The sequence below is a fragment of the Cellulophaga sp. 3_MG-2023 genome, from assembly GCF_030546975.1.
Classification (GTDB): Bacteria; Bacteroidota; Bacteroidia; order Flavobacteriales; family Flavobacteriaceae; genus Cellulophaga.
Map to the genome: position 1 here is coordinate 1 of NZ_JAUOPS010000003.1, position 57,671 is coordinate 57,671.

At 32.0% G+C, this 57,671-nt stretch carries 39 protein-coding genes and 1 tRNA gene (1 of these 40 running past the window's edge); 20 read left to right on the forward strand and 20 right to left on the reverse strand.

The genetic code is table 11. From position 1 onward, the window contains the following. The 4 genes from Q4487_RS09775 to Q4487_RS17055 all read left to right on the forward strand — a co-directional run. On the forward strand, nt 1-1,968 hold a 1,968-nt coding region (locus tag Q4487_RS09775; RefSeq protein WP_303571886.1), incomplete at its 5' end, for a gliding motility-associated C-terminal domain-containing protein. Nucleotides 1,969-1,977: 9 nt separating this feature from the next. Further along, on the forward strand, nt 1,978-2,898 hold the full coding sequence (locus Q4487_RS09780; protein ID WP_303542372.1) for a type IX secretion system membrane protein PorP/SprF: 921 nt from the start codon (nt 1,978-1,980) through the stop codon (nt 2,896-2,898). Between the two features lie 10 nt (nt 2,899-2,908). After that, nucleotides 2,909-5,017 (forward strand): OmpA family protein, encoded by a 2,109-nt coding sequence (locus Q4487_RS09785; protein WP_303542370.1) that lies wholly within the window; start codon nt 2,909-2,911, stop codon nt 5,015-5,017. Nucleotides 5,018-5,277: 260 nt separating this feature from the next. Beyond that, nucleotides 5,278-5,448, forward strand: a complete 171-nt coding sequence (locus tag Q4487_RS17055; RefSeq protein ID WP_330400301.1) for a DUF6747 family protein — start codon at nt 5,278-5,280, stop codon at nt 5,446-5,448. A 135-nt stretch (nt 5,449-5,583) separates the two neighbouring features. On the opposite strand, the gene Q4487_RS09790 is transcribed toward Q4487_RS17055, so the two are convergent. From Q4487_RS09790 to pgk, 3 genes are all read right to left on the reverse strand, one after another. After that, a complete protein-coding gene (locus Q4487_RS09790; RefSeq protein ID WP_303542369.1) occupies nt 5,584-6,585 on the reverse strand; it encodes a DUF4837 family protein in 1,002 nt (333 codons plus the stop codon). A gap of 24 nt (nt 6,586-6,609) precedes the next feature. Continuing rightward, on the reverse strand, nt 6,610-8,226 hold the full coding sequence (locus Q4487_RS09795; RefSeq protein WP_303542367.1) for a lytic transglycosylase domain-containing protein: 1,617 nt from the start codon (nt 8,224-8,226) through the stop codon (nt 6,610-6,612). A gap of 114 nt (nt 8,227-8,340) precedes the next feature. Next, nucleotides 8,341-9,531 (reverse strand): phosphoglycerate kinase, encoded by a 1,191-nt coding sequence (gene pgk / locus Q4487_RS09800; protein WP_303542365.1) that lies wholly within the window; start codon nt 9,529-9,531, stop codon nt 8,341-8,343. Nucleotides 9,532-9,806: 275 nt separating this feature from the next. On the opposite strand from pgk, the gene Q4487_RS09805 reads away from it, so the two are divergent. Genes Q4487_RS09805 through Q4487_RS09820 form a run of 4 tightly spaced genes read left to right on the forward strand, consistent with a single transcriptional unit; the run spans nt 9,807 to nt 12,515 of the window. Next, on the forward strand, nt 9,807-10,958 hold the full coding sequence (locus Q4487_RS09805; protein ID WP_100894380.1) for an ATP-binding protein: 1,152 nt from the start codon (nt 9,807-9,809) through the stop codon (nt 10,956-10,958). Nucleotides 10,959-10,962: 4 nt separating this feature from the next. Beyond that, nucleotides 10,963-11,364, forward strand: a complete 402-nt coding sequence (locus Q4487_RS09810) for a DoxX family protein (protein WP_100894381.1) — start codon at nt 10,963-10,965, stop codon at nt 11,362-11,364. Between the two features lie 3 nt (nt 11,365-11,367). Beyond that, entirely contained in the window at nt 11,368-11,520 is a 153-nt protein-coding gene (locus Q4487_RS09815; protein ID WP_303542361.1) for a hypothetical protein, read from the forward strand. Further along, on the forward strand, nt 11,517-12,515 hold the full coding sequence (locus Q4487_RS09820) for a phosphotransferase (protein ID WP_303542359.1): 999 nt from the start codon (nt 11,517-11,519) through the stop codon (nt 12,513-12,515). Before Q4487_RS09815 ends, Q4487_RS09820 begins: the two co-directional genes overlap by 4 nt. Here the strand turns inward: Q4487_RS09820 and Q4487_RS09825 are convergent. Together Q4487_RS09825 and Q4487_RS09830 are read right to left on the reverse strand one after the other, a co-directional pair. After that, nucleotides 12,505-13,749 carry an RNA polymerase sigma factor gene (locus tag Q4487_RS09825; RefSeq protein ID WP_303542357.1) on the reverse strand — a complete coding sequence of 415 codons (1,245 nt, stop codon included), beginning with the start codon at nt 13,747-13,749 and terminating at the stop codon, nt 12,505-12,507. The two genes, Q4487_RS09820 and Q4487_RS09825, sit on opposite strands and share 11 nt — an antisense overlap. Next, on the reverse strand, nt 13,749-14,102 hold the full coding sequence (locus tag Q4487_RS09830) for a YciI family protein (protein WP_303542355.1): 354 nt from the start codon (nt 14,100-14,102) through the stop codon (nt 13,749-13,751). Before Q4487_RS09830 ends, Q4487_RS09825 begins: the two co-directional genes overlap by 1 nt. 328 nt (nt 14,103-14,430) lie before the next feature. On the opposite strand from Q4487_RS09830, the gene Q4487_RS09835 reads away from it, so the two are divergent. Further along, the gene (locus Q4487_RS09835; RefSeq protein WP_303542353.1) at nt 14,431-15,819 is read left to right on the forward strand and encodes a HAMP domain-containing sensor histidine kinase; all 1,389 of its coding nucleotides are present in this window, start codon (nt 14,431-14,433) and stop codon (nt 15,817-15,819) included. Between the two features lie 179 nt (nt 15,820-15,998). Beyond that, nucleotides 15,999-17,384 (forward strand): HAMP domain-containing sensor histidine kinase, encoded by a 1,386-nt coding sequence (locus Q4487_RS09840; RefSeq protein WP_303542351.1) that lies wholly within the window; start codon nt 15,999-16,001, stop codon nt 17,382-17,384. A 74-nt stretch (nt 17,385-17,458) separates the two neighbouring features. Here the strand turns inward: Q4487_RS09840 and Q4487_RS09845 are convergent, their stop codons facing one another. The 7 genes from Q4487_RS09845 to Q4487_RS09875 all read right to left on the reverse strand — a co-directional run bounded on the left by Q4487_RS09845 (nt 17,459) and on the right by Q4487_RS09875 (nt 21,956). Next, nucleotides 17,459-17,890, reverse strand: coding sequence for a hypothetical protein (locus tag Q4487_RS09845; protein WP_303542349.1), 432 nt, complete (start codon nt 17,888-17,890; stop codon nt 17,459-17,461). A 98-nt stretch (nt 17,891-17,988) separates the two neighbouring features. Further along, the gene (locus tag Q4487_RS09850; protein ID WP_303542347.1) at nt 17,989-18,381 is read right to left on the reverse strand and encodes a hypothetical protein; all 393 of its coding nucleotides are present in this window, start codon (nt 18,379-18,381) and stop codon (nt 17,989-17,991) included. 38 nt (nt 18,382-18,419) lie between these two features. Continuing rightward, nucleotides 18,420-18,845, reverse strand: a complete 426-nt coding sequence (locus Q4487_RS09855; RefSeq protein WP_303542345.1) for a hypothetical protein — start codon at nt 18,843-18,845, stop codon at nt 18,420-18,422. Further along, nucleotides 18,823-19,365 carry a hypothetical protein gene (locus Q4487_RS09860; protein WP_303542344.1) on the reverse strand — a complete coding sequence of 181 codons (543 nt, stop codon included), beginning with the start codon at nt 19,363-19,365 and terminating at the stop codon, nt 18,823-18,825. Before Q4487_RS09860 ends, Q4487_RS09855 begins: the two co-directional genes overlap by 23 nt. Nucleotides 19,366-19,723: 358 nt before the next feature. After that, nucleotides 19,724-20,230, reverse strand: a complete 507-nt coding sequence (locus Q4487_RS09865) for an OmpH family outer membrane protein (RefSeq protein ID WP_034644270.1) — start codon at nt 20,228-20,230, stop codon at nt 19,724-19,726. A 363-nt stretch (nt 20,231-20,593) separates the two neighbouring features. Next, on the reverse strand, nt 20,594-21,421 hold the full coding sequence (locus tag Q4487_RS09870) for a class I SAM-dependent methyltransferase (protein WP_303542342.1): 828 nt from the start codon (nt 21,419-21,421) through the stop codon (nt 20,594-20,596). Then, a complete protein-coding gene (locus tag Q4487_RS09875; protein WP_303542341.1) occupies nt 21,399-21,956 on the reverse strand; it encodes a hypothetical protein in 558 nt (185 codons plus the stop codon). Before Q4487_RS09875 ends, Q4487_RS09870 begins: the two co-directional genes overlap by 23 nt. A 230-nt stretch (nt 21,957-22,186) precedes the next feature. Here Q4487_RS09875 and Q4487_RS09880 point away from each other — a divergent pair, with 230 nt between their 5' ends. Next, the gene (locus tag Q4487_RS09880) at nt 22,187-22,366 is read left to right on the forward strand and encodes a hypothetical protein (protein ID WP_303542339.1); all 180 of its coding nucleotides are present in this window, start codon (nt 22,187-22,189) and stop codon (nt 22,364-22,366) included. 743 nt (nt 22,367-23,109) lie between these two features. Here the strand turns inward: Q4487_RS09880 and mnmG are convergent. Genes mnmG through Q4487_RS09895 form a run of 3 tightly spaced genes read right to left on the reverse strand, consistent with a single transcriptional unit; the run spans nt 23,110 to nt 28,862 of the window. Continuing rightward, a complete protein-coding gene (mnmG, locus tag Q4487_RS09885) occupies nt 23,110-24,978 on the reverse strand; it encodes a tRNA uridine-5-carboxymethylaminomethyl(34) synthesis enzyme MnmG (RefSeq protein WP_303542337.1) in 1,869 nt (622 codons plus the stop codon). Nucleotides 24,979-24,982: 4 nt separating this feature from the next. Continuing rightward, nucleotides 24,983-25,402, reverse strand: a complete 420-nt coding sequence (ybeY, locus tag Q4487_RS09890) for an rRNA maturation RNase YbeY (RefSeq protein WP_303542332.1) — start codon at nt 25,400-25,402, stop codon at nt 24,983-24,985. Beyond that, the gene (locus Q4487_RS09895; RefSeq protein ID WP_303571887.1) at nt 25,395-28,862 is read right to left on the reverse strand and encodes a hypothetical protein; all 3,468 of its coding nucleotides are present in this window, start codon (nt 28,860-28,862) and stop codon (nt 25,395-25,397) included. Before Q4487_RS09895 ends, ybeY begins: the two co-directional genes overlap by 8 nt. A 129-nt stretch (nt 28,863-28,991) precedes the next feature. Between Q4487_RS09895 and gltX the strand changes: the two genes are divergently transcribed. Together gltX and Q4487_RS09905 are read left to right on the forward strand one after the other, a co-directional pair. Then, nucleotides 28,992-30,503: a glutamate--tRNA ligase gene (gltX, locus tag Q4487_RS09900; RefSeq protein ID WP_303542328.1), complete on the forward strand. Its 1,512-nt coding sequence runs from the start codon at nt 28,992-28,994 to the stop codon at nt 30,501-30,503. 148 nt (nt 30,504-30,651) lie between these two features. Next, nucleotides 30,652-31,605, forward strand: a complete 954-nt coding sequence (locus Q4487_RS09905; RefSeq protein ID WP_100894396.1) for an SPFH domain-containing protein — start codon at nt 30,652-30,654, stop codon at nt 31,603-31,605. Nucleotides 31,606-31,885: 280 nt separating this feature from the next. Here Q4487_RS09905 and Q4487_RS09910 read toward each other — a convergent pair whose 3' ends face one another. After that, nucleotides 31,886-33,571 carry a glutamine--tRNA ligase/YqeY domain fusion protein gene (locus tag Q4487_RS09910; protein ID WP_100894397.1) on the reverse strand — a complete coding sequence of 562 codons (1,686 nt, stop codon included), beginning with the start codon at nt 33,569-33,571 and terminating at the stop codon, nt 31,886-31,888. A 254-nt stretch (nt 33,572-33,825) separates the two neighbouring features. On the opposite strand from Q4487_RS09910, the gene Q4487_RS09915 reads away from it, so the two are divergent. From Q4487_RS09915 to Q4487_RS09945, 7 genes are all read left to right on the forward strand, one after another. After that, nucleotides 33,826-36,081, forward strand: a complete 2,256-nt coding sequence (locus Q4487_RS09915; protein ID WP_303542325.1) for a gliding motility-associated C-terminal domain-containing protein — start codon at nt 33,826-33,828, stop codon at nt 36,079-36,081. Between the two features lie 7 nt (nt 36,082-36,088). Beyond that, complete coding sequence (locus Q4487_RS09920) at nt 36,089-38,236, forward strand: type IX secretion system membrane protein PorP/SprF (RefSeq protein ID WP_303542323.1); 2,148 nt, start codon at nt 36,089-36,091, stop codon at nt 38,234-38,236. Beyond that, nucleotides 38,236-38,418, forward strand: a complete 183-nt coding sequence (locus Q4487_RS09925) for a hypothetical protein (RefSeq protein ID WP_303542321.1) — start codon at nt 38,236-38,238, stop codon at nt 38,416-38,418. The genes Q4487_RS09920 and Q4487_RS09925 overlap by 1 nt, the downstream gene beginning before the upstream one ends. After that, nucleotides 38,411-52,729, forward strand: a complete 14,319-nt coding sequence (locus Q4487_RS09930) for a T9SS type B sorting domain-containing protein (protein ID WP_303542319.1) — start codon at nt 38,411-38,413, stop codon at nt 52,727-52,729. Before Q4487_RS09925 ends, Q4487_RS09930 begins: the two co-directional genes overlap by 8 nt. A gap of 26 nt (nt 52,730-52,755) precedes the next feature. Then, nucleotides 52,756-53,709, forward strand: coding sequence for a type IX secretion system membrane protein PorP/SprF (locus Q4487_RS09935; protein ID WP_303542317.1), 954 nt, complete (start codon nt 52,756-52,758; stop codon nt 53,707-53,709). 48 nt (nt 53,710-53,757) lie between these two features. Beyond that, on the forward strand, nt 53,758-54,114 hold the full coding sequence (gene folB, locus Q4487_RS09940; protein WP_303542315.1) for a dihydroneopterin aldolase: 357 nt from the start codon (nt 53,758-53,760) through the stop codon (nt 54,112-54,114). A gap of 216 nt (nt 54,115-54,330) precedes the next feature. Next, nucleotides 54,331-54,401 (forward strand) — tRNA-Cys (locus Q4487_RS09945). A gap of 216 nt (nt 54,402-54,617) precedes the next feature. Here Q4487_RS09945 and Q4487_RS09950 read toward each other — a convergent pair. The 4 genes in view from Q4487_RS09950 to rnr are tightly spaced (at most 58 nt apart) and all read right to left on the reverse strand, a layout consistent with a single transcriptional unit that may run on beyond the window. Next, nucleotides 54,618-55,109 (reverse strand): Clp protease N-terminal domain-containing protein, encoded by a 492-nt coding sequence (locus Q4487_RS09950; protein ID WP_303542313.1) that lies wholly within the window; start codon nt 55,107-55,109, stop codon nt 54,618-54,620. Between the two features lie 27 nt (nt 55,110-55,136). After that, complete coding sequence (locus Q4487_RS09955; RefSeq protein ID WP_100894404.1) at nt 55,137-55,802, reverse strand: LysE family translocator; 666 nt, start codon at nt 55,800-55,802, stop codon at nt 55,137-55,139. A gap of 12 nt (nt 55,803-55,814) precedes the next feature. Continuing rightward, nucleotides 55,815-56,495 (reverse strand): head GIN domain-containing protein, encoded by a 681-nt coding sequence (locus tag Q4487_RS09960; protein ID WP_303542310.1) that lies wholly within the window; start codon nt 56,493-56,495, stop codon nt 55,815-55,817. A 58-nt stretch (nt 56,496-56,553) separates the two neighbouring features. After that, nucleotides 56,554-57,671: the 3' portion of a ribonuclease R gene (gene rnr, locus Q4487_RS09965; RefSeq protein ID WP_303542308.1), read on the reverse strand. 1,078 nt of this gene lie beyond the right edge of the window; the window shows 1,118 of its 2,196 coding nt (coding positions 1,079-2,196); its start codon lies beyond the right edge, outside the window; it ends in the stop codon at nt 56,554-56,556.

The following is a 57,671-nucleotide window of genomic DNA, read 5'->3' on the forward strand; positions in this document are numbered from 1 at the left end:
GCTGATCAAATAGATCCTGATTCTACTCCTAATAATGATGATGGAGACCAGTCTGAGGATGATGAGAGTTCTTTTACTCTAAACACTCCTATAACTGAAACTGATCTAGAATTATCTTTAACTGTTTCTGATACTGATGTGAATGTAGGTGACATTGTCACTTTTACACTTAACGTTACTAATAATGGAGCTATAGAAGCTACGAGTATAAATATTGAAGATTATGTACCTAGCGGATACACTATAAATTCAATATCTAACGGTGGGTCTAATTCTGGGAACACTATTAGCTGGCCTGCTTTTGATCTAGATTCTGGATTATCAACAACGTTTACTTACCAAGCAACAGTAAATGCACCTACTGGGGCAAGTGATGAGTACTTAACTATTGCACAAGTAACAGCTGTAGACCAAACTGATCCTGATTCTACTCCTAATAATTATGATGGTATAGATTCTTTAGAAGATGATGAAGCTATGGTTGTAAACACTTTACAATCGTCTGATATTAGTATGGTTAAAAGACTATCTGCTAGCTCTAACCCTAATGCTATTGTTGGAGAGGTTATTAGTTTTGAAATTGAAGTAACTACTTCTTCTGCTTCTACTAATGTTTCTATTGAAGATATTGTACCTATCGGTTTTTCTGTAATTCAGTCTTCTATTAGCAATGGTGGGTCGTTATCTGGAAATATAATCTCTTGGGATATTCCTAGCATTAACGCTACTACAATTATTTTACAATATGCGGCAAGTGTTAATGCGCCTACTGGTTCTACAGATGAATATAAAAATACAGCGCAGATTACTAGCGCAGATCAAACAGATCCTGATTCTACTCCTAATAATGATGATGGAGACCAGTCTGAGGATGATGAGAGTTCTTTTACACTTAATACTCCAGTAGATGCAACGGATATAGAATTATCTTTAATCGTTTCGGATACAGGAGCGGACGTTGGAGAAACTGTTACTTATACGTTAACAGTTACAAATAATGGTGTACTTGATGCTACGGGTATAAATATAGAAGCCTACATTCCTAACGGGGTTACTGTTACGTCAATATCTAACGGTGGTTCTAATTCTGGCAACACTATTGGCTGGCCTGTTTTTGATCTAGATTCTGGGTTGTCAACAACGTTTACTTACCAAGCAACGGTAAATGCTCCTACTGGAGCAAGCGATGAGTATACTACAACAGCACAGGTTACTACTGTAGATCAAAACGATCCTGATTCTACTCCTAATAATTTTGATGGTGTAGATTCTTTAGAAGATGATGAAGCTATGGTTAGTATAGATATGCCTACTACAGATATATCTATAAGTAAAACAGTAGACTTCCCAGATTCAAATATTGGTGATACTATATCTTTTACAATTACAGCAACAAATGATGGTAGTTTCACAGCTACAAATATTAGCATACAAGAAATTTTACCTAACGGTTACAGCTTTAATAACGCTACAACAACAATAGGTTTATATGATGAAGGTATTGGTGAATGGACTATTTCTTCGCTAGATGCTAATGAAACTGCTACACTTGTGATAAACACAACTGTTTTAGCTGGTGGTGATTATTTAAACACTGCTACTTTATCATACTTAGACCAGATTGATGACAATTCATCAAACGATACAGATACTGCCACTATTAACATATCTGAGGATAGTTGTCTTAAAGTTTATAATGAATTTTCGCCTAACGGAGATAATGCAAATGATGTGTTCTTTATAGAATGTATAGAACAATATCCAAACAATTATTTGCAAATTTTTAATCGTTGGGGTGTAAAAGTATACGAACAAGAAGGGTATAAAAACACTTGGAATGGTACTTCTCAAGGAAGGGCTACAATAAAACGTGGAGAAAAAATGCCGGTTGGTACATATTACTACACTTTAGAATTAAGAGATAACAAAACGCCATCTAAATCGGGTTGGTTGTATTTAACAAGATAAAAGATTACAATGAATATATTTAAAATTATTTTTAGTCTGATTTTAATGCTCAGTTTAAGCACTATTGCATACTGTCAACAAGATCCACAGTACACACAATATTCTCATAACCCTATGACGGTTAATGCTGGATATACTGGCTCAAGAGGACATACAGCTGCACTTGCGCTTTATAGAAGTCAATGGGTTGGTATAGAGGGTTCGCCCAGGACCATTAATTTCAGTATAGATAGTCCTTTAGATGAGTATAATGGTATAGGTTTGTCTATAATTCAAGATGATCTAGGTCCGTCTCAAGAAACATATATAGATGGTAACTACGCCCATCATTTAATAGTAAACAGAAAAGGAGATAAATTAGCTTTTGGCTTAAAGGGTGGACTTAGATTTTTAAATATAGACTGGTCTAAAGGGATATATAAAGATCCAGATGTGGCGTTTAGTGAAAATATAAATAGTAAAATATTACCAACTATTGGAGCTGGTGTATTTTATTATACAGATAATTATTTTTTAGGTTTATCTGTGCCAAATATTTTAAAAGGAAATCACTATAACGAGATTCAAGAATCTGAGGCTACAGAGCGTAAACACCTATATTTAATAGGGGGTTATGTATTTAAAATTAATCCAAATTTAAAGTTCAAACCTTCGTTTTTTACTAAATATGTATCTGGTTCACCATTGTCTGTAGATGCATCAATTAACTTTCTAATACACGAAACTTTAAATTTAGGCGTTAGTTATAGGTGGGACGACTCTGTTAATGCTCTTTTGGGCTTACAAGTTTCACCTAGAATAAACATTGGTTATGCATATGATTACGCTACAACTAACCTAAAAAATTACAATAACGGAAGTCATGAAATCTTTTTTAGATATCAGTTTACTTCTAAAGAAACCAAGATTAAATCCCCAAGATTCTTTTAATAATTGCACAATGAAAAAATTAATACCTACTTTCTTATTATTGTTGGCCTTTAGTGTGTCTGCGCAAGAAACACAGAAAGCAACTACAGTTACTGTTAATGAACCTATTGTAGATATGAGTTTGCCTATTGCAAATTTAAAAACTATAGATAGTAGTTTATATATAGATAATGTTGCAGAGGAAACTACCACCTATAAAAAAAGTAAATTTTCTGCAAGTAACAGTAAGTTAATAAAAAAGGCTAATCAATATTTTGATATGCTATGGTATGCAGAAGCTGCACAATTGTATGAGCAAGCATTAGAAGATAATGAAGAAAATTACACTAAAGAAATTTTGCAAAAAGCAGGGGACTCTCATTATTATAACACAAATATGGAGAGAGCTTACCACTGGTATCAAATTTTATATGACTCTTATAGAGATGATTTAACTGCTGATGAAATTTTTAAATATTCTCATTCGCTTAAAGGAAATGGTAAATATGGTAAAGCAAAGCGTTTTATGCGTTTGTATAACCGTATGAAAGATAAAGAACCAGAAATTATTGATTTAGAGGCTGATGAAGCGGCAAGAAATGAGCAAATTTTAGATGCAATTTTAAAGAGAGAACCTAAGTTTGGACTTAAAAACTTGAATATAAACACAGAAAACTCTGATTTTTCTCCAATGTTCTATAACAAAGAAGAAATAGTGTTTGCATCTGCAAAAGATTCTTCTTTTTTTAATACTAGAAGATACAAATGGAACAACCAACCGTACTTAGATTTATATGTAGCAAAAGTTAATCAGCAATCTGACGAGTTAAAAGACGCTATTAAGTTTTCTAAAAATGTAAACACCAAATACCATGAGGCTTCTGTTACCTTTTCTCCTGATAATAAAACGATGTATTTTACCAGAAACAACTATGGTAAAAAATTAAAAAGAGATAAAAACGGTATAAACAACCTTAAGCTATATATGTCTAAAAAAATAAATGGCGAATGGTCTGAGGCTGTAGAGTTACCATTTAATAGTGATGATTACTCTACCGGACACCCAGCATTAAGTGCAGATGGTAAAAAATTATACTTTGTATCTGATATGCCAGGTAGTATTGGAGAAACAGACATTTTTGTGGTTGATGTTTTAGAAGACGGTTTATTTTCTTCTCCAAAAAATTTAGGACCAGAAATTAATACAGAACAAAAAGAAATGTTCCCTTTTATAAACGATAAAAAACTATACTTTTCATCTAATGGCCATGTAGGCTTGGGAGGACTAGATGTTTATGAAGTTGCTTATGACGAGGAAGGCTTTAAAGATGTTATAAATCTTGGACAGCCAATTAATAGTAATAAAGATGATTTCTCTTATATAATTAATGAAGAAACACAAAAAGGATACTTTGCATCTAACAGAAAAGGCGGCAAAGGTGATGATGATATTTACTCATTTAAAAACTTATTAGTAGAAGAAGTTATTGAAAATGCAATAGCAGGTGTGGTTACAGAAATTGTAACAGGAGAGCTATTACCTAACGCATTGGTTACTTTATTAGACGAAAACAATATTAAGCTTAAAGAAGTTGTAACTGCAGATGATGGTAGTTTTGTTTTTGAAGATTTAGAGAGCAATACCAAATATAAGTTGCAGGCTAATAAAGAAACTTTTTTCGATGAAGAGCTAGATAGAGCAACTAAAGAAAATCAAGTAGTAAATGCAGATATTGCAATGAGAAAGTTGCATGATATGATTGCTATTGAAAATGGAATTAAGAAACTTAAAACAGAAAAAATATTCTTTGATTTTGATAAGTCTTACATTAGACAAGATGCCAGCATAGAGCTAGACAAACTTGTAGAAGTTATGACTGAATACCCTAATATGAAAATTAAAATTGAATCGCACACAGATGTAAGGGGTAATGATGCCTACAACAAATTTTTATCAGACAGGAGAGCTAAATCTACCAGAAAATATATCATCTCTAAAGGTATAGATGCTAGTAGAATTGTTAGTGCAATTGGTTATGGAGAAGAACAGTTAATTAATGAGTGTGAAGACGGTGTAAGCTGTTCAAGAGAAAAACATCAAGAAAACAGACGATCAGAATTTATAATAGTAGATATGTAATATTATAAAACAAAAATATAATGTAATATATATAAGCTTCTAGATTATTCTAAAAGTTTATATATATTACAAATCTTATACAGAATAAAGACTTTACCTACAAAAGAAATTATAAGCTAACTACCTGATAATGTAGTTCATCGATGATTTATTTTAAACTTATAGATAGAACCTTTTTATAATACCATTTAACTAGAATTATTGCTTTGTAACGAGGCCTTTTGCGACATTTACTACTTAATTAATTTAAATGCACGCTCATGAAAGGAATTTTACTTTGTAAAGAAATCTATGTAAATGGATTTAAAAACCTTGGGCACTTTATTTTAAAAAACTATTTCAAGATGTTTTCTTGGTTTTGTTTTACATTAATCGTTATTGCAGCTTATGCTTTAATGTATAGAGTGCTAACCGGGTACGCTTTTGTTTAAATAGGCAAAAAGATTTAGGCAAAAGACACAAATTAAAAGGCTAACCAATTGCATTTAAGAGTGCAATACTATGTGAAAATTAAAGGCTCCAATTTATTGGAGCCTTTTTAGTTTTAATATGTAGTAAGTTTAAACTTAATTAGAAGCCTTCTTAGGCACAAACTTTAATGTTTTAATAATAGCTTCCAGTTCAAACATAAAGTCTCTTTTAACAGCTGCAGGAGCAAATGTAAAGCCTTCTACAACTAATTTACGTTTGTTAGCTTCATCATTAATAATATAAGAAACATATGGGCCAGCCATAGAGTAGTTATATATTTCCCAACGACCTCTAACCTCAGCAGCTTTTTTACCGCCAATTTCTGCAGGGAAAACAGAAGGTGCAAAAGCTTTTTCTGTATCCATATATGTACCTTCATTAGGGCCTGGTATGTATTTTTTTCCAATAGAATCTCTTTTGCTAACAATATCACTTATAAAAGTGGCGTCATTATTAAATGAGTTCCAAGGAAGAGCATACACAATTAAGTTCATTGTTCCATTTTTAATATCTCTATCTAACCAAACAAAATTATCATCAGCTCTACCAACAGAATAAACAGAAGGTATGTCCATTGTCACACCAAAAGTATCTTCTATTGTTGTATCCTCTAATAAAGAACGCTTAAAGTTACCTTGTGTTAATTTAAGATCTGCCTTATTAAATTCTGATATTATATGGTCTGCTTTCTGATTTATAGTTTCTATAAGTGCATCCTCTGTTGGCGCCACAACTACGGCAACATTTTGTGGGCGAGCGTATGTATTATGGTTTATGTATGATAAACTAGTTGTATCCTTTTTTTGAACCACTAAAATAGATCTAGACTTACGAACTGCACCAGTAAAAACTGTCTCTGGTAAGTGGCGTAATGTAAAAATTGGTTCGTTCCAAGCAATACCAACTACAGATGCAGCAAAATGATCTCTAACAATGTCTCCTACCTTACCTTCCCAAAGCTCATTACTCATTACTACCGTAAGTGAGTTTACTTGCCCTATTGAAGCCGGTGTAAAATCTTGTTTGGTACTTGCACCATCTTTACATGAAGTTAGTGCCAAGGTAATGGCAAAAACTAAAATTGAAAACTTTCTCATCTGATTAAAAAATTGGTTTAACGGTTATATTTTTTTTGTAGAACAATCGCACAACATAATTTTTGTGCCTACTTTTAAATTCTTACCACTAATACCGTTCCAATCTTTTAAATTATCTACAGAAATTCCAGAATATTTTTGAGAAATAGTCCAAAGTGAATCTCCAGATTGTACTGTATGTGTTTTAGCACCAGGCGGAATAGGCTTTTGTTTAGTTTGTGGCTTTGCAGATGCTACGGCTTTAGAGTTTCTAGAAAAAATAGTTAATCGCTGACCAATTCTTAAATTGTTGCTACGCAAACCATTCCATCTTTTAATTTCACTTACTCTAACCCCAAACTTCTCTGCAATTTTACCAAGAAAATCACCACTTCTAACTCTATATCTAGATTGCGACTCTGCCTGCACTAATTTAGGCATTGGTTTTTCAATCTTTTTTAACTCTTCCTCTGCAAGTGCATAAACAGCATCTTCATTAGATACAAACTTACCCATTACACTTGTTGGCAAACGTAAAGCGTGATTTCTATCTTCCTGAAAAGGAATAATATTTAGTTTATAAGAAGGGTTTAAAACCTCTAAGTCCTCTACGCTTACATTTGTAAACCTAGAAATTTGATCAAAAGTCAGCATACTTTTTACGTGTACTGTATCTGTTTCAAAATAAGGACGCTCTACAACCTCACCATAAATACCGTGTTCTTTAGCGTACTCAAAAATATACATTGTTGCTAAAAATGCAGGTACGTAACCTGCTGTTTCTCTTGGTAAATGGTTTCTAATGTTCCAGTAATTGGTGTAACCACCAGAACGTCTAATAGCTTTGTTTACGTTTCCTGGTCCAGAGTTATATGCTGCTAACGCTAAATCCCAATCGTTATAAATGCTATACAAACGCGTTAAATACTCACAAGCTGCTCTTGTAGATTTTATGGGGTCGCTACGTTCATCTACATAACTGTTTACTTCTAGGTTTTGTTCTTTACCTGTACCGTACATAAACTGCCAAAGTCCTGTAGCTCCTACCCTAGATCTTGCTCTTGGATTTAATGCAGACTCTACAATTGCCAAATATTTCATTTCTAATGGCATATTAAAGTTATCTAACTCCTGCTCAAACATAGGAAAGTAAAACTGACTCACAGTTTGCATACGCTCCATTAAACCTCTGTTACGGGTTAAGTAAGACTTAATTACACGCTCCAAAGACTCGTTATACTCTACATTAAATGGCGTTTTAGCATTTAAACGTGCTAACCTAGCTTTTAAAGTGTCTGTTGGCAAATCTGTAAAACTGACTGGTATATTCTCTATGCGCTCGTTGGCAATTTTATTATAAATGGTATCAAACAAAGAAGCGCTTTCTTTAATTTGTTTTAACCAAGCTTTGTCATAATCAGCAGCATTTTTATAGTCTGATAATTGATACTTTGTACCCGATGAATCATCAGAAACAAGCGCAATTATAGGTTGTACTTTTTGCGGTACATCCTGTTGTTTTTTTGCAATTGAATCAACAGTGTCGTTCTTTACAACACTTAAAATCTCTGTGCTTATAGACGTGGTTACAATGCTATCTTTTTCTTGTGCAAAAATAGCGGTACCCGAAAACAGCAGTACTCCTAAAAAAATACGTTTCATTTAAATTTTCTTTTGGTTAGTTTAGTTGATTGCTTGGTAAAGTCGTGTTTTTTTACTTAAAAATAAAATTTTTAACGCTTTTAAAAGCAATCAACAATTGTGCCTAACCTTATTTTAAGCGGTAATTGCAGCTATTCCTGGTAAAGATTTACCTTCTAAGCTTTCTAACATTGCACCACCACCAGTAGATACGTAGCTTACCTTGTCTTGAAAACCAAATTGCTTAACAGCAGCAACCGAGTCTCCACCACCAACTAAAGAAAATGCTCCATTTTGTGTAGCTTCGGTAATATAATTTCCTATTTCTATAGTTCCTTTAGCATAGCTTTCCATTTCAAAAACGCCAATTGGTCCGTTCCATAAAATAGTTTTAGACTTTAAAATTACTTCTTTAAAAATCTCTAAAGTTTTTGGTCCGGCATCTAAACCTTGCCATCCTTCTTCAATTTTATCTACATCTGTAATTTTAGTATTTGCTGTGTTGCTAAACTCATCTGCAGCAATAACATCTACAGGAATATGCACCTCAACACCTTTTTCTTTTGCTTGCTTTAAAATATCTAGAGCAAGTTCCATTTTATCATCTTCACAGATAGAGTCACCCACTTGTCCGCCTTGTGCTTTTACAAATGTGTACGTCATACCACCACCAATAATTAAATGGTCTACTTTATCTAATATATTTTCTATAATTGTAATTTTAGAAGATACTTTTGCGCCTCCTAAAATTGCAGTAACTGGCTTTTCTCCAGTTTGCATTACTTTATCTATAGCTTCAATTTCTTTAGCTAATAAAGATCCAAAACACTTACTTTCTGGAAAAAATTTAGCAACAACTGTTGTAGATGCATGTGCTCTGTGGGCTGTACCAAAAGCATCATTTATATAAACATCTCCTAGTTTAGATAATTGTTCTGCAAAAGCCTCACCACCTTTTTCTTCTTCAGCATTAAAACGCAAATTTTCTATAAGTAATACTTGCCCGTTTTCTAAATTAGTGGCAGCTGTTTCTGCTTCTTCTCCAACAGAAGTAGACACAAAATTTACTTGCACACCTAACACATCAGAAACAGTACTGCAAATGTGCTCTAAAGATAAATCTGGCACAACTTGTCCTTTTGGTCTTCCTAAATGGCTCATTAAAACAACACTACCACCATCTTCTAACACTTTTATTATTGTTGGCTTTGCAGCTTCAATACGGTTAGTATCTGTTACATTAAAATTTTCATCCATAGGAACATTAAAATCTACACGGATTAATGCTCTCTTGTTTTCAAAATTAAAATCGTTTATTGTTTTCATAATGTGCGCTTGTTAAAATTTAGCTTCGTTAGACTTACAAACACCAAATGTAAAGATTTAAGTATTGCATATAAAACCATTAACAGTATTTTTAGCTTTGTACAGTGTAAACGCAGTATCATTATCATAAAATTTCTTTTTGCCTCTGTTTTTTATGGTTTATTCATTTTTTTGAAACTCAATTTTTAAAAAATGAAAATTACTAAAGCTACACTCTTGTATTTTTAAAGTCTAGCAGTATTTTTAATTTGGTTCATTTGCATATCTTTGACGATATGCAGTTTCAAGATATTTTAGGACTTTCTCATATAAAAAAGCACTTGTGTTTAAGTGCAGATGCTGGCCGTATACCACACGCACAACTTTTTGTTGGTAATGAGGGTTGCGGTACTCTGCCAATGGCAATTGCATATGCTCAATATTTATTATGTAAAAATGTAAACGGAGAAAATACTGGTGGTATAGAGGCTTGTAATTTAAAGTGCGGAAATTTATCGCATCCAGATCTACATTTTGCTTTTCCGGTTACTAATTCTGATAAAGTTAAGAGTCACGCTGTTAGTAACCACTATATGCAGGATTGGCGCGAGTTTGTAAACCACCAACCTTATGGTAACTTGTTTGATTGGTACAGACTTATTGGTATTGAAAAAAAACAAGGTCAAATTGGGGTAGACGAAGCACAAGATATTGTACGTAAGCTAACTTTAAAATCTTATGAAGGTGGTTATAAGGTGATGATTATGTGGATGGCTGATAAAATGAACATAGCAGCTGCTAACAAATTACTTAAACTAATTGAAGAGCCACCAGAAAAAACTGTTTTTATATTAATTGCTGAAGATGAAGAACAAATTATACAAACCATACGCTCTAGGTGTCAAATTTTACATTTTCCTCCACTAGCAGAAAATGCAATAACGTCTGCATTAATTGCAAAAGGATTAGACCAACAAACCGCTTTTAAAATTGCTCATGAATCTAATGGTAATTTTAATAAAGCACTAGATTTAATGAATAATGACTCTGAAGATTTGGTGTTTGAAAAATGGTTTGTGCAATGGGTACGTACAGCCTTTAGAGCAAAAGGTAACAAAGCTGCAATACAAGATTTAATTTTGTGGAGCAATGAAATTGCTAAGACAGGAAGAGAAACACAAAAGAAATTTTTAACGTATTGTATGGCTATAATGCGCCAAGCAATGCTGGTAAATTACAATACAAACGAGCTTGCTTTTATGGAAATACACGTAGAAGGTTTTAAGCTAGAAAAATTTGCCCCTTTTATACATGAAAATAATATTGTAGACATTATTACAGAGCTAGAAACAGCAATGTACCATATAGAACGTAATGGAAATGCAAAATTAATTTTAACAGATTTATCTATAAAACTAACAAGATTTTTACACAAAAAACCAAGCTAAAAAAATGACAAACGTACACGAAAATATTACTGAAATTTTATTGTTAATCTTTTTAATTATTACTTTTTTACAAAGTGGTTTTGATAAAGTTGCAGACTGGAAAGGAAACTTGTCTTGGTTAACCGGACATTTTAGTGAAACGCCTTTAAAAAACACGGTTCCTTTATTGTTAGGAATTATTTTGGTTATAGAAGTTATTGCTGGCGCTCTTTGTGCTGTTGGTGTAGTACAGTTTATTTTAGACGGACAAAGTAATATGGCTATTTACGGTACAATTTTGTCATGTATTACTTTATTATTTTTGTTATTTGGACAACGTATTGCAAAGGATTATGAAGGCGCAAAAACTATAGTTATTTACTTTATGCCGACAATATTTCTTCTATATCTTTTAGCCAATAAATAGATTATGATGAAAAAAAAATTTGACCTTTTAATGCTGTTGCTAGTTGTAGTAATGGCATTTAGTTTTTTATATTTTGAAATAACAACCTACAATTTCCTTATCCTAATTCCGGCTGCGGCATACATTGCAAGCGGAAGATTATTCTTTAAAAAATGACAAATTTTCCAGTAACTACCTCTACTCTTTCCGCTACAGCTTTAGGCACGCTGGTAAAACATCAATATAATTTAACTGAAGATTTTAAGTGTTCTTTGTTTAGAACAGGCATAAATCACACTTATTTTTTAAAAAACATAAATACTACCTATGTTCTGCGTGTGTATTGTTATAATTGGAGAACCAAACAAGAAATATTAGAAGAGTTAAAACTTTTAGAACTATTAAAAAATAGCGGGTTAAGTGTTTCCTATGCATTGGCAGATAAAAACAACAACCTTATACAAAAAATACAAGCCCCAGAAGGAGAACGCTACGCTGTACTTTTTTCTTTTGCCGAAGGAGAAAAAGTTAGGTTTATAGACAACAACACTTGTTTTGCTATAGGCACGCTAATGGGTAAAATACATAATGTTACTAAAGAAAAAACAATAGCCCGTATTAACTATACTACAGAAGCACTGGTTACAAAACCATATAATTTTACAAGTAAATATTTTGATGCTAACTTGCCAGAAATGGAATACATTAGAGCACAAGGCCAAAAGGTTGAAGAGTCCTTTAAAAATCTAATGCACACTAAAATACCAAAAGGTATTATCCATTTAGACATCTGGTATGATAATATGAGCATTACCAAAAATAAAGAAATTACTATTTTTGATTTTGATTTCTGTGGAAATGGTTACTTAGTGTTAGATGTTGCCTATTTCTGTAAGCAACTTTTTCATATAGAAACAGATAAAGAAGTATACCAATTAAAGCTTAAAGAGTTTTTAAAAGGTTACCAAAAACAAAGAGTATTAAGTAAAGAAGAAGTTGATTTTATACCTATTGCAGCTAATGCAATTTGGCTATTTTATTTAGGTGTACAAGCGCAAAGGTTTGATTGGTCTAACATATTTTTAAGCAAAAACTATTTAAAAATGTATTTAGGCCGATTAGAAAACTGGAATACCTACTGCAGTAAAAACAAAAATGCTTTTACATTGTGAGCAAAGCATTTTTCTTTTTAACCAAATAAGCTTTTTCTGGTTTACTGTGTACATTTTCTATAGCTATGTCTAAATAAGTAACTGCTTCTTTTATTTTCCCTAAGCTTTTATAATACTCGGCCTTAACCCCATAAAACAAATAAGAGCGTTGTTCTAAAGCTTCTGGCTCTAATTGCAGTAGTATTTGATATGCATTTTCTTGCTCTTTTAACTGAATTAGTACAACAGCAATAGACAAAGACACCATTGTATTATCTTGGTGTTGTTGTAATTGTTTATACAGTTCTAAAATCTTTTTCCAATTGGTATCTTCAAAGTTTGTTGCTTTTAAATGCTCTGCAACAATGGCTGCTTCAATATGGTAGGTAGAAAAATCTCCAAACTCCTCTGCTTTTACCAATGCATTATTTCCTAAATGTATTAAAGGCAAATACCATTTGGTACGATCTTGGTTTTTTAAGTCGATACTATTAAAGTTCTCGTCTACTTTTGCACCTAGTCTAGATGAATTAAAGCATAATAGGGCAAATAAAGCATAACTAGCACCACACCTAAATTCTTGCTTAGAGAGTATAATTTTAGTTAATCTAAGCGCTTCTCCGCACAATTCTTTACGAACTAAGAACTTATTGTGGTTAGAGTGAAAACCTTCGTTAAAAATAAGATATATAACTTCTAAGGCATTATGTAAGCGCTCTTGAAGTCTTTTTTTAGTAGGTAACTCAAAATTAACCTTCTTTGCTCTTATTGTTTGCTTTGCTCTTGTGAGTCTTTTTTTAACTGTTTCTGGTTTTAATAATAAAGCAGAGGCAATTTCTGCAGTGCTAAAACCACCAATAGTTTTTAATGCAAAAGCTATTTGGTCTTTAGTATCTAATTTAGGGTGGCAAGCAGTAAAAATCATTCGGAGCTCACTGTCTTGTATTTCTTCTTTTTCAAATAAATTATTAAATGCTATGGCAGAAGCACTATAATTTAATTTTTCAACTCTATTTTTATCTGCATCTAGTTTTCGCAGTAAATCTATTACCCTATTTTTTGCTGCTATTGTAAACCAAGCTTCAGGGTTTTCTGGGACTTTTTTACGCCATTGCACCGTTGCTTTTGCAAAAGTATCTTGCACAGCATCTTCTATAATTTCTATGTTTTTTAATCCAAAAATTCGAATTAAAATAGAGACCATCTTTCCGTACTGATGTCTAAAAAGATGGTCTATAAGTTGTTGGTCTTGCATTATTCCATATCATCAAAAACTAATACTTCTCTTATTTCTACAGTATTGCCAAGGTCAAAATCCGGAAAATCTTGTGCTATTTTACTAGCTGCATCTAAATCTTTTGCTTTTACCATATAGTAGCCACCAACTATTTCTTTAAGTTCTGCAGCTGTGCGGTCTGTTACTGTTCTTTTAGGACCAGTAATTTGTCTAACTTCTGGATGCAAAGCTTCGCCGTGTTTTACAACACCTTGTTCTTGCATTTTTTGGTTCCAAGCAAACCACTTACCCATACGTTCTTGCATTTGCTCTGGAGAAAGTCCAAGGTCTGTGTACTCTTTTCCAATAAAAATTAGCATAAAATCTTTCATTCTTTTTGTTTTAAAATTAATAATTAATTCATTGTCAATCCTATAACGATGCTAAAAAAAAATAGGGGACATTATTTTTAATAAAAATCTACTCTTTAAAATAAATTTTATTCACCCTAAAAAATTAAGAAATAAAAACCTACAAAAGCTAGTGTTTTCAACTACTATAAAGATGTTTGTTTGTTAAATTACATTTACAAATAGTAAAAAAAAGATCGTCAAAATACATTGTTTTACCGTTTAACGAATAAATGTGTGTTTTAAAAATAGAATTTACTAAACTGCGTTTAAACAAGTACATACGTTTTTAAATTCCCCAAATAGATTTATGCAAAAATTATGGTTCACATATAGAAAGTGGTACATTAACTATATAGGTTTTGAGTTAATTAATAGCAATAAGGCATTAGAATACTTTAGAGATAAGTTGTTTATTTCTATTATTTTATTGGTAAACTTTTTTGGTATTTTAGCTTATATACCTAGTGTAATTGTTGCTTATATAAATTTAGAAATGGTACTAGTAATAATAGATACTTTAGCTGTATCTGTTTTACTCTTTGTGGTTTTAAATAAAGCTATATCTCTAAGAATAAAAAAGACAATCTTTTCTGTTAATTTGTTAGTACTATCTACTATTCTACTAATCAATAATGATTTAAGCGGTAATGGACCATTAATTTTATTAATGACAACTTCGGCTATTACCTTGTACAGTGGTAAAAAAGCAGGTTTTTATGCTTTTGGTTACGCTACTTTAGTATATATTATTTTATTAACCTGTATTAAACTAGGCTATTTTAACTTTAGATATACGGTAGGTTACAATTTTACAGAGCTTATTATTATTGCTTTAAACAATCTGTTTTTTAATTTAATTTTAATTTTTTCTATATCATTTTTAATAACCCAACTACACAAAGCTTTGGTTAGTGAAAAAAAATTGCAAAAAGCCTTAGTTGTTAAACACAATAATGCTGTTGCTGCTAGAAATAAAGCGGAACAGTCTGAGCAATTAAAGTCTGCCTTTTTAGCAAATATTAGTCACGAAATTGGAACTCCAATGTACAGTATTTTAGGAACTACAGACCTATTAAAAGAATACAATAAAAAAGATAAAGAGTATCAGAAATCATTAACACTAATAGAAAACAACGGTAATAAGCTTTTAGACATTATTGCAGACATTGTAAATATTTCTAAAGTAGAATCTGGACTTATGCCAATTAATCCTACTGCTTTTAATATTAAAAATAGTGTTGAAAAAGTTTACTCTGACTTGCAAAAAGAAGCCAAAGAAAAACAAATAAATTTTACCATTACAGATTTAATTAGTGCCAACGAAGCTCTTATTTACACCGATAAAGAAAAAGTTGAAGCCGTATTAATTCATTTGATAAAAAATGCAATTAAATACACAGAAAAAGGGTCTATTAATATTAAATGCCATTTACCAGAACAAGGTAAAATAGCATTTGAGGTTAGTGATACCGGCATTGGTATACCAAAAGACAAGTTTAGGTCTATTTTTAAAGCTTTTTACCAGGTAGATACCGATCAAAAAAATGCGTTACACGGTTCTGGTGTTGGTTTAGCAATTTCTAAGGCATACACAGAAATGCTTGGCGGCAAATTAAGCCTTAAAAACAATGAAAATAGCGGAGCCACTTTTGGCTTTACTGTTTCTACACATTTGCAATCAGAAGAAACGGTTTAAAAATTAAAAAAATACCCCAAGAAACAGTTAAAAATGTTTGATTAAAGTATAAAACTACATTTTAACGAAAATTGTTTACTAAGAAAACAAAGCTTGAATTAAATTCTTACATTTAAGTTGACACAGAAACAGTTACGCCAACAATGTAATTGTAAGTTGTTTAGTATACATTACCCAAGATGATACAAAAATGGTGGAAGTCTTACACAAATTGGTTTGTAAAATACAGTAATTTTAAAAAGGTTAATAAAAGTAAAGATCTAGACTATTTTAGAGACAAACTTTTTATATCTATTTTACTACTTACATTTTTAATTGGAGGTATAGCCTATTTTCCAAGTAGTTATGTTGCCATAAACAGAAACGAGTTAATTATAGTTTACTTAGACACCCTTGCTATATTAACATTAATCGTAATTGTTTTTGTAAACAAAATAGGCTTTAACACTAAAAAAACTGTTTTTTCTATTACATTATTTCTACTATCTATTGGGCTACTACTAAATTTAGGTTTTAAAGGAAACGGAAGCATTTTAATACTTACAACAACCTCACTAATAACACTTTACAAAGGTCGTAAAGAAGGTGTAAACTGGGTATTGCTTACTGTGGTGTTATACTTAATTTTACTAGCCGGCTATTATTTTAATCTCTTTTATTTTCCATTTTTTGATGACTATGATTTTGAAGTACTAGCTGTAGTAACAGTAAACAACGTACTCTTTAATTTTATACTAGTATTCTCTTTGTCTTTTTTAATAAAACAATTACACAAAGCATTGGTTAAAGAAAATAAGCTACAAAAAGAGCTTGTTATTAAACACAACAATGCTGTTTCTGCACAAAAAAGAGCCGAAAAATCAGATAGATTAAAATCTGCATTTTTATCTAATATTAGTCACGAAATTGGTACTCCAATGTATGGTATTTTAGGTAGTGCAGACCTTTTAAAAGAGCTTCATAAAAACAACAAAGAATCTCAAGAGTACTTACAACTTATTGAAGAAAATGGAAATAAATTATTAGAAATAATAGCTGACATTGTAAACATATCTAAGTTAGAAACAGGTTTAATGGCACTAAATACCTCTGCATTTAATATAAACAGTGTTATTAGAGCATCTTTTGCTAACGCAGAAGCAAGTGCAGAGAAAAAAGGAATAAGCATTAGTAAAAACAACTTAATAAGCCCTAATGAGGCTTTGGTATATACAGACAAAGAAAAGCTAACTACAGTGCTAAAACACCTTTTAAACAATGCTATTAAGTATACAGAAAAAGGAACTATAAATTTAAGTTGTTATTACAAAGACATAAGTACTATTGAGTTTGTTATAAAAGATACAGGCATTGGCGTACCAAAAGATAAGATTGCTGCTATTTTTAAAGCTTTTTACCAGGTAGATACAGACCAAAAAAATGCATTACACGGAGCTGGTGTTGGTTTGGCAATTGCAAAGGCGTATACAGAAATGTTAGGTGGTAAAATGAGCTTAGAAAACAACGAGGATGAAGATGGTGCTACGTTTAGGTTTACTATTAGTGCACAACTGAATAAAAGTTAACGTGTTTCTAGGCCATATACAACAGGTCCATTTATTTTATTCTAAACCAAGAATAACTTTAAAACAACCCATATTTAATTTAAGGTCTTAATTTTTATCATTTTATATAACCGATAATAAATATATGTTGGAATAGTAATAAGTATTAAAATTAAAAACCACCTACCTGTAATACTCCAAAAATTTGTTTTAGAATTAATTTTTATTCCTTTCCAACGCAAAATTTTTGCTTGGTGATTGCTAACCAATTTTACGGTTACAACATCTCCTATATTTGCTCCTCCACAAAACGCTAATTCCATCTCATTTTTAAAAGGAGAAGCATTGTTCATTAAACTATATATAGAGAAATTTTTGCGATTACTACTGTTATTTAGTAGTTCTAAATTAAACTTAATATTTGTTCCATATTCACCAGAACTAGGCCCTAAGCTGGTCTCTATACCTATTATCTTTGCTTGTTCAATATAACCAAAAACTAAGTGCTCATTATACTCTAATCTCAAAAGTAAATACGAAAAAAATAAAAAAGGAACGCTCAAAGCTCCAAATAGGAAAAGGTTAAAAATTTTGTATTCTATTTTCATTAAAAATCATCAAACTGTTATGTATGTACTAAAAAATACTCAACGCCTAGGAAAAGAACAGCCACAACAATTGTTAAAGCCAAAGCACTGATTAGTTTAAATATAATTGGCTTTGTTTGGTTTGTCCTCTTTTTTAAGTAAAAAAGATCTAATAAAATAAAAGTAATTATAGATATAGTTGCAATTAAAACAGAATCTATCATTAAAGTTAAACCGTAACCCCAGGCCATTAATTGCTTTAAAAATGTTGAGCCAACTTCTTGAGCGCCCATCCATAAGCGTACTACCCCTAAAGACCAAAGATAAATAGTAATAGCCCAAAGAATGTAACCAATTATGAGTTTTATATTTTCATAAATATTTAATCCTACAAAATAATACCAATTAGTATTTAACAAAATGATAACCATACATAAGTACTAAAGCAGGTAATACTCAAAAAATAATATTAATTAACAGCAAAAGGATTTTTTTCTACTGGCAAATCTAGGTTTGCCAATACGTTATCTAAGTTTTTAAGCGATTCCTCCTCTACTTCATTTATGTGTACAACCAACTCTTTATTGGCTGTTTTTAAAATATATTGCTCTTCAGTTTTTCTAATATATGTAATATCTTTTAGAGCAATTTTTTTACTAAAAACTGTTCCTTCTTTTAAAATACCGTTTTTTAGAACCAAACAATAATTGGTAGATTTTAATATGCTTTTTACAAACCAAATAATAGCTATAATCAGTAAAATAAAGCCAATCCACTTTATAGAATCGCTTTTTATAGTAAGATATACCGACTTGTATAATGCATAAACAACAAACAAGGATGAGAATAAAATGTTAGTACGTACCTTTTTTTTAGTGTATCTGATTTTTTCCATTTTTTTCTTTTTCTAATTTCTCGGTATTTTTTTCTTCTTTTAACTTTAGCTTATAAAACCTTCTAACTTTTGGCATATTTAAATAATCCTCCTGTAAGATTATCAAGATTCTATCTCTAATAGCCTGAATTTCTTTATATTTTTCCACACCATATTTCTCAGTATCACTTTTTTCCTCAGCACAATAAATTAGTCTGTTTAAAACTTTCAGCTGAACATATAATTCTGTACTTACCCAATTCCTTTTCCAAGTTATCTTTGTAATTTCTAAATTTAAATTTGTAAGTGATTCTGCTGTGATAAAAGCTAGATGACAGGGTCTATCATCAACCATGTGACTTGACTGAAAGTAAATCAACATTTTTTCAATTGACTCATAAACTTCAAGCCTTTTATTAATTGTTATTTTCCAATATTCTTGGTTATACTTGCGTTTTTCAATAAAATAGTTAGCCATTACTGAGACCAGTGTAGAAACTACAGTACTAGTCAATAGTATAATTATCCAGTCTTCATCCATAATAAAACTTTATTTATAAAAAATAAATCTCGGGGGAGAGAATTGTCTCATAAATATATAACTTATAGCACTAAAAAATTACGGAAATACGTAACACACCAAAAAAATAACAGGCAATGTCTTACTTAAATTCAGTTATATACCAGAAAATAAATATTGTTTAAAGGGTAAAACTAAATAATACTTGGTTAATAATAAGTTCTAACGCCTCTATTTTTGATTTTAAAGTCATTTAAGAGCGTTTTATTCTTTTTACACACAATTTACTTAACACAGGTATACTATTAGTTATAAAAGCCTTAAAACAAAAAAAGCCTCAGCATTATGCTGAGGCTTTTTGTATGTGTAAATAACAAGATTATTTCTTGTAATTATCGTTTAAGATTTTAGTAATCTCATCTGTAAGGTCATCTGCGTCTGTACCGTATAAAACGCTACCACCGTCTCCACCACCAAAAATGTATGAGAAACCGTTTGTTTTACCGTAAGCTTTAATTTCTTTTTTAACTTTAGAAACTAAGCTATCCATTTCCGTTTGGCTGCTAACTTGTAGTTGTTTTTCTTCTTGTTGCAATTGCTGACCAATAAACTGGCTTTTTTGCTGTAGCATACCATACTCTTCTTGTGCTTTAGCCTGAGCCATTTTTTGTGCTTTAGCCTGAAAAGCTTGTGCTTCCATCTGGAAAGCTTGCTGTACACTATCTCTCTTTTTACCAAAAGCTTCTATCTTAGTTTTAAACTTAGCTTCTAAGTCTACTTTCTCTTGATAATCGTTCATTAGTTTTACGTTATCTACGTAACCCATTTTACTTTGTTGGCATCCTACTAAACCGATGAATGCAAGTGCAAAAATAATTTTTTTCATTTCTAGGTTTTTAATATAAAACTTCCGAACCGACGGAAAGTCAAAATTTAAGTTGAGCAAAAATAGAAAAGTTTTTGAATCTGAAAGAAAAACCGATGTTAGTTTTAAAATTCATTAAAATTAAAATTTGATCTTTTTTTAAAGAATCTTGAGATTTACAAGTTATTTACAAAAACTATGTAAAAATACATTTTTGATAATTAAAAACTATAATAAGTAAAATCTATAATAATTTATAAATTACATAATCCAAAACTATTAAAAAGTGGATTTTAGCATTAATTCTAGTGGATTAAAACAAAAAAAAGGACTTAGTACTTGTTCTAAGTAATAAACCCCTCTTAAATGGCTTTAAAATGCGTTTTAGTCCTTTTTAAGAACATAAATAACAGAAGAATGTTCGTTGGTTCTCATTGCAGATAAATTAGAACGCAAACCTCTGTAAAAAGCGGTAAACATATTTTGCTTTCCTGTTTTGTATTTTTCAGATAATAGCGAAACATAAAAAGCATCAAACAACATTGGCTTCGTTTTTATAAGTTTCATATTGTGCTTTGCAAAAATCTTTTTTATAGCAGTTCTAGAAAAATGCCATAAATGTCTTGGTACATCAAAAGCAGCCCAAAACTCTTTATAATGTTTTGCGTCGTAACTTTTAAAATTTGGAACTGCAATTATTAAAGTACCATCTTCTGCTAATTTAGATTTTAGCATTTTTATTTGTTCGTCTAAATTTGGCAAATGTTCTAAAACGTGCCAAAGTGTAATTACGTTGTATTTTTTTTCTGGTAGTGTTTCTAAACTGCTAAACAAATTCAAACCTTTTTCTGCAGCTTTTTTTCTTGCAGATTCGTTTGGCTCAACTCCGGCACAAGTCCATTTATTATTTTGTGCCGTAATTAAAAAGTCTCCGGTACCCGCACCAACATCCAAAACAGATTTTTCTCCTTTGGTGTAATATGTAATTAACTGAATCTTTTTTTGCAAACTATAATTTTTTACAGTTTGGTACATTTTGTCTACAACAGTTTCTTTTGCGTCTGTATGAGAAATGTAATCTTCACTCTCATAATAAACATCTAAATTTTTTGGTTGCGGTTCTGTAACCAACATATCTAAATCTTCATTATAGTTTAATGTAAAATTTTCTTGTGTTACAGAATGGTCTTTAGTTTTTAAATAAAAGTTCATTGTAATTGTGCGTAGCTAAATATTCTTTCTTTAATGCACGAAGATAGTTTAAAACTAAAGGACGTGAAAGTGAATTTTCATCCAAGCAATCTTTTCCATCGTCATCAGTAACATTTATAGCTATAAAATAATTACCATCTATACGTATGCGAGGTTGCTCATTAAAAAGATCAGAAGGATTATCATTAGAACCTATAGCTCTATTTGCTAAAACTCCTAAAGTGGGCGTAAATAAGTCTATGCTCTTATCTTTCTTTTCCACTTCATAAAACGAAAAGTAATATGGCACATCATTTATAAAAAAAGGAACATTGTAAAAAACATCAGTATTGTATAATTGATATTTTACATCCACATAATTATAAAACTCACTTTCATCTTTTGGATCTTCAAAAATAAAAACTTGGTGCTTGGTTAATCCTCTTTTAAAATTTTTTCCTTTAGCAATTTTATAATCTTCAATATTGGGAGAAACACGCAACGGAATACAAGATTGCAAAAAAGCTAAAATAACTACTAGAAATAAATTTTTCATTTTTATGTTTTTTGATTTGAATGCTTTTTTATCAGTAACAAAAATTGAACCAGAAGTTGAAAGTTGGAAAACTTAAATAATAGAAAACAGCAAATCAAAATAAAACCAAATTTTTTGAGCACTACTCCATTCTAATTTCTTTAAAAAAACACTCTCACTTTTTTACTTTATTGGGTTGATGAAAAAAATAACTCAAGCAAAAAAATTAAAAAACTATAAAATTAAAAAACTTGAAAAAAAATGAATTTCAAAATGAGGTTCTAAATTTTAGAAAGCAAAAAATTAAAATAAAAATTACTATTAAAAAATTAGAAAAAAGGAAAAATGACGACATCCAAAAAAGTATAAAAACAAAAATTAAAGAAGCTGAAAATTTTATCTTAAAAAAGTTAAAAACGAATAAAAACTAAAATAAAAAAAGCATCAAAAAAAAAGAAAAAGGAAAACTGAAATAGAATAAAAATTAAAAATAAAATCATTTAAAAAATGAACAGAAATGAAAAAAAATAAAAAACAAAAAGCGATAAAAAAAACAGAATTTTAAATCAAAAATAAAGCTCAAAATGAAAGTGTAATTTGAATAAAAAAAAGAAGAATATCAACGCAAAAAAAGAAGAGGAAAAAAAATAAAAAAACGAGATAAAAATGTGTGTGAAATTTAGATAGAAAATAGTTGAAAAAACAAACTCAAAATAAAGAGAGAAATAAAATCTAAATACAAAAAGTAGTGAAGAAAAAAATTCAAACAAAAATGTAAAATCAACTTTAAAAAATAAATTACCAAAAACAAAAATCTAAAAAGGATAAAAATAAATCTGAACCAAGAGAGCAAAGAAATTATTAGATTAAAGATTTAAAAAACAGAAATCTTATGCGAGATAATTTTCAATCCATCATAAAAAAAAGGGAAAACATCATATACTTAAAAGCATATTAAAAACAAAATAAAAGGTTGTGATAAAAAATAAAAATAGAGCTTTTAGCAAAGCAAAAAAACGAACGCATTTTACATTTAAAAAAGCACACAATAAACAACTCTACTCTGCCGTTATAACAACCATAAAAAAACATAAACTAGAATATATTTAAAAACAAAAAACCCAATTGTTCCACGTGGAACAATTGGGTAAATCTTATGTGCTTTAAACTTAAATTACCTTCCCATAAACACAAGTAACACACTTATATCACTTGGCGAAACCCCACTAATTCTGGAGGCTTGCGAGATAGTAACTGGTCTAATTGCCTCTAACTTTTCTCTAGCTTCATAAGACAAACTCTTTAGTTGTCTATAGTCAAAATTATCCGGAATTTTAATGTTTTCTAATCGCTGCAGCTTATCTGCATTGTTCTTTTCCTTGGCAATATAACCTGCATATTTAACCTGAATTTCGGTCTGCTCCATCACCTCTCTATCTATGTTTTCTTGCTCAATAAATTGCGCAACAGCATCCAAAGATTTCATATGATCCATAGTAACATTAGGCCTAGAAAAACTCTTAAACATCTTATGAGATTGTTTAACTGGAGCAGAATTTACAGACTCTAAAATAGGATTTATATCCTCTGGAACAACACTTGTTTCTCTAAAAAAGTTTACAAATGCATCAGATTTTTTAAGCTTTTCTTCCATCCTTTTTAGTCTAGAATCTGATGCTAAACCTATTTTATGACCTAGTGGAGTAAGCCTAATATCGGCATTATCTTGCCTTAATAATGTTCTATATTCTGCTCTAGAAGTAAACATTCTGTATGGCTCCTCTGTTCCTTTTGTAATTAAATCGTCTATTAAAACACCTATATAAGCCTCGTCTCTATTCAGTATTAAAGGCTCATTTTCTTTAACTTTTTGGTGCGCATTTATACCTGCCATTAGGCCTTGACTTGCTGCCTCTTCATACCCAGTTGTACCATTAATTTGACCCGCAAAATATAGGTTATTTACAAGCTTAGTTTCTAGTGTATGCTTTAATTGTGTAGGAGGAAAATAGTCATATTCTATAGCATAACCTGGTCTAAAAAACTTCACATTTTCAAAGCCAACAACAGAGCGTAAAGCTTTAAATTGCACGTCCTCTGGTAGCGAAGTTGAGAAGCCATTTACGTATACTTCTACCGTATCCCAACCCTCTGGTTCTACAAATAATTGGTGCTTATCTTTGTCTGCAAACCTATTAATTTTATCCTCAATAGACGGACAATAACGCGGTCCTAAACTCTTAATTCTACCGTTAAACATAGGTGATCTATCAAAGCCTTCACGCAATAAATCGTGCACTAAAGTACTTGTATGCGTCATATGACAATCTCTTTGATAAGCCAATACATTGGTATTTGTATAGCTAAATTTCTCTGGAATTGCATCACCTGGCTGCACTATCATCTTAGAATAATCTAGTGATCTACCATCTACTCTAGGTGGTGTCCCTGTCTTCATTCTACCACTTTCAAACCCTAAATCTACCAGTTGTTCTGTGATACCAGTAGCGGCTTTTTCACCTGCTCTACCACCACCTAATTGGCGTTCTCCTATGTGAATTAACCCGTTTAAGAACGTACCATTTGTTAGTACAACAGCCTTAGATCTTATCTCAATTCCTAAGGAAGTTGTTACTCCACAAACCTTATCTCCTTCTATAATTAAGCCAGAAACCATCTCCTGATAGAAGTCACAATTGGGTGTTCTTTCCAAAGCTAAACGCCATTCTTCAGCAAAACGCATACGGTCATTTTGCGTCCTAGGACTCCACATTGCAGGTCCTTTTGACTTGTTTAACATCTTAAATTGTATAGCAGATTTATCAGAAATGATACCACTATACCCTCCTAAAGCGTCAATTTCTCTAACAATCTGCCCTTTTGCAATCCCTCCCATTGCAGGGTTACAAGACATTTGTCCTATGGTTTGCAGGTTCATTGTAACCAACAAAGTTTTAGAACCCAAATTAGCCGCAGCAGCTGCTGCTTCTGCACCTGCGTGGCCACCGCCAACTACAATAACATCGTATTCTTTATCAAACATAATCTTAATGTTCCACGTGGAACAATTTAATTTTTTCTTCTTCTTTACTCCTCATTAATGCCGCTTCTTCAGTAGATTTATCCTTATAACCGGCTAAATGTAGCACTCCGTGAGCCATAACTCTAAGCATTTCTACATCAAAATCTACCTTAAAATCTACTGCATTTTCTTTAACTCGTTCTACAGAAATGTAAATATCTGAGCTAATTACCTTCCCATCTGTATAATCAAACGTAATAATATCTGTATACGTATCGTGATCTAAATACTGCTGATTGATGTTTAACAGGTAAGCATCATCACAAAAAATGTAATTAATATCACCTACTAAATGCTCTTCAGAAGCTATTATCCTATTAATCCAATCGATATACTTGGTATTATCTTTTAGACTAAATCCTGTTTCATAATGAAAATCAATCATTGGTTTTAAAATATTTTTGCACTTTATTTTGATAAATTTGCTGCAAAGGTAGTGCTTGTCTATTTAAGATTTCTATTTCGTTACGATAATTCTCTAATGCTTCTGGCTTAGTCGTAATAGGATTACTAAACTTATTTTTTGCTTTATTAGCTTCTCTTGTACTTTTTTCTCCTTGTTTTAAGGCTGCATTTTCTAGCTTCAACAGCTGATGTTGTATGTTATTTACTTTAGACTTTGTTCTATTAGTAATGCCATTTTCAAGTAAATCATCTTCAAAATCTTCCATTTGTTGTAGCAGTTTTTTAGCCAAATTCTTATCTTCTTTAGCAATCATATCCTTTAATTGCTGCTCTAATTCTTGTCTAATTTTTTGTTGCTGCTTATAAATCTCAAAGATTTCTTTTAATTCACCCTCGGATAAACCAGTTCCACCAGATCCTTTTTGAGAACCTTTTTCAACATTTTTACCTTGAGATCCTTGCTTACCTCCTTCTCCATTTTTACCTTTTTCACCTTCTTTACCGCTTTCTCCTTCCTTACCTTTTTCTCCAGATTTACCTTTTTCTCCATCAGAACCCGGATTTTCTCCACCTGGTTTTTCACTTTCCCCAGGTTTTTTCCCTTCAGAAGACTTGGAATCTCCCTGTTTACCCATCTTATTTTTTAGGTCGTTTTGTGCTTTAATAATATCTGGAAGTTGAAAACCTTTGCCTTTTCCTTGGCCTTGACCGGCACCAGATTTCATACTCTGGTTCATATTATCTAACAAATTGGCAAGAAAATCTGCCAAACTATTGGATGAATTGAGCACATATTTTTGATTTGCAGTAGCTAAATATGACCTGTTTTCTGCAAGTTGCTCTAGTGATTTATCTATATTATAAAAAACTTCTGTTATATCTTTATTTACTTTTTCTGATATTTCGGCCTGACGCAAAGACAATGCAAAAAGACTATCATCTACGTGCTCAAACAAAGTACGTAACTCTTTTTGGCGTTTAATTGTGGTAGAAAACTTTGCAACATCTGTATCTCTAGAGCTTATATCTTCATATAATTGCTCTTGTTTGAAAGAAAAAATAACTAGATTTTCTAGAATTTGACGCAACATTTCTGCATCTTCAGTAATAGATTCACCAGTAGCACCAGATGAAGATTGCTGCATTTGACTGCTCATTTGTTTCATTTTATCTGCTGCAGACTTCTGTTTTTTAGCGGCTTTATTACTGGCTTTACTGTCAGATTTAGAAGAATTATCACTCCCCTGTTCTTTATTTAACTCCTCTAAAGCATCATTTTGATCTTGTTTTACATCATCTTGCTTACTCTTATCAGCCTTAATATCTAGCGGTTTTTGTAATTTTTGATTGTCCTTTTTTAGTTCAACAAGTTCTTTTGTTAAATCTTCAAAGGCTTTATTTAGATTTTCTTGATCTTTTATATCAGAATTTTGATCTTGTTTAAGTTCAGAAAGTGCTTCTTGCTTCTCTGCAAGCTTCTCTAAATCTTGACCTAACTGCGCCAATTTCTCTGTAACATAGTATTTTTTTGTTAATTCTAACAACTGTTCTAGGTTACGCTCACTGTTTTTTTGACTTTTTCCAAGCTCTTCTAAGCGTTTAGTTAACTCTTCTTTATTGATTTTATCGGCGACTTTGTTTAATTCTTCAAGTAATTTTTGATTCTTTTTTGCTTCCTGCTCCTGACGTTGTAGCCTTTCTTGTAATAATTTATTTTGTTTATCGTCTGTATTACTCTTTTGCAAATTCTCTTTTAACTGCTTGCTAAACTTTTCCATCATCTGCTCTTGCTGTTGTTGCTTTTGCAAATAGTCTTTAACTTCAGACTGTTCGGTATAATTTAAAGCAGCCTTCTCTTTTTGCTTGGTATTAAGCTCCTGTAATTTTTCTTTTTGTTCTTTAAAACTATCCAACGAATTATCTAGATTGTTTAACAATTGTTGTTGCTGTTCTAAATCATTATTTTTAAGAGCATCTTGATCTAATAATATAGTATTAAACACTTGACTTTTAGTACTTTTACCATTATGAATAGCATCATTATCTGTAGCAGAAAAATAAAAGCTATAATTAGTATTAGGCTCTAAATTAAGCCCAGAAGGAAATGTATAATAAAACTGATTTACATTACTTTTTGGAGTACTTATAGTAATAATTTGTTTATTATCTTGTTTATCTACGGGATAACAAACTAATTTTATACTCATCAGTTTATAATCGTCTGAAGCAGTACCAGAATAGTATAAAATATTAGGATTCAGGGTATCTTTAACCTGATTAACTTGTATAATAGGATTAGCATCTTTTATTACCGTAAGTTTATATCCTAATTTTTCAAAATTAGAAACATTTCCGTTAGATGTACTAATTATATAATCTGTACTATTATAAACTCTTTTTGAAGAAGAAAAAGAATTATCAATTTTATTAAAACCAATTATAGTATCTTTTAAACCTAAAGAAATAGTACTAATGTGTGCTCCTTTTATGTTCCAAGTAACCTTTGTACCCTCAGGAAATGTAGCGTTTCCAGTACTTTTAATAGTTTCGGACTTTCTATTTGTGTAAGCAGGATAAACCAATTCCATTTTAAAATCTTCTAAAAATGGAACATTAAGTACTTGTAAACTATACTGTTGAGATGTTACATCATTAGCCTTAAAATAAAAAGAAGAACTATTTTGCGGAGCAACAAAAGCATACTCAAAAAAGACATTATTTTCTTGTAAAAAAAGTTCTTTACCATCTACAACAATAGCTACATTTTCTGGTTTAATTTTACCCTGAGTAGTAAGCTTTAGTGTTAAATTTTCACCTTTTAAAACGGTTAACTTATTATTAATCAAATTAAAAGAAAAGGGTGCCGGTTTTTCAAAAGCCATTTCATAGTTAACAACTCTATCATAAGAACCAAATAAAGAACCTAAATTACCACTTAACCATACAAGCAGTAAAATAAGAATAGGCACTACCAAATACTTGGCGTATTTGAAATTTTCTTTAAAATTTATTGCTCTAACGAAAGGAACAGTATCTAAATTTTGCGAACGTTGCGCAATACTTGCCAATAATAATTCTGATGAATTGGTATCTTCTGCTAAATCTAATAAATTATACAACTTATCTCCTACCTCAGGAAAATGTTTACCTATTAATAAGGAAGCATCTTTGTTTGTAATTCCCTTTTTAAGTTGAAATAAATAAAACAGGGGTGTTAAAATATAGGCATATAATAAGTAAATAGTTACTCCCAAAAGCGCAATTAATAGTAATAATCTACCTGTAGAATTAAACCATAAAAGGTACTCAAGCCACAGTATTACTAATAAAGTAAGTAATCCAAAACTTAAAAAAAGAAGCACTCCTTTTAGTAATTTTTGGGTATAATACCTCTTAGTAAAGGCCCTTAATTTTTGTAAAATATGGTCTAAACTATTCAAAATGTGTAATATTTAATACCAAGATACCCACAGTTTAAGAAAAAGATAGAAAAAAATTGTTAAAAAGTGAGTATAACTCTTTAATAGGACAAATAACTAACTGTATCTTTGTACATATAAATACAAATTATGAGTTCTAAAGTAAGAGTACGTTTTGCTCCTAGTCCTACTGGACCTTTACATATTGGTGGTGTGCGCACCGCATTATTTAACTACCTTTTTGCTAAAAAAAATGGTGGTGATTTTATTCTACGTATAGAAGACACAGATCAAAATCGTTTTGTAGAAGGTGCTGAACAGTACATAGTTGACAGTTTAAATTGGTGTGGAATTGGCTTTGATGAAGGTCCTGGTAAAGAAGGTAAATTTGGACCTTACAAACAGAGTGAACGTAAGCATTTATATAAAGAATATGCAGATAAATTAATTGAAAATGGTAATGCATACTATGCTTTTGATAGTTCTGAGAGTTTAGATGAACATAGAAAAAACCATGAAGCAGAGGGTAAAACTTTTATTTACAACTGGCATAATAGGTTAAAATTAAATAACTCTTTAGCATTAACTAAAGAAGAAGTAGAAGCTAAACTAGCTAATAATGAGGCTTTTGTAATACGTTTTAAGACTCCTGAAAATGAGAAATTAGAATTAAAAGATAGCATACGTGGCACTATGCATATAGATACTAATGTGTTAGATGATAAAGTACTTTATAAAAGTGATGGTATGCCAACATACCATTTAGCAAATATTGTAGATGATCATTTAATGGAAATTTCTCATGTAATACGTGGTGAAGAATGGCTACCATCTTTAGCATTACACAAACAATTGTATGATGCATTTGGTTGGCAAGCTCCAGAATTTGCTCATTTACCATTAATTATGAAACCTGTTGGTAAAGGAAAATTAAGTAAGCGTGATGGTGAAAAGCTAGGTTTTCCCGTGTTTCCACTATCTTGGAACGAGTCTACTGGTTATAAAGAAGAAGGATATTTTCCGGAAGCAGTTGTAAACTTTTTAGCTCTACTAGGTTGGAATCCAGGAACTGAACAAGAAATATTTAGTTTAGAAGAACTTATAAAAGAGTTTTCTTTAGAGCGTGTAAATAAGTCTGGAGCTCGTTTTGATCCAGATAAAACCAAATGGTATAATACACAGTATTTACAAGCAAAAGATAATGCAGAAATTGCAACATTATTAATGCCTACCATTTTAAGTCATGTACAAGAAACTCACCCATTAGCAAAACAAGAAACTGTTGAGCGTTTGGTAGATTTACTAAAAGAGAGAGCAACTTTTGTAAATGACATATGGGATTTAGCAGATTACTTTTACATTGCTCCAACAGAATATGCAGAAAAAGGAGTTAAAAAACAATGGAAAGAAGGTACTCCAGATATTTTAAACCAATTGGTATCTGTTTTGGAATCAATAACAGATTTTAGCTCTAACAATACGGAAACTATTGTAAAACAATGGATTACAGATATGGAATTATCTTTTGGTAAAGTAATGCCTCCTTTTAGATTGGTATTGGTTGGTGACATGAAAGGGCCACACGTATTTGATATTATTGAGATGTTAGGTAAAGAAGAAACTATTAAAAGAATAAAAAATGCTATTGAAAAATTAGCATAATCTACATAACATTTACTAAAAGCTACAAACGTAATTATGCGTTTGTAGCTTTTTTTTTTATAAAAATGTAACATATCCCCTATTTTATCTACATATATATGTGCAGTATTTGTACATTTAAAACATAAACCTAAAACTTAAAAAAATTATGGGAGATTATTTATACATACCAATGATCGTATTTTTGGTATTTGTTATTTTTTCTGCAGCTTTCTCTGTTAAACAACAAAGTGCTGCTATTATTGAAACATTTGGTAAATTTAGTAGTATTAGACAATCTGGTCTACACTTTAAAATACCATTTATACAAAGAATAGCAGGAAGACTAAGTTTAAAAATTCAGCAGTTAGATGTAATTATTGAAACAAAAACTTTAGACGATGTATTTGTGAAATTAAAAGTTTCTGTACAATACAAAGTAATAAAAGATAAAGTGTATGATGCATTTTATAAATTAGATTATCCTCATGACCAAATAACATCTTATGTATTTGATGTTGTACGTGCTGAAGTTCCAAAAATGAAATTAGATGACGTTTTTGTTAAAAAAGATGATATTGCATTGGCTGTAAAAGCTGAATTGAATGATGCAATGATGGATTATGGTTTTGATATAATTAGAACCTTAGTAACTGATATTGATCCGGATCCGCAAGTAAAAATTGCGATGAACCGTATTAATGCTGCAGACAGAGAAAAAACTGCTGCACAATATGAAGGTGATGCTGCACGTATTTTAATTGTAGAAAAAGCAAAAGCTGAAGCAGAAAGTAAGCGTTTACAAGGTCAAGGTATTGCAGACCAACGTAGAGAAATTGCTCGTGGATTAGAAGAATCTGTAGAAGTATTAAATAAAGTTGGCATAAATTCTCAAGAAGCTTCTGCCCTAATTGTTGTTACTCAACATTATGATACTTTACAATCTATAGGACAAGAAACAAATAGTAATTTAATACTATTACCAAACTCACCACAAGCTGGTAGCCAAATGTTAAATGATATGGTTGCATCATTTACAGCAAGTAATATGATTGGTGAAAATATGAAAAAAGCAAACAATAATCCTAAGCCTAAAAAATTAGATCAACCTAAAAAAGATTAATTTTTAAGCAAGACTCTTAAATCAGAAAATCCGATAGAAAATTATATTTCTATCGGATTTTTTTATGTTACAATGCTAAATATTGTTTGTTAAAGCAAAACTTATAAAAAATGACCTCCTCAAAGGCTAAAAATCATTTTAAATATCAATTTTAAAACTTTAATAAGCAAGTCATACAAATAGTTTAAGTCTTTTTAAAAGTCCATTAAAACCACTTAAAACAAGTCGTTTTTAATAGAAAATACCAATTAGTTTTAAATTAGTATCAGTAAAACTTATACTACTTCTTTTCTGCAATTTTTGCCCAAGAATCTCTTAAACCAACTGTTTTATTAAAAACTAAATTTTCTTGAGTACTATCTGTATCAATATTAAAATAACCTATTCTCTGAAATTGAAAACGGTCACCAATTTTTGCTTCTTTTAAACTTGGTTCTACAAATCCTTTAATTACTTGTAAAGCATTAGGATTTACAAATTCCATAAAATCTTTTTCTTTATGAGTATCTGGACTTTCATCTGTAAATAACCTATCATACAATCTAACTTCAGATTCTATTGCGTGTTTTACAGAAACCCAATGTAATGTTCCTTTTACTTTACGTAAACTTTCTTCAGTGCCACTTCCACTTTTACTTAAAGTATCATACGTACATTGAATTTCAGTAATATTCCCATCGGTATCTTTTGTGCAAGATTCTGCCTTTATTATGTAAGCTCCCTTTAAACGTACCTCTTTACCAAGTTTTAGTCTAAAGAATTTTTTGTTAGCTTCTTCTCTAAAGTCCTCTTTTTCAATATAAATTTCTCTAGAAAAAGGTATTTTTCTACTGCCAGAATCAGCATCCTCAGGATTATTTTCTATGTCTAACCACTCTTCTTGTCCTTCTGGATAATTGGTAATGACCACTTTTACAGGATCTAAAACACCCATAACTCTAGTTGTAATTTTATTTAAGTGCTCACGTACATGAAACTCTAATAAAGACACATCTATAAGGTTATCCCTTTTTGCAATACCTATAGTATCTACAAAATTACGGATAGATTCTGGTGTATACCCTCTTCTTCGCATCCCAGAAATAGTAGGCATACGTGGGTCATCCCAAGATTTTACAACTCCTTCTTCTACCAGTTTTAGTAATTTTCTTTTACTAACTATGGTATGACTTAAGTTACGTCTGGCAAATTCTCTTTGTTTAGGTCTTGTTTTTTCAGCATCATAAACTTGGTCTAAAAACCAGTCATATAACTCTCTATGCATAGCAAATTCTAGTGTACAAAAAGAGTGAGAAACTTGCTCTAAATAATCACTTTCTCCATGAGTCCAATCATACATAGGATAAATACACCAATCTGTATTAGTCCTGTGATGCGCTTTATGTAAAATACGGTACATAAGAGGGTCTCTCATTAGCATATTAGAAGAACTCATATCTATTTTAGCACGCAAAACGTGTTCTCCTTCTTTAAACTCGCCATTTTTCATACGGTTAAAAAGGTCTAAGTTTTCTTCTACAGACCTGTCTCTAAAAGGACTAGCAACACCAGGAGTTGTAGGTGTTCCCTTTTGTTGAGCCATAGCATCAGAAGACTGACTGTCTACATATGCTTTATTTTGCTTTATAAGAAAAATTGCCCAATCATACAACTTCTGAAAATAATCTGATGCAAAGCACTCCTGCTCCCATTTAAAGCCTAACCAGGTAACATCTTTCTTAATTGCGTCTACATATTCTTGTTCTTCTTTAGCTGGGTTTGTATCGTCAAAACGCAGATTTACAGGTGCATTATAACGCAAACCAAGACCAAAATTTAAACAAATAGAACTTGCGTGTCCTATATGTAAGTACCCATTAGGTTCTGGTGGAAAACGAAAACGTAAATTCTCTTTTGAGAAACCGTTTTTCAGGTCTTCCTCGATAATGTGCTCTATAAAATTTAATGATTTTTCGCCTTCATTCATAGGATAAAATTAAGCAGTAAAGGTACAAAATAAGATTAATTATGGCGGTTAAAAATTCGGTCACCATACAATAATGTCATTTTCACAACAGATTTAAATACTACTACAACAATAAATTTATGAACAAGTTATAAACAACCATATTTGTTAAAGCAAATTTCGCACACGCGTTAAAATGTTTGCAAAAATTTTAAACGTTTAATCTAACTAACTATGTCCCCAGACAATAAAATAGTTACAAAAAAAATCATGTCATGAGAACAACACCTACTACATCTCTTTTGGTACTTTTATTGTTATTTACCTTTTCGGTAACAACAACTGCCCAAATTTTAAATGCTCCAGAGCCCATTGCCGACCCAAGCGGTGGTGGTTCTAGCGGATGGACTGCCGCTTGTGCGTCTTCCGGATTTAACTCTTACTGGGTAAATTTTACCTGGATTAATGCCCCAGCTGTAAACAGCGACAACAAATTTATTTTAGAATTATCTGATGCCAACGGTAACTTTGGTAGCCCTGTAGCACTTGCTACATTAGATGATAAGAATGCTAATTATGATTTTAACATTCAGTTTGCCTTACCTACAGATACTAGAGGTGAGAACTACAAAATACGAGTAAAAAGTACAAGTCCAGAAAAAGTGAGTCCGTCAGCAGGGCCTTATTCTATGTACTATGTAGACTTTAACTCGCCAATATTAATGAGTCAAGATGGAAATGGCAACATACCATCTGGCGGAACAATAGAAGTTTGCGACGGGACAGCAATAACTATGGCTCCACATAATGTACCAAACGCCAGTACTTATTTATACAACTGGTATAGAAGCGGTACATTATTATCAGAAAAAGGACCTTCTTTAACAACAACACAAGCAGGTATGTATTCTGTACAAATAGATTATGGAACAATTTGTTCTGGTTCTGCAAGTACAGACTCTAACATTATAGAGGTTACAACAGGTACAAGCTTAGGTGTAGCATTAAATACACCAAGTAAAACAAGCCTTTGCTCTACAGAAACAGAAACACTAACAGCAAATATATCTGGACAAGGATTAACGTATGTTTGGTATAAAGACGATGTTGCTATTACTAGCCCAACCGTAGATAACCACACATATACAGTAGATGGTTCATCTGCAGGCTTTGAAGGTAACTATGCAGTAGAAATTAGTGGTACAGGAGCTTGTTTAGAGCGCTCTGCAACAGTTTCTATTACTACAGCATCTAATGTTACTTTAACTAGAGATAATGAGGCTAACCTTGTTATTTTACCAACTAAAACAAAAACATTACAAGTAACTAGTAGCAGTAGTGCTGTTACTTATGCTTGGTACAAAGACGGTACAGTAATTAGCGGTGAAACAACAAATACGCTAGTAGTTAATAGTGCAGGAGAATATTTTGCACGTATTACAGACAATGGAGGTAGTTGCCCATTTACTATAGATTCTGACAAAACAACAGTAGTAAGTCCAGCTTCTTTTAACATAGAAATAGATTATACAGCTGCTTACACAGACTGCCAAAACACAACAACAACATTAGATGTAAAAACAATTGAAGCTGTTGCAGCAGATGGTACAAAAACAGATGTTACAGCAGATTTAAAAAATGAATTTACATACCAATGGAAAAAGAATAGTGTAGCTGTTTCTGGTGAAACAAGTAACTCAATTTCTTTATCTGATATTACAACTAACGGAGATTACACATTAAACGCTAGTATTAGTGGTTATAGTGCTATAGACTCTAATACATTAGGTGTAGTATTATTAACGTCAGAAACAGTTACAATTGCAGCAAGTAGTACTACTTTTTGTAACCCAAGCAACCCGGTAGTTATAAGTACTACAACAACTTTAGCAGGTGAAACATTTACTTGGTATAAAGATGGTGTTAGCTTTAATACTACAGATGAAACTTTAAATAGTACAGAAACAGGAACTTTTGTTCTAGAAGTACTAAAAAATGGCTGTCCGTTACGTTCTAACGAAGTTGTTATTTCTCCATTAAATGAAGATTTAATTACACTAGACAGCAGTGATCCAGTTATTCTTGTAGAAGGACAAACTAAAACAATATCTGCAAGCGGTGGTACAAGTTACCAGTGGTTAGATGCAGCTAATGTAGAATTAAGCACAAGTGCAACTGTTAGTTTAACAGCAGAAGGTACTTACATGCTTATAGCAAAAATAGACGACTGTGAAGTTATAAAACAATTTACAGTCTCATACAAAGATACTTTTAATGTTCCTAATGTAGTTACTCCAAACGGTGATGGTAAAAATGACCTATGGATACTACCAAATTCTTATTCTAATAACCCCAATGCAACTGTTATTATTTACAATAGTAACGGTGAAGAAATTTTAAATGAAAAAGGCTACAAGAACAATTGGCCAACTTCAACTATGAGTTTCCCTAAGCAAAATATGGTTTTTTATTATAAGATTCTTGATGACAAAGGTGGTCAAAAACAAGGGACTATAACAATCATAAGATAATCATAAAATGTTTAAGTTTAAGTACATATACTGTCTATTATTAGTGATGGTGCTAACCAATGTTAGTGCCCAAGAGGTTAATCCATACCTATCATACGATGTTCCATCGCAGAACCTTTTAAAATACAATAGGTTCTTAATAAACCCTACGTTTTCAACGGTAAGGGAAGACAAGTCGTACATAAACTTATTACATAGAAACCAATCGGTACAGTTTACAGATAATAATCAAAATTACTTTTTAAGTTATAGTGGTCGTGTTAACGATCGTACAGGTTTAGGTCTAAGTATATACCAGCAAACTGCTGGTACCTTAACAAACTATGGTGTATTAGCCAACTATGCTTATGGTGTAAAACTTAGTGATAAAAGTAATTTTACTTTTGGTGCTAATATGTCATACTACGCAAGTGGTTTAGATAAAAGCAGAGTAAATGCTGCCGATCCAGACGATCCGTTTTTAACAGGTCAAAGAGACAATTTATTACAGTTTCAGCCTGGTGTTAACTTGTCTTATGACAAATTTGATATTGGTTTATATGCAGAAAACTTATTTGATTACAATCTTAAAACAAGCGAATCTATAACAGAATTTGCAGATAAAACATTCTCTGGTCACTTACAGTACACACATCAATTTGATAAAACATCTGGTATTTTAGAACAAGGTAGATTAATGCCTTTGGCTAGAGTACGTAAAGCTGGTCAAGAAGATATTGTACTTGGAGGTAGCCTAATATTAGATTTACCTAAACTTGGATGGGCCCAAGTTGGTTATGATGACCATTATGGTGCCGCTGCAGGTTTAGGTTTTAATCTAAACAAAAGATTATCGTTAGGGTATACTATGGAAAAAGGTATCTCTGGAGATCTAGATAACTTTGGTGTTACTCATGAAATATCTGTAGCATATTCTTTTACTCCTAATTTAACTGAAGATAGAGTAATGTTAGAAGATGATAGTGATGATGAATTAGCTTTTAATGAAGAAGATACAAACCTAGAGGAAGAATTAGAATCTGAAAAATTTGAAGAACTTAAAAATCGATTAGCAGAAAACGATCAGGTATTGGCAGAGCTAATGTATAGACAAGATTCTTTAGAAGTAAACAGACAAAGAGATCTAGAAACAAGGTTTGAAAGAGTGTTACGTATGGTACGTAGTGAAACTAAAGGTACAAGGCCTGACTTAGAAGAAAAGGCTAAAAAAATGTATTTCATTAATAATGATGATAATGCAGTTGCAGAAAACTCAAATAATAAACCAAATGGTATAGTAAAAGATGCAACTGATGTTGTTACACCTAATACCTCAACTTCTGGTTACCAAAATACAGTTAACAATAATCCTGACACTGCTGTAAAAAATTCAGCTGTTGTTAAAGATGCAACTACCACAAATAGTGCAATTGCTAACAATACTACTTCTACTGCTGTTAAAAAAACGGCTTCATCAATAAAAAGAAGAAAGTTTAAAAACTTAGATGGTGTAGAAGAGGGTTACTACGTAATTGCTAATGTTTACAAGGGTCAAGGTTACTTAAATAAATTTATAAAAGATTTAGAAGACAACGGACTATCTGCAGACTATATTAAAGATCCAAAAACAGGACTTAAGTATGTGTACCTAGAAAGATATGATACTTGGAAAGAAGCAGAAGCAGCACATAACTCGCAACTTAATGGCGCATATAGTTATGATATGTGGATAATGAATGTAGATAATGGTACCAATACAGATAGTAGATATAACAATACTGCTTATGCGGGTACAACGCAAGATAAAACTAAAACATTAACAAGGGATAAGTACAGTAATGACAATCCTAAGTTTAGAAATCCTGTACAAAAAGACAATGTTGCAGGTGCTTTTCCAACGCCACAAGTTGTAAAATTCAACGGTGTAGATTCTGGTTATTACATTATTGCTAACGTATTTGCAAGTGCTAAAAACGCAAACAATTTTGTAAGGTTATTAAATAAGCAAGGCTTACATGCTAGCTATTTTATAAACCCAGAAAACAACTACAGGTATGTATACTTAAAAAAGCACGGTACTTGGAACAATGCTTTACTGTCTTACTATTCTAATATTAATAGCTCTTACCAAGATCGCATGTGGATTATGAGAGTAACTCAAAACAACATAGCGTAATGGATAAGATATTCTCTAAAATAATACTTTTTTGTGCACTATTGCTTACATGTATAGCATTGGCAAACACAAAAAATACCGATAAGTATACTGTAAAATTCAATGACAGTATAAAGAATGACAACTCAACTCAAATTAATTACTCACCAACAAACACTAAAAACGTTCAACCTAATGAATAAGTTTTTAAAATCATTTTTAATAATTATTGTTTTAGCTATATCCCATTTAGGATTTAGTCAAGTTAAAAACAATTTTGAACCAAGGTATGATAATAGTATCCGCGGAGACTTAACTATTGTAGCCAATAACATTGTAAACCGTGAAGGTGATGAAGGTTATTGGGTAGGTAATTGGTGGTCTGGTTATACATATGTGTCAGATCCAAAAGTAGCAAACGATCCATATAACCAAACAGGAAGTAGCTCCACGGCTAATGATAATTGGACAATGCAATACATAGATATAGATGGTGACCCATCTACATTTAGCTCTAGTAGTGCAGAGTTAACAGTACCTGACGCTAGTTGTTCTAGAGTTAGGTATGCTGGTTTATACTGGTCTGCAGTTTATGGAGACCCTGATAGAAGTAATATTGGAAATATAAAATTTAAAACACCAGGAGGTAGTTATGTAGATATCTCTGCAGACGAAATTCTTTTTGATGGTTATGGAGACTCAGATTTTGGATATTATAGTCCTTATGCAAGTTATAAAGACATCACATCAATAGTAGCAGGTTTAACAGACCCTAATGGTGAATATACTGTAGCAAATATAAGAGCTAGCCTTGGAGACGCTCCAGCTGGTTCTGGTGGATATTCTGGTGGATGGACAATGGTTGTTGTTTATGAAAACCCAACATATCCAGGTAAATATATTACTACTTTTGATGGTTATGCAGGTATTAAATCCGGAGAGTCTGTAGATATTCCTGTTTCAGGATTTACAACATTACCAGCGCCTTTCCCTGTAAATGCAAGGTTAGGGGTTAGCACATTAGAAGGAGATAATAGTTTAGGAGGAGATGGTTTATCTATTAAAGCAAGTGGAAGACCTACTTATACTCCTTTGGGTACAAACAGGTTTGGAACTAATCCTAATAAAACAAATAACTTTTTTGACAGTAATGTCACTTTTGAAAACAATATCGTAACTACTCGTAACCCCAATAGTATAAATACATTAGGTTGGGATGCAGACCTTTTTACAATACCTAATACAGGTTGGTCTACCATCCCTAATGATGAAACAAGTGCTATATTAAGAGCCAGCTCTGCACAAGATAAGTACGACATTTTCTTTACATCTTTTGATGTAGAAATTATAGAACCACAAATGCACTTAGCCAAAAGGGTAGAGGACATTGGTGGTACAGATATTACTGGTCAAGGCGTAAATTTAGGTCAAGTTTTAGACTATGTTTTATCATTCCAAAATGTTGGTAATGATGATGGTGACAGGTATACAATTAAAGATGTTTTACCTGTAAACGTAACCTTAGATGAGACTAACATTACAATGCCAACTGGTGTTACATACACATATGACCCAGCAACTAGAGAGGTTATTTTTTCTATCCCAAATAACTTAGTAGTACAAGGCGGACCATTAGAAACTATACGTATGCGTGTACGAGTAGCAGAAAATTGTTTTGATTTTATAGATGCTTGTTCAGATCTAATACAAAACTTAGCATACTCTACGTACAGAGGTGTTATAAATGATAATGAAATAACAGATGACCCTAGTGTTACAGATTTTGATACTTGTGGATTTACAACTCCTGGTGCAACAAACTTTTTATTAGATGATTTAGAAAGCTGTGACTATAGTAGAAATGTAGAAATTTGTGGCGCAGATGCTATATTAGACTCAGGTGATGGTTTTGATGATTATGTTTGGTACAAAGATGAAAACGGAAACGGTGTTATAGACGGTGGAGATACTGTTATTAATGATGGTAACCCAGATGGTGATTTAAGTACATTGGTTGTAGATGACATAGGTGTTTATATAGTTGATAAAATAATTGCAGATCCTTGTAAAGGTTTTCAAGAAATTATAACTGTAACACGCTTTGGAACAACACAAACAAACCCAATAATAGATTTAATAAACGATACTTCTAACACAGTTGATGGTGAAGTAACTACTTGTCCTATTGATGGTGACCCGTTACCAAAAATATTTTTATGTGGTTTAAATGATATAGAACCTATAAATATTAACATTCCTGATGCTACAAGCATACAATGGGAAAAATTAGACGAAGGTAGTTGTACAGCTTCTGTAGAAGATTGTGCAAACAAAAATGGTACATGTACTTGGAGCCAAGTAGCAACAGGCCAAACTTTTAATGCAGAAGATGAAGGACAATATAGAGTAGTAATTAACTATTTAAATGGTTGTTTTACAAGGTTCTATTTTAACGTGTTTAAAAACGATTTAGATCCTAGAGCAACAGTAAAAGATATTATTTGTACTACAGATGGCAGCATTAGTGTTACCAATGTACCTGCAAATTACGATTTCCAATTATTAGATGCAGCAACAGGTACTATTCTTGTTCCTTACAGTGCTAATAATGGTCCTGTTTTTCCTATAACAAATAACGGAGCATACACAATAGAAATGCGTCAGCAAGGTGTTGTAGATGGTTGTGTTTTTAGATTGGAAGATATAGGTGTTTTAAGAAGAGATTATGTTGTAAACATTACAACAAAAGATACTGATTGTAACGGCTTAGGAGAAATTAGAATTTCTGCTGAAGATGTAGAACCGCAGTACTATTTTTCTATATCTCAAGGAGGAATAGAGGTAGACACTTTTGGACCTACTAATGATAATGACTATACTTTTACAGATCTAAACGATGGTGTTTATGACGTTACTGTAAGAACTGATGATGGTTGTACATTAACTAGAGAAGTAACTATAAACGATGTATCTGATTTAGCAGGTACAGCTTTAACAACAAAATCTATAGACTGTACAGATGGTATTATCTCTGTAAATGCTACTGGTGGTGTTGCTAATCCATCATACAGCTATGCAATATGGAGTAAAGATGGTGTAGATTTATATTCTGCTCCTTTTTCTATAAGCGATATTCCTGCAAGTGCATACCAAACAACAGAAGACTTTTACTTTAGTGATGCAGATGCTGGTACTTATGAATTTATAGTTGTTGGTAGTAACAATTGTTATATAATTACAAATGAGGCTACTGTAGATATTGCACCTGCAATAGTTTACACACCAATTATAGAAGACGAAAAATGTTTTGGTGCAGAAGATGGTACGTATAACATAAACGTTACAAATAGTAACGGATATACTTTATCTTACAGCTTATTGTATCCAGATGGTACAACAACAAGCATTAACAATTCTGGAAACTTTACATCATTACCACAAGGAAATTATGTACTAACAATTACACAAACTATTGGTGGCACATCTTGTGATTTTGATGAACCCTTTACAATAGGTGGCCAAGTAGATGGTGTAACGGGTGATGCTGTTTTAGTTGATGATTATACATGTTTACAAGAAGCAACAATACAGGCACAAAATGTAACTGGTGGTGCTGCTCCTTATGCATATAGTATAGATGGTGTTAACTTTAATACTGGAGTAGGTGCAGACACATTTGCAAACCTAACTAATGGTAGTTATACTATTACTATTAGAGATGCTAATTTATGTACGTTTGTTACTAATGAAATTGTTATAGATGCATTAAATCCGCCTACAGATTTAGACTTTACAGCAACTGCTCCTAACTGTCCTACACAAACATCAAATGTTACAGTAACAGTTGCAAATGGTAATGCTCCTTATGTTTTTCAAATTATTGCTCCGGCAGCAGTAGCGGCTACAAGCACAACAGGAAACACAGCAACATTTAATAATTTAGATCCAGACACATATACATTTAGAGTAACTGATGACAAAGGATGTGAATATGAAGAAAGCTTTACAATTAGACCAGTAGACCCAATATCGGTAACTGGAAAATTAGTTAGTAATATTTCTTGTTTTGATGATACAGATGGTGAAGCAGAATTTACAGTATCTGGTTTTAATTCTACATACAATTATACCATAACAGGACCAACAGCTGTACCAGCAGGTACTACAGTAAATGATGCTGTTATTTCTTTAAATAATTTAGATAATGGTACATATACAATTACTGTAACAGATACAGAAACTAATTGTACTGCAACCGCAGATGTTATTATAAATGCTCCTACAGCAGCTTTAGCGTTAAATGTTGTAGAATCACAACCAACATGTACTACAGATGGTAGTGTTACATTAACTGCTACTGGTGGTTGGGGTAGTAACAGTTTTACAATTACATACCCAGATGCTACAACTACATTTACTAATGGTACTGGTACGTTTAATAACTTAAACCAAACAGGTACTTTTAATGTTAGTGTAGAAGATGCTAATGGTTGTATTGTTACTTCAAGTTTTGATTTAGATGCTTCAGTAGCTCCTACTTTAGAAATTGTTCCAAATAACGATTGCTTTACGGCTGCAGCAGGACTAGAACTTACAGCAAATGTTACAGCTGGCGGAGATGGTACTTATCAATATAGAATAAATGGTGGTGCTTACAGCACAAATAACGTGTTCTCTGGCTTAAATCCAGGAACATATACTATAGATGTTATAGACGGTAATAACTGTACAGGAACGGCTTCTATTACAGTAAATCCAGAATTAACAGTAACTGCTTCTGCAGATAATATTACTGCTTGTGGTACAGATGCAATAGTAACTATTACTCCTGCAGGTGGTAGCGGTACAGATTATGTATTTGCAATTGTTGCAGACGGAGATACTCCTGCAGCAACAGACTTTACTAATACTAATCCTAGAACTGTAACAACTGGTGCTGGTGATTATGACGTTTATGTACGTGATAATAATGGAACAGGAACTTTTTGTGAGGCTATGTACAATTTAAATATTGCACAAGATCCTATATTAACTGTTTCTACTGCAAGTACAGACATACTTTGTAGTGGTGAAGCACAATCTACAATAACAATTACTGCTGGTGGTGGAGAAGCTCCTTACCAATACAGTATAGATGGTGGTGCAACATTTCTACCAACAAACACATTTAATAACTTACCTGCAAATAGCTATAATATTGTAGTTAGAGATGCTAATTTATGTACCGTAGCAGATACGCATACTATAACAGAACCTTTTACTTTGTCTGCTTCTGCAGCAGTAACAGCTTTATATGAGTGTAACCCAACAACTGGTGCTGAGGTTAGAATTACCAATGCACAAGGTGGTACCCCTGCATATGAATATAGTTTTGATGGTGGTGTTAATTACAGTACAAATTCTATATCAAACTTATTACCAGGTACACATACATTATATATTAGAGATGCTAATTTATGTACATTTGAAATGACAGTAACTGTAGACTCTGCTCCTGAAGCACCTACATTTGCTCCGTCTATTTCTTATGACTGTGAAGGTCTTGGTGAAATTACGGTTACACCAAGTAGTACAGATTTTGATTATATATACTCTATAGATGGTGGGTTTAATACTCCAGATAATACAAGTAATGTTTTTACAGATGTAGCAGCTGGTAACCATACAATTAGAGTAGATTATACTTCTAATGCAACTCCTACACCAAGTAATTTATTATCAGAAGATTTTGGCGTTGGTGCAAATACATCAATAACACAAATAGATCCTTTATACTGTTATGAACCGCAAGATGGTACAGTAAGACCTTGTGACCCAGGAGTACATACAAGAATTAATGATGGTGAATACTCGGTTACACAAGCAATAGCTTCACCATTTAGTACTTGGAGAAGTCCTAACGACCATACAGGTAATGCTAATGGAAGATTTTTAGCAATAAACGTTGGTGGTGTAGCTGGTGTTGGTGGTATTGTATATGCTAAAAGAGGTATAGAGGTTATACCAAATAGAGATATTACAATATCTACTTGGGCATACAACTTATTAAGAACCGGTGAAAGTGGTGGTGATCCAACAATAGAAATAGAATTAGTAGATGCTGGTGGTACAGTAATTAATAGTGTATCTACAGGTAATATTCCTAAAAACAATAATGCTAATGATTGGCATAATTATACAGTAACATTAAATCCTGGTGCTAATACAAACCTAGATATTGTTATACGTACAAATTCTGCTGTTGTTGATGGTAATGATATTGCTATAGATGATATACAAGCGTTTCAATTTCCAGAAGTTTGTTCTTCTTCTGTAACTTTTGACGTTTTAGTTGAAGCAGGTAAAGCTTTTACAGCAAACATTACAAACCCTAAAAACATCTCTTGTTTTGGAGGTAATGATGGTGAATTTGTTATTAATGCTTCTAATTTTGGCGCTGGCGGATTTGAATATACTTTAGATGGTGGTGCAACTTATTTTGGCCCTTTTACAAGTTCGCAAACCGTAACTGGTTTAACTGCACAAAACTATACTATTGAAGTTAGAGATGTTGATGATAATGCATGTAGTATTCCGTTAACACAAGAATTAACTGAACCAACAGAAGTTACTGCTACTGCATCTATAACAGATGAATTTACATGTAATAATACAGGTGCTACAATTACTGCTGTTGCAAATGGTGGTACACCAACTTATAACTATCAATTAGAAATATACAATACAGTAACAACAAGTTATACTGTTTTTAGAGCATATCAAACTTCTGCAATATTTACAGATGTACCTGCAAATGCAGCTAATGAAAATTATATTGTAAGAGTACAGGATGATAACTTATGTACTAATGCAATTACACCTGCAGTAACTGTTACTACTCCAGAGGTACCAACTTTTACAGTAACGCCAACAGCGTGTTACTCTGGTGCAAATGATGGAGAAATACAAGTAGATGTTACATCTATTCCTGGGAATGAAAACTTCCAGTTTAGTATTAACGGTGGTGCTTGGATTACTCCAACTCCAGCAACTGCAACAACATATACTTTTACTAATTTAGCAAACGGTACTTACACAATAGACGTTAAAGATGGCTATGGTTGCGTTGGCGTACAAGAAACGGTTGTTTTAAATCCAGTTATTAATGCTACAATAGATGTTGTACACGTTAGCTCGTGTGCAGATGGTAGTATTACTGTTAATGCAACTGGTGGAGATGGTAATTTAGCTTATGCTTTTGTGCCAACTACAACTCCTGTTACTGCTGCAGATTTTAACCCATCTAATACTTTTACAGTAATACCTGCAAATGCAGGTACATATGATGTGTATGTATGGGATAATAACGCAGCAGACCCACATTGTGAATATATGGATACTGTTACAGTTAATCCTGCAACTCCATTAACTTATAATGCGGTACCAACAGATCCTACTTGCCATGATGGTACAGGAACTATAGAAATTACAGTTACTTCTGGTATATCTCCTTATACATATGAAATTATAGATTTAGATAATGGTGGTGCTTCAAATGAAACAACAACCAATGTAATAAACAATACTAAAACATTTTTCAATTTAGCACCTGGTAACTATACAATTAATGTTACAGATGCAAGCGGATGTACAATAGAAACAACTCCTGTATTAATTAATAATCCTGATGAATTAGTTACTGATTTAGAATCTATTTTGTCTGGTAATTGTGACCCTGCAACAGGATTTAGATTTATTAACTATACAACAACATTAAGTGGAACATTAGAATTTAGTCATGATGGTGGTACTACTTGGCAAACATCTGATGAGTTTAATGCTCCTACATACACATTAACTTCTGGTGATGCTGTAGACCCTTCTATTAGAACGGTAGATGCTTCTGGTAATACATTATGTAGATTAGATTTACCAAGATATATTATATCTTATCCGTTAGATAATTTAGACATTACAATTTTACCAATTATAGTAAATTGTAATGAGCTACAAGTAAGTGTACAAGGTAATCAAGGTACTGCACCTTATCAATATACGTATACAGACGATCCTGTTAATTTTGATGCTACTACACCGATTAATCCTTGGACTACTCCTGCAAAGGGACTATCAGATCCTCACACATTTACAGGTTTAATACCAGGTAGAACGTATGTTTTTTATGTAAGGGATGCAAATGGTTGTGTTAGACAAAGTGATGTTAATGTAAACGATATAATTACGTTACCGTTAGAAATTACATCTACTTCTGTACCAGCTTGTTTTGGTACAACTAATGGTAGTATTACATATACAATTACAGATAATGAACTTCCATATGGTACAGAATACAGATGGGAAGTTTTTAATATGATTACAGGTACTCCTGTTTCTGTAGCAAATAGTGGAGGTAACATTCCTTTTTCTTCTCCACAAACAGTTACAGTATCTGGTTTAGGAGCTGGAGAATACTTTATACAAGTAACCGAAAGAGATAGTGGAGTAGATAGTTGTATATCTGCATCAGAAAATCTATTGTTAGAAGAGTTAGATGATATTACGGCAACATTAAATAAAATTCAAGATATTTCTTGTGCTACACCTGGTCTTATTCAAATAGAAAACATCAACGGCGGTGGCGGTACTTATACTTTTACTGTAACTGGTCCTGCACCTTTTACAACTATTACAGGTACTACAGATAATCCAATAGAAATTCCTGCTAATTCACCTGCTGGTACTTATAACGTAACTATTCAAGATCAATATAGTTGTGCTAAAGATTTAGGAGATGTTATAATGACATTAACTCCTAATCCAACCATAGATAGTATAGATATAGATAACTGTGCAATACCAAATACTTTACGAGTATATGCAACTAGTACTGCAGCACAAATATTATACTCTATAGATGGTGGCGTAACATATTTAGATAATGGAGGTTTATTTACTAATCTTCCGGTTGGTACGTATAACATTTCTATTAAAGATAGTAACGGTTGTATAGCTACAGATAGTGCTACTATTTACCCAATATTAGAGGCTAAAGTTGAGCTTACTAAACTAATGGATTGTACTCCTGGTACTGCAGAAATTACAATTGAAGCTATAAATGGATCTGGAAATTATGATTATGAAATCTCAAATGGTTTAGGAACTGTTGTTGCTAGAACAGCATTAGCAACAAATCCTCTGGTAGCAACAGTAACAGTTGTAGAAACATATACTATTATTGTTTATGATAATAATACAAATTGTAACAGAACATTTACAATAGATGTTCCTGCTGCCGTAACCCCAATATTTACACACACATTTACAGATGTTACTTGTAATAGTGCAGATGATGGTACTATAACTTTATACCAAACAGATAATGGAATTAACCCATTAACGTATACAATTACACCTTTAGCTGGTACTTTTGATGCTGCTACAAGCACATTTTCAGACTTGCCTCCTAATACATATACAATAACTGCAACAGGTACAAATGGTTGTACAACAGATATTACTAATATTGTAATTAGTGAACCAAACCCTATTGTAATAGTAGATGCAGATGTTGTAGAATTTGGTTGTACGCCTACAAGTGGTAACACTAATAATAATGCTAGCATTACTATAGATAATACTGCTGCTAATATTACTGGTGGTAGCAATACTTATGTTATTTATGAATTTATAAATGATAATAACACACCTGCAACTGGTGATGATACTGTTGTACAATCTGGTTCTAATAACGTTTATATAGAAACTAATACTGCTGGTGGTTCTTATACTATTAATGTATATGATGATAAAGGTTGTGTTGGCACAATAGAAGCAGATATTGCTCCTTATGATGAATTGTTAACAGCTTCTGCTGCAATTACAGGTGATATTACTTGTGATCCTGGTACAGATGGTGAAATAACTATTACTGCTACATCAAATACAAATGATACTTCTAAATTTGAGTATAGTATTGATAACGGAACAACATGGCAACCTTCAAATGTTTTTGGTGGTTTAGATGTTGGTACTCACAATTTCTTAGTAAGGCATACAGATACTGGTTGTGTTATAACAACATCAGAAACTATAACTAGTCCAGATGTATTAGAATTAGATGCAACTGTATTAAGCAATGTAATTTGTTTTGGTGGTAATGATGGTAGTGTTGAATTTAATTTACATGATGATGCCAATGTTACTTATACAGGAGCTATAGCTTACACACTTTACCAAGATGTATTAAATACTCCTGCAGATACTACAGATGATACACAAACTACAGGAATTGCACCAAATGGTAATTTTGTAATTAATAGTTTAGTTGCTGGTGTTTATTATATAGAAGTACAGCAAACTCCAGATCCTAGATGTACGTATACGCAAGCATTTACTATTGCTGGTCCTAGTGCTGCAATAACTGCTGCTACAGAAGTTACACCTGTAACTTGTGTTGGTAATGACGGAGTTATAGAAGTTATTAATGCAACTGGTGGTTGGGGAGACTATGTTTACTTTGTAGGCGTAGCAACTAATCCTGCTCCAGTATACCCAACAGATTACGTTTCTAATCCTAGATTTACAGGTTTATCTGGTGCTGCAGCTCCGGCTGGTACAGATTACCAAGTTTGGATTGCAGATAAAAATGGATGTATTATTCAATTAGCAGATGTTAATTTAGTACAGCCAACAGATATAACGGCAACTTTACAGGTAAACCAAGAAAATTGTACAAACCTAGAAGGTGAAATTGAAGTAATTAATACTGTAGGTGGACAAGGAAGTAACTATACATACCAACTTATTAAAGATGGTACTGCAGTTGGTTCTCCACAGACTACTACAATATTCTCTGGTTTAGGTGCTGGTTCTTACACCGTATTAATTAATGACCAATGGTCTTGTGATTTTACAACACTTGCAACAGTATTATATGAAGAAATGAATGTTTCTACTACTGTGGTTAAACCAATAGATTGTACAGTAGATCCAGGCGGACAAATAACAGTGAATGTAATTGGTGGTTCTACAAACTTAGAGTTTGTAGCTACATTACCAATAAGTAGTACAATAATTATAAATAATGATGGTGTGTTTACTGGCTTAACAGAAGTTGGTACATACAGTTTTACTGTTCGTGATTTAGATACAAATACACCTATTTGCGAAAAACCTGTTACACAAGAATTAACTGATAAGGTAGATCCTATTTTATTAGCTTCAACTATAGAAAATGTTAGTTGTTTTGGTTTATCAGATGGTAGTATAACTGCTAACTTAGATCCTGCTACAAATGTAGATCCTATTTATACTTATAATTTATATGATGCTACAGGATTAACTTTAATAGCCGGACCACAAACTAGTCCAACTTTTACAGGCTTATCTGCTGCTTTTTACCAAGTAGAGGTAGTTTCTGCTAAAGAATGCGCTGTTAGAGAAACTGTTGAGGTTACTCAGCCTACAGAATTATTAATAAGTGCAGTTGCAACAGATTTTGCTTGTGCTCCTAACAATACAGTAAATACTGCAACAATTACAGTTACTATAGAAGATGGTGCTACAACACCAGGAACACCTTCAGGTACTAGTCCGTATTTATACAGTATAGATAATGTAAACTTCCAAACAGGAAATACATTTACTGTTACAGATACTGGAGTTGCACAAACAATTACTGTTTATGTTAAAGATGATAATAGTTGTCCGCAAACAACAACGGTAACTATAGAGCCTATTAATACATTTACTGCTGTAGTATCTAAAGATACAGACATATCATGTGCTGGTCCAGAAGAGGTTACTATTACAGTAACAGATAACGGAGACGTTACAAATGTTTATACATATGAGTTGTTGCCAATTGGTAATACAAATGCTACGCAAACAGCAACACCAACTTATAACACTGCAACTTTTGAATTAACTGCTGTTGGTGGTTATGTATTTAGAATTACAGATACAACTACAGGTTGTTATGTAGATACAGATGTATATAACATTGCACCTTATGACTTAATTAAAGTTTCTGCAATAGCGTCATCTCCTGTAACTTGTTTTGGAGATACAAACGGAGAAATTGAAGTAACAGTAACAGATGCTACAGCACCATTTACTTATACAGTTTTAAATTCTGATGGAACTTTAGCTGGTATTAATGGTAATGCTACTACAAATACATTTACTATATCTGGTTTATCTGGTGGTAATTATTATGTAGCAGTAACAGAAGATAATGCTCCTTTTTGTACTGAAGATTCTAATGTAATAACAATAGACTCTCCAGATATGGCATTAACAGCAACATTATCACAAACTGCAGCTGTAACTTGTGATGATAATGCTGGTGAAATAGTAGTAGAACCAACTGGTGGTTATGCACCTTATGACATTGTTTTAAGAAACAATACTACTGGTGTAGAAACTACTTTTACAGATGTTTCTTCTGCTAGTTTTGTAAGATTAAGTGCTGCTACATATACTGCAACAGTAACAGATGATGCTGGGTGTGATTTTACAGATGACATAACATTAGCCCCTGCAATACCAATTACTGCAGATATTACACCATTAACACAAATGTTAACTTGTTTTGGTGACAGTAACGGTAGTGTTAGTGCAATAAACGTATTAAATGGTGAAGGTGTTTACACGTACCAATTAAATGTTTATGATGATGCTGGTACAACATTACTATATTCTAGTACTCCACAGCCAAACCCAATGTTTAACAACTTAAGTGCGGGTGTATACACAATAACAGTTTCTGACGGATGGAACTGTGATGTAGAAACTATACAAGCGGTTATAACAGAGCCTACAGATATAACTGGTTCTCTAGTTCAAGTATCACAATTAACGTGCGTAGACCCTGCTGAAATAAGATTAACAGCTACTGGTGGTACTGCTCCGTATGAGTTTAGTGTAGATGGTATAAACTTTACACCTATGACAGGTGGAGATACACACACATTTACAGTAACAGATGGTATTTATCAATACTATATAAGAGACAATTTTAACTGTGGTAATATTATTAGTAACCAAGTTTCTATAGATCCTGTACCACCACTACAAATAGTATTAGATGAAACTGCTGCAGTTATAAACTGTAATGGTGAATCTACTGCAAGTATAGATGCAACAGCAATTGGTGGTTTAGGTAACTATTCTTATGAGTTGTTAGATAATCCAACTAGTACAAGTCCGCTACAAGGACCACAGACTACTGGTAATTTTAGAAACCTAGGAATTGGAACTTACTACATAAAAGTAACATCTGATGGTGGTTGTGAAGAAGTATCAAGAGCAATTACTATTACAGAGCCAGCTCCTTTAGTTATAGAGACTGAAGAATTTACAGATGTTTCTTGTTTTGGTGAAGAAGATGGTACTATAACTGTTGAGGTTAGTGGTGGAACAGGAGAAATTAAATACTCTATAACACCTAACTTAGATCAGTTTGATACTAAAAACGTATTTACAGATTTAACTCCTGGAGTTTATGATGTTATTGCACAAGATGAAAAAGGATGTTTTATTGCTTTTGAATTTACTATTGAACAGCCAACAGCAATACAATTAAGTGCTACAACTACAGGAGAAACTTGTACAGGTAATGAAGATGGTATGGCAACAGTTACAATAACTGGTGGTACCGCTCCGTACAGAACAAGTATAGATTCTAACGATCCTGCAGATTATGTATTAGACAGAGTAGATTTCTCTGGACTAACTGCTGGTCAACACGTAATATTAGTTAAAGATGACAACGATTGTGATGCAAATATTGTTATAAACATTACACCAGGTGTTAATTTAAAAGCCACTGCAACACCAGTTTATGAGTGTAGCACAGATACGCCAACAAATTATTTAGAAGTTGTTTTAGAAGACAACACAATAACAGACGTATTATACGGTTTAGATACTACAGATCCTGCTGCTATGCAATTAACACCAGACTTTACAAATATGTCTGCTGGTAATCATTATTTACACATATTGCATGCAAACGGATGTTCTGAAACTATTGACTTTACTGTAGCTGCTTTTGAGCCATTAACACTTGTATTAGAAAATACAAATATTAACGAAATAACGGCAATTGCTGCAGGTGGTAACCCAAAATATACTTTCTATCTGGAAGGAAACAATAATGGGGAAGACAATACGTTCAGAATACGTAAGACTGATACTTATACCGTTGTTGTTGTAGACGAAAATGGTTGTGAAGCTACTCAAGATATATTTATTGAGTTCATCGATATAGAAATCCCAAATTTCTTTACACCTAATGGTGATGATGTAAACAACACATGGAAGCCTAAAAATACAGAAGCGTTCCCTAATATCTTAACTATTATATATGATAGATATGGTAGAGAGTTATACAGAATGGGAGCAGATGATAAAGGTTGGGACGGAACTTATGATAATAAGGAACTACCATCTGGAGATTACTGGTATACTATTAAGCTTAAAGATGAAGTAGACGACAGAGAATTTGTTGGTCACTTTACATTGTACAGATAAAAAATAAAAGAACTTAACCTATAATTATGCGACTTAAATTAGCAATCTTATCATTATTTGCCGGCACAATGCTATCAAATGCACAGGAGCTAAATTCCCCACAGCTCTCACAGTATTTAGCAGATAACCCATTTGTTTTATCACCAACATACGCAGGTATTGGTGATCATGTAAAAATTAGAATGAACGGTCTTGCTCAATGGGTAGGGATAGAAGATGCACCTAGAACACAGTCTTTGGCTGCAGATGCAAGAATTGGTAATAAATCTGGTTTAGGACTATTTTTATATAACGATAAAAACGGATACACTAAACAACAAGGTGCAAGAATATCTTTTGCTCACCATTTGACTTTAGACAGATATGAAGATGAGTTTTTATCATTTGGTATATCATATAACTTTAACCAATTTAGATTAGACATACAAGAATTTAACCTTATTGCTAATCCTGATAATGCCGTTACAGATGATAGGTCTACAACCAACCATAACTTTGATGTTGGACTTTTGTACAGGAAAAATAAATTTTATGCGAGTTTTAATGTCTCTAACTTAGTAAATAAAGATATTACAAACTTTAATGAAACTTTTGAACCAAATGCATTAAGAAACTACTACGTGTATACTGGTTACAGATACAAGAAAAGTAGAAGTAGTGATTGGGAAATAGAACCATCTGTACTTTACAAAATGTTTGAAAGTGATGGTAGATCTGAAACAGATTTAAACTTAAAGTTTAGAAAATACGATTTTGAAGATTATTACTATGCTGGTGTAAACTATAGATTTTTAAATGATCAAATAGGTAAGCCTTTATACTTAGCACCTTTTGCAGGTTTAAAAAAAGATAACTACTACTTTGGATATTCTTATCAAATAATTTTGAATGATATTTTAAACTATAGTACAGGTACCCATGTTATAACAATTGGTGTAGATTTATTCCAGGGATTAAGTAATTGTAGATGTACTTACTAACTATTTATGAATAGTATTAGTTAAGTTTGCACATTTAAATTAAACCAAATGGGAAAAATAAAAGTAAGTACTATTAAAACATATGCTTACCACGGTTGCTTAAATGAAGAAGCTTTAATTGGTAGCGATTATTTGGTAAACGTAACAGTAGATGCAGATTTAACACAAGCATCAATATCTGATGAATTAGTAGATACGGTAGACTATGTACATATAAACCATATTGTAAAAGAAGAAATGGCAATAAGGTCTAAATTATTAGAACATGTTGCTAAGCGTATAATAGATCGTATTTTTTCTGAGCTACCTATTGTAAAAGCATCAGAAGTAATAGTTTCTAAACTAAACCCACCAATAGGAGGAGATGTTGAAATGGTTTCGATAACATTACAATTAACTCGTTAAACTGCATATTAGTAAATTTTTTATACATTTAAATATATGTACATTTGAAAACTCCCCCGTATAAATGGCATTGTGGTCGAAATGGATAGACATAATCCCGCAAGGATTAGCATAGTGGTTCGAATCCACTCGATGCCTCGAAAAAAAATGCAAAATTGATTTAAAAAAACTTATTTTCTTATGGATTTATTTTCGTAAGTTTGCAGTCCAAAAAATGGCATCGTGGCCGAGTGGCTAGGCAGAGCTCTGCAAAAGCTTGTACAGCAGTTCGAATCTGCTCGATGCCTCAAAACCTTCACTAACGTGGAGGTTTTTTTGTTTATAGACATACCAATTTACTCATAACATTTATAATCAGATAATTACTTATTGTAATGATAGTTCTTAATATAATATCTACAGCAGTTCTCCCGAAGCTTCGGGATGCTCAATGCCTCAAAACCTTCACTAACGTGGAGTTTTTTTTGTTTGTAGTTATAGCTATAAAATTATCTATCTTAAAATCAATTTTCTATAATAGAAAGCAATCCTAAAGAAACTAAGCGTTTATTGCTACCAAAAAATTCTAGAAATTTATTAGATTTTATGCTTCTAATTTTCTCACATTCTTTTTTAAATTTAAAATAATCCATTTCTATTTCATTTAAATAATTACCAGCATAGCTATTTTTATCAGCTAGCATAGCAAGTATTATATGTTCTGGATTAACTTTTTTATCTGAATAGATGCGAGCATAAAATGAACCATTTTTTAAAACATTATTAAACTCTTTAGTTAAATAGTACTTAGTAAGTATTTTTTTATCATCTGATTTTAAGAGTTCTATTAATTTTTGAAATTTCCAATCGTTAGATTTAAATATTTTTTGAGCAACATTATTAGATTTTAAAGTAGATATTAAAAAATGAAAAGAAGATATATACCCAGAATTTAAATTTATAGCTACTAGTCTACTATTAGCTATTATTTTTTCTAGTTCAGGATTAAATTCCATTTTTATATACAGTGGTATTTAAAAAAATTATTTTTCTAATAACTCTAATCCTTCTTGTATATTTAATTGATCTTTAGGTAAAAACCCTTTGGTTATAAGTACTAAACCACAGATTACAAGTATAATACCGAGTATTTTTTTAGTTAAAAAAATACGTCTTGGAGTTAGGTATCTTTTTAATTGTTTAGCTAATAATATTTTAAATATATCTGTAATAAAATAAGTTCCTAGCATTGCAGAAAAGAAAACCAAAATTCTGTTTGGATTATTATCTAAACTAGGACCTACTACCAAAATAACGCCCAACCAAAATACTAAAACACCTATGTTTATGAAGTTTAATAAAAAGCCTTTTATAAATAAACTTAGATAAGCACTTTTATTAGATTTAAGTGTTGTTGGTTTTTCTTTAACTGGCTTTTTTATGATTACAATTACCCCATAAACTAGTAGTATAACTCCACCAAAAATGTATAGTCCTGGTAAATTACTTAAATTTTCTAGTAGCTGATAACTACTAAAATAAGCAACAGTTAAAAATAAAATATCGGCTAGTATTACACCAAAGTCAAAAACCAACGCAGCTCTAAACCCTTTAACAGCACTAGTTTCTAGAAGAACAAAAAAAACAGGACCAATCATAAAGCTTAAAAAAAAGCCTAATGGTATTGCTGCCTGTATATCATCTAACATGTAGTAATTTTTCTATTTTCTAATAATTTTACCTCCAAAAACAGTTTTTTCATCCATTTTTAATGGGTCGCCATAAACTAAAACTTCACCACCTGCTTTTACAGTTGCTTGCACATAATTTGTAGCATTAATTTCTGCATTACCACCTGCATTAACGCTAATAGTAGTAAGTTCGGTTTTTAAATTTTTACCGTAGTAAATACCACCAGTATTAATTTTTATGTCTTGGTTTTTTGCAGATCCTTTTGATGTTATAACACCACCAGTAACAGATTTTATTAATAACTGAGTAACTTCAACATCAATAATTAATTCGCCACCTTCTTGAGATTTTAACTCTAATAAATCTTGTTTAATAGTTTCATTAGAGCTAATTCTGGCATCTTCATTTACATCTATAACAGCTAAAATATCTGTATAATAAACATCTACAAAAGTTCTATAACCACTAAAAATTTTATCTAATTGCATACGGAGTTTTAAAACTCCGTCGTTATTAACAATTGAAACTTTTTGTGTATTAGCTCCTGTTATAACAGCTTCATTTTTAGTAGATTTAATAAGATTTACAGATAAACCATCAAAAGCCTTAACCTCTGTAAAGCTTTCTAGTTGTAATGTAATTTTTTCGTTTTGTGCATTTACTAAACTAAAAGTAAATAGTAAAAACGTAAATAAGGTTAACTTATTCATTTTGTTATTTTTAGGTATAATTCCTAATCTAATTTACAAATTTCGTTCCAAAAATACTTTATTCTGCCTTTCTAAGTAACGAAAAATCTAAATGTCTTTTTACTAAATCTGTACTTTTAACCATAACTACAACTTGCTCTCCTAATTGGTAGCTGTTGTTTGTACGTTGTCCTATGATAGAATAGCTTTTTTCATCAAAAGTGTAGTAATCGTCCTTAATATCTCTTATACGTACCATACCCTCGCACTTATTATCTATAATTTCTACATAAATACCCCATTCTGTTACTCCAGATATTACTCCTACAAATTCAGAATCTTTATGGTCATCCATAAATTTAATTTGCATGTATTTTATAGAATCTCTTTCTGCACTAGATGCAAGACCTTCCATATCTGATGAATGTTTACATTTTTCTTCATAAACATCTTGTTTAGCACTTGCACCACCATCTAAATAATGTTGTAGTAAACGGTGTACCATTACATCTGGATATCTACGAATAGGTGATGTAAAATGCGAGTAATAATCAAAAGCTAAACCGTAATGGCCAATATTATCTGTAGTATAAATTGCTTTACTCATACTACGTATAGCAAGCGTATCTACTAAATTTTGTTCTTTTTTTCCTTTTACGTCTTCTAGTAATTGGTTTAAAGATTCACTTATAGATTTTTTACTTTTAAAATCTAACTTATGACCAAATCTAGAAATTATGCCATTTAAATTAGCTAGTTTTTCTTCGTTTGGCTCATCATGAACTCTATAAATAAATGTTTTTTCTGGTTTTTGTTTACCAATAAATTCAGCTACTTTTCTGTTAGCCAGTAACATAAATTCTTCAATAAGTTTGTTGGCATCTTTAGACTCTTTAAAGTAAACGCCAGTAGGGTTAGCATCATTATCTAGACTAAACCTAACTTCTACTTTATCAAAAGATATGGCTCCGGCTTTCATACGTTTACCACGCATAATTTTTGCTAATTTATCTAATGTAAGCGTAGCTTCAACAATATCATTACCAACACTATAAGCGCCATTTTCTCTAATAGAAATAGCTTCAGGAATTGTATTTTCTCCCGTTTCAATTATATGTTGTGCTTCTTCATACGCAAAACGTTCGTTAGAATTTGTTACTGTTCTACCAAACCATTGGTTAATAAGTGTTGCTTTTT

Coding starts and splice junctions, on each gene's coding strand:
- Q4487_RS09780 (WP_303542372.1), top strand. CDS start 1,978: ATGAATATATTTAAAATTATTTTTAGTCTGATTTTAATGCTCAGTTTA.
- Q4487_RS09785 (WP_303542370.1), top strand. CDS start 2,909: ATGAAAAAATTAATACCTACTTTCTTATTATTGTTGGCCTTTAGTGTG.
- Q4487_RS17055 (WP_330400301.1), top strand. CDS start 5,278: ATGAAAGGAATTTTACTTTGTAAAGAAATCTATGTAAATGGATTTAAA.
- Q4487_RS09790 (WP_303542369.1), bottom strand. CDS start 6,585: ATGAGAAAGTTTTCAATTTTAGTTTTTGCCATTACCTTGGCACTAACT.
- Q4487_RS09795 (WP_303542367.1), bottom strand. CDS start 8,226: ATGAAACGTATTTTTTTAGGAGTACTGCTGTTTTCGGGTACCGCTATT.
- pgk (WP_303542365.1), bottom strand. CDS start 9,531: ATGAAAACAATAAACGATTTTAATTTTGAAAACAAGAGAGCATTAATC.
- Q4487_RS09805 (WP_100894380.1), top strand. CDS start 9,807: ATGCAGTTTCAAGATATTTTAGGACTTTCTCATATAAAAAAGCACTTG.
- Q4487_RS09810 (WP_100894381.1), top strand. CDS start 10,963: ATGACAAACGTACACGAAAATATTACTGAAATTTTATTGTTAATCTTT.
- Q4487_RS09815 (WP_303542361.1), top strand. CDS start 11,368: ATGATGAAAAAAAAATTTGACCTTTTAATGCTGTTGCTAGTTGTAGTA.
- Q4487_RS09820 (WP_303542359.1), top strand. CDS start 11,517: ATGACAAATTTTCCAGTAACTACCTCTACTCTTTCCGCTACAGCTTTA.
- Q4487_RS09825 (WP_303542357.1), bottom strand. CDS start 13,749: ATGCAAGACCAACAACTTATAGACCATCTTTTTAGACATCAGTACGGA.
- Q4487_RS09830 (WP_303542355.1), bottom strand. CDS start 14,102: ATGAAAGATTTTATGCTAATTTTTATTGGAAAAGAGTACACAGACCTT.
- Q4487_RS09835 (WP_303542353.1), top strand. CDS start 14,431: ATGCAAAAATTATGGTTCACATATAGAAAGTGGTACATTAACTATATA.
- Q4487_RS09840 (WP_303542351.1), top strand. CDS start 15,999: ATGATACAAAAATGGTGGAAGTCTTACACAAATTGGTTTGTAAAATAC.
- Q4487_RS09850 (WP_303542347.1), bottom strand. CDS start 18,381: ATGGTTATCATTTTGTTAAATACTAATTGGTATTATTTTGTAGGATTA.
- Q4487_RS09855 (WP_303542345.1), bottom strand. CDS start 18,845: ATGGAAAAAATCAGATACACTAAAAAAAAGGTACGTACTAACATTTTA.
- Q4487_RS09860 (WP_303542344.1), bottom strand. CDS start 19,365: ATGGATGAAGACTGGATAATTATACTATTGACTAGTACTGTAGTTTCT.
- Q4487_RS09865 (WP_034644270.1), bottom strand. CDS start 20,230: ATGAAAAAAATTATTTTTGCACTTGCATTCATCGGTTTAGTAGGATGC.
- Q4487_RS09870 (WP_303542342.1), bottom strand. CDS start 21,421: ATGAACTTTTATTTAAAAACTAAAGACCATTCTGTAACACAAGAAAAT.
- Q4487_RS09875 (WP_303542341.1), bottom strand. CDS start 21,956: ATGAAAAATTTATTTCTAGTAGTTATTTTAGCTTTTTTGCAATCTTGT.
- mnmG (WP_303542337.1), bottom strand. CDS start 24,978: ATGTTTGATAAAGAATACGATGTTATTGTAGTTGGCGGTGGCCACGCA.
- ybeY (WP_303542332.1), bottom strand. CDS start 25,402: ATGATTGATTTTCATTATGAAACAGGATTTAGTCTAAAAGATAATACC.
- gltX (WP_303542328.1), top strand. CDS start 28,992: ATGAGTTCTAAAGTAAGAGTACGTTTTGCTCCTAGTCCTACTGGACCT.
- Q4487_RS09905 (WP_100894396.1), top strand. CDS start 30,652: ATGGGAGATTATTTATACATACCAATGATCGTATTTTTGGTATTTGTT.
- Q4487_RS09910 (WP_100894397.1), bottom strand. CDS start 33,571: ATGAATGAAGGCGAAAAATCATTAAATTTTATAGAGCACATTATCGAG.
- Q4487_RS09915 (WP_303542325.1), top strand. CDS start 33,826: ATGAGAACAACACCTACTACATCTCTTTTGGTACTTTTATTGTTATTT.
- Q4487_RS09920 (WP_303542323.1), top strand. CDS start 36,089: ATGTTTAAGTTTAAGTACATATACTGTCTATTATTAGTGATGGTGCTA.
- Q4487_RS09925 (WP_303542321.1), top strand. CDS start 38,236: ATGGATAAGATATTCTCTAAAATAATACTTTTTTGTGCACTATTGCTT.
- Q4487_RS09930 (WP_303542319.1), top strand. CDS start 38,411: ATGAATAAGTTTTTAAAATCATTTTTAATAATTATTGTTTTAGCTATA.
- Q4487_RS09935 (WP_303542317.1), top strand. CDS start 52,756: ATGCGACTTAAATTAGCAATCTTATCATTATTTGCCGGCACAATGCTA.
- folB (WP_303542315.1), top strand. CDS start 53,758: ATGGGAAAAATAAAAGTAAGTACTATTAAAACATATGCTTACCACGGT.
- Q4487_RS09950 (WP_303542313.1), bottom strand. CDS start 55,109: ATGGAATTTAATCCTGAACTAGAAAAAATAATAGCTAATAGTAGACTA.
- Q4487_RS09955 (WP_100894404.1), bottom strand. CDS start 55,802: ATGTTAGATGATATACAGGCAGCAATACCATTAGGCTTTTTTTTAAGC.
- Q4487_RS09960 (WP_303542310.1), bottom strand. CDS start 56,495: ATGAATAAGTTAACCTTATTTACGTTTTTACTATTTACTTTTAGTTTA.